This window comes from Pseudomonas sp. AMR01 (assembly GCF_041946035.1).
In the GTDB taxonomy this organism is placed as follows: domain Bacteria; phylum Pseudomonadota; class Gammaproteobacteria; order Pseudomonadales; family Pseudomonadaceae; genus Aquipseudomonas; species Aquipseudomonas antarctica_B.
Map to the genome: position 1 here is coordinate 1 of NZ_JAUTYR010000037.1, position 44,190 is coordinate 44,190.

Here is a 44,190-nt window from a genome sequence, read left to right on the forward strand (position 1 = left end):
TTGCTCGCGAATGCGGTGTATCAGCCACCAAATTCATCAACTGACCCACCGCATTCGCGAGCAAGCCCGCTCCCACATTTCTGACCGAGTGAGATTTCCATACCTTCACACACAGATCAGCTCTTCTGTGGGAGCTGGCTTGTCGAATCGTCGCGCCGCTGCGATGCAGACACCTCGGTACATCAGGCAAAACCAGTAGATGCTATCCAAGTCACCACCCAAATAACGGGTATGCACACTAAAACCCAAGCATCGCCCCGGTCGCTGGTGTTTTTTACCTGTCGCCCAAGCGCACAGCCTTGAGCAACAGTGCTTCAAACACCCGCTGCGCCCGTGGCTCATCCGTGTGGGCCACGTTGAACCGCATCGAGTCGCGGTGCGCCGGGTCGTAGCCGAACAGCGCACCGGGGGCCAATACCATGCTGCGTTTCAGCGCTTCCTGAGCCAGCAGCTCGCCGTTCACTCCGGGCGGCAGGCGCGCCCAGATAAACATTCCGCCCTCATAGGCCATCGGCAGCTCGCAGCCGCAACGTTTGAGCCATTGCTCGACGCGCCCGCCGGACTCCATCAGACGCTGCACCATGCGCTTGCGGTGCTTGGCGTAACTGCCTTCGCTGAGCATGCGGTAGACAATCTGCTCGAACAGCTCCGAGGTCACGCCGCCGCTCATCAGCTTCATATTGGTCAGGTTGGCCGCCAGCTGTGGCGCGGCCACCACGTAGCTGACGCGAGTATTGGCGCTGAGGATTTTCGAGAAGCCCGACAGGTAGGTGACCTGATCCAGCCCGGCGAGGGCGGCCAGGCGCGGCGGCGGGTTGGGGTGCAGGTCGCCGTAGAGGTCATCCTCGACGATATGGCAGTGGTAGTGCTGAGTCAGTTGCAGCAGGCGAAACGCCTGGCTGGGGCTGAATGAGTGGCCGGTGGGGTTATGCAACACGCTGGTGGTCAGGTAGAGGCTGGGGCGGTGCTCGGCCAGCAGGTGTTCGAGGGCGGTGAAGTCGAAGCCGTCGGGGCGGCGCTGGATGGTCACCACCTTGACCCCATGCAACGCCAGGTTGGCGTGAAAGTTGAAATAGCACGGCGCGTCCAGCAGCACCGTGTCGCCGGGGCGGGCGAGCAGGCGCATCAGCATGTCCAGACCCTGCACGGTGTTGGGCGTGGTGATGATTTGCTCCACCGGCACCGACAGGCCTTCGGCGTGCAGCTTCTGTTGCAGGGCCTGGCGCAGCGGCAGCAGCCCGGCGGGCGTGCCCAGCCCGGCAATCCGCAATGACGGTGCGCGCACCACGCTTCGCATGGCTTGGCGGATGGCCTCAGCGTTCAGCCATTCTTCCGGCAAATGGCCGCCGCCGGGGCGCAGCTCGCCGCCGGCGGCCACCAGCGGGCGGCGCAGTACGCTGAGCAGGTCCTGGGGCAGCAAATCTACCCAGGCCACCGAGGCGGGGCGCGCGGTGTCCATGGCCACAAAGTAGCCGCGGCCCTGGCTGGAAGTCAGCAGGTTGCGCCCGCGCAGGCGGTCCAGCGCCTCATTAAGGGTGAACTTGCTGACGCTCAAGGTTTGGGTCAATTCACGCACCGACGGCAACTTGCTGCCGGGTGCCCATTCGCCATTTTCGATGGCCTGGCTGAACGCCTCGACAATTTGCTGGACCTTGGGCGTGCCTTCCACAAACGCGATGGCGGATACAAACATAAACCTTCCCTTTCTTTGCCGGTATTTTTACCGGTGAAGTTAGGCGGGATTAGGCCTCACTTTACCTGCCTTGTGCAATGCCGCTCCCCTAGACTGCGCGCCATCTCGCCAGGAATTGGCGAAATTTCCTACAAGCGAGCAATGGATTTTGCATTCTCATGAAGACTTATATGTGCGCACCCTGCGGCTTTATGTACGTAGAAGAATTGGGCATTCCTGAAGACGGAATCCCGGCCGGCACCCCTTGGGAAGAGGTGCCGCACGACTGGACATGCCCGGACTGCGGCGTGACCAAGGCCGATTTCATGGCCATCGAACTTTAAGCTCCATTAACGAAAGGAATCGCCCCATGGAAAGTAAACTGATCAACTCTACCGTGCCGTTTTGTACCGGCGTAGCCCACCAGAAATACCTCGGCGCCGAAAAAGGCCTGCAAACCGCCATCGAAGGTGAGTGCACCCACTGGTACATCGACGGCAGCCTGTTTGGCGAAATGGTCGACGACTGGACCGATGAGCGCATCGCCGATGTGCAGGCGCAGATCGCGGCGACCGGCGTGAAGCCGATTTTCCACGGTAACTTTAAAGCACCGCTGGGCAGCGACGTCGAGGCGTTCCGGGCGGCAGCCGTGGACTACGTGAAGAAAGAAATCGACATTGCCAGCCGTCTGGGCGCGCCTTTGATCATCCACGGGGGCTGCATCGTCGAGCCGAAAATGGTCTTGATGGCCAAGAAGGTCGCCCTGGAGCACTACCTCAAGTCGGTTCAGGAACTGGCGCGCTATGCCGAAGCCCGGGGCACCGATATCTACCTGGAAAACCTGTCCAACTACGTCAACTACCGGCCATTCCACTACATCTTTACCCATGAAGCGGAATACGCCTTTGTGTTCGAGCGCCTGCAGGAACACAGCAATGTGTACTTCTTCCTCGATGCGGGCCACGCCAATATCGAGAATGGGCTGCCCGCCGAAGTGGTGCGCAAGTATCACCACCTGATCAAGGGTATTTCTTTCAGCAACAACAATGGCGTGCAAGACCAGCACTTCGGTATTCACGATGGCAATTGTGACTACGCCGATGTGGTGCAGGCCATTGTCGAAACCAATTGGAAAGGCCTGGTGGCGTTCGAAACCCGCAACCAGACCGCCAAGGCCGCCCTGGCTGACCTGGCGCTGATGTACCGAGAATCCCTGACGACCGAAATCGCGGTTGCCTGATGGGCCATGGGGCGGGCGCTTTTATGTCCGCCCCGTTGCTATTGTTTCTATCGACCCAAGGTCCCGGACCATGACAACTGCGTTAACGCTGTCTTCGTTTCTCTATTTTCTGTTGTTTTGCGCCACCATGACCTTCAGTCCCGGCCCCATGACCCTGCTGCTGTTGAGCCTGGGTTTGAAGGACGGCCTGCGCAGCTCGATCCCGGCGCAAATTGGCGCCAGTGTGTCGTACCTGATTTCGATCCTGATTTTTGCCGTGGGCTTTTCGGAGCTGATCAAAGGCAACATCGCGATTACCCAGACCATCCAGTTTGTCGGCGTCGCCTACATTCTTTACCTGGCCTACAAGCAGTGGACCAGCAGCGGCGTTTCGCTCGGCAAGGCCGCTGCCGTTGAAGGCTCGCGCAGCCTGTTCGGCAAGGGCCTGCTGACCGGGTTTTCCAACCCCAAGACCATCATTATGTTCAGCGCCGTGTTCCCGCAGTTCGCAGGCTCAGGGGAGCACAGTTCAGCGGCAGATATCGCCATCCTCGGGCTGACATTTCTGACGCTGCAATTTGCCAGTGGTTGCCTGTACTGCTATTTCGGCCAGCGCATCAAGCACGTACTGGAAGACCCAAAGCGCCGGGTGATGTTGCAGCGAATCACAGCCGTGTTGTTGCTGGGTGTAGCCGTAATGCTGGCGCGGGGTTTTTCGCACTGAGCGGTGTTATGAGGGATGGTGGCTATTTGCCGTTCCCCTGATAGACTCCAGGCATTCATCCAGGATTACACGCCACCATGTCAACCGCCGGAGGAAATGGACTTCCGCTCGCTTCACGGTTGTATAAATCGCGCGCCTTGGGGCTCACGCTCGGCTTTGTGTGTGTGGTGTTTGGCATGTACCCGCTGCATCCGCCGTTTTGGGTGTGGGCCTGGATGCTGATCAACGCCTTCGTCTGGCCGCATCTGGCTTATCAATTTTCCCTGCGTGGCGCCAGTACCCTGCGCAGCGAGCGGCGTAACCTGTTGTTTGATTCGTTTTGCGGCGGCTTCTGGGTCGGCGCCATGCACTTCAATCCGCTGCCCAGCGTGACCACGCTGTCGATGATGACCATGAACAACGTCGCCATCGGCGGGCCGAGGTTCATGTATGCCGGTTGGGTAGCACAGGCCTTGGGTATCGGCGCGTCGCTGTTGATATTTGCGCCCGCGTTTATTGCGGTCACCACCCAGACCCAGCTGTATGCCTGCCTGCCCATTCTGATGCTCTATCCCCTGGCGCTGGGCTGGGTTTGCTACCGCCAAGCCGTGACCCTGGCCCGACATAAACGCGAATTGCTGGCCCTGAGCCGCACTGACAGCTTGTCCGGCCTGCTTAACCACGGCGCCTGGAAAGACCACCTCGAGATCGAGTTTCAACGTTGCCGCCGCAGCGGGGCTGGCGCGGCCATCGCACTGATCGACATCGACCACTTCAAGATCATCAACGACACCTACGGCCACGTCACCGGCGATATCGTCCTGCGCCAATTGAGCAAAGTGCTGCGTCAAAACCTTCGCGTCACCGACCTCGCCGGACGTTACGGCGGCGATGAATTCTGCGTGATCCTGCCGGACATGCCCCTCAACCGCGCCACCGAAGTGATGGATGCCCTGCGCGATCGCTTCAACGCGCTGGCCTACGCCCAGGACCCGACCTTGCGCGCCAGCTTGAGTATTGGCCTGGCGCCGTATCAACCGTCGCATCCCGATTCCACCCGTTGGCTCAACGACGCCGACCAAGCCTTGTATGAAGCCAAGAGCAGCGGGCGCAACCGCGTGAGTTCAGTGCACGGCAGTTGGTTGCGGTCGGTTTAGTGGGGTAGGGTGTCGCAGCACCTTCCAACCTAAACAAGGATCGGTTCATGCTCTTCACCTTCTCCCGTACGCTTCTGGCCGCGACCCTGGCCTTGTCCTTCGCCGTGCCGGCCTACAGCGCCGAACCCCACAAACAAATCCAGGCGGATGCCGAACAGTACAAGGCCGAGGCCCTGAAACTGCTGGAACGCCTGGTGAATATCGACTCCGGCTCCGGCTACGAGCCGGGCCTGACCCAAGTGCGCGACATCGCCGTGGACGAGCTGAAACAACTCGGCTTCTCGATTGAACTGGTGCCGGACAAAGCCGCCAACAGCAGCCACGTGATCGCTACCCTCAAGGGCACCGGCAAAGCCAAGATCCTGCTGATGGCCCACATGGACACCGTGTTCAAGGAAGGCTCGGCCGCCGAACGCCCGTTCCACATCAAGGACGGCCGCGCCTACGGCCCCGGCGTGATGGATGACAAGGGCGGCATCGTTGCCGGCATCTACGCGCTCAAAGTCCTGAAAAACCAGGGCTTCAAGGATTATGCGCAAATCACCTTCCTGCTCGACGCCAGCGAGGAAACCGGCTCCCCGGCGGCTTCCGAGCTGATTCGCAAAACGGCCAAGGGCCATGACGTCACCCTCAACCTCGAACCCGGCCGCCCCGCCGATGGGTTAGTGGTCTGGCGCAAAGGCAGCGCCACAGCGGTGGTAGAAGTCAAAGGCAAAGCCGCCCACGCAGGCGTTGCGCCGGAACTGGGGCGGAACGCGGCAATGGAAGCGGCCCACCAGATTTTGCAACTGGGCAAGTTGGGTGATGAAGAGAAGAAAACCACCATCAACTTCACAGTGATCAAGGCCGGTGACCGAACCAACGTCATCCCCGATCAGGCCACGGCCAAGGCCGATGTACGCGCAGCGTTGCCGGAGGAGTTTGATCGGATCGAGAAGGACTTGGCCCGTGTTTCGGCGAACAAGCTAATCCCGGAAACCGAGGTGAAGACTACCTTGCTGCGCGGCCTGCCGCCAATGCCGCAGACGCCGGAGTCGGACAAGTTGGTGGCGATTGCCCAGGGGATTTATGGGGAGTTGGGGCGCACGTTGACGATTGAAGGCAGTGGCGGGGCAGCCGATGCGAGTTTGTCGGCCGGGGTAGGGACGCCTACGTTGGATGGGTTTGGGATTGTCGGTGGGAATATTCACACGCCGGAGGAGTATGCGGAGGTGGAGAGCGTGGTGCCGCGGGTTTATTTGTTGAGTCGGATGATTGTGGAGCTGTCGAAGCGGTGATTTGAGTGGGCGGCTCATTCGCTTTGGGTGAGCACGCCTTTCAAGCTGGTTTTTTTGTGGTGAGCGAGTGTGCCCGCCCGCCCACGCGGGGGAGGGTACGGAGGTGTTTTTGGTTGCTTGTCATTATTCCGATTCATTTAGTTTGCTGTATTTTTTTAGGCAGCCCAGGAACGTCAGCATAAAGTTTTTTTGATTATTTATAGGTGTGCTGAAGTATGTTGCCATTGTTTTGAATACTGCGTCGAAATTGTCGTTTACGGATAGATAGTATTCTATTGAATCAATAAACCACTCCTGTTCAGCTTTTGTATATGACAAAAACTCAGGCTGTGTCAGCTTGTCAAATAGCTCTGAAAGCTCTTTTTCGTTATTCACATTTATTGATGAGATAAGTGCTTCTCTTTCTACGTCATCAGTGTTTTCAATGTCATAGGTGAATAGTAATCCGCGGATTATTGAAATGCTTGGCTTGTTTTTCATTTTTCCCCTCATTCTGTATAGGCAGTTTTAGGCCTGCCATGTTGGTCTAGTATTACTCGTGCATTACGGTTTTTTCCATATGTACTTCCTTCTCTTACATAGCCGTCGCCAATTATTTTACCCATGTCCATTGGTTTTAATGATGCAGCATGGCCGCTTCCTTTGAAAATGAGCTGCGCTCTATATATCGAATTTAATTGGTCCCTGTGGCTAAGGTATCGAGTCGCAGCGGGTGGGTATTTAGGCTGACCTATATTGGGTCCTGATGAATAGACTTCAACAATTCCTGTTGTTGGGTTTTTTGCCGTTTGTAGCCTTTCTAACTGAGATTCCAGTGTTGTCTGAGCCCCGTGTTTTTCCAAGAAGTGCGCGCCGGGTGTAGCTTTTTCTAGCTCATCCAGTAGTCGGTACGCTCTAGCCTCTGCAAGCTGATCAATTCTCGTCTGTCGCTCTTCACGGGACAGGCGTGGTAAAGACGGCTCTCCGTGATTAACTCCAGCTGTTGGCGGTTGGGAGGGACTGTCTGGCTTGCATTCACTTCCACCGGGACAGGAGGGGCTCAATCCTAACGGATCCACCCACCCCGTAGGATTGGGCACGTACTGGTACGCATTGATCCCACCCGCCAGCTTCACCGGGTCTGGCGTCAGGTAACGACCAATATCCGGATTGTAGTAGCGATGGCGGTTGTAGTGCAGGCCGCTTTCCGTATCGAAGTATTGGCCCTGGAAGCGCAGCGGGTTGTTGATTTTGCCTACGTCCAATCGGCTGATTTTGCCGTAGGCCTTGTAATGCGCAGACCAGACGATTTCGCCGTTGGGATCAGTGAGTTCCTGCGGGGTGCCGAGATGGTCGAGTTGGTAGTGGTAGGGCTTGGTGGCTTTTGGGCCAAAGCCTTCCAGCAGCACCAATGGGCGGAAACTGTCTGGTTCGTAGATATAGCTGCGGTGGCGATCCGCGTGGTGTTCGGCGATCAGCTTGTCGCCTTGCCAGAAGAACTCGGTCGTTATGTCGTCAACGGTTTTGCTGATGCGCCGACCGAACGGGTCATACCTGTAACTGGCGGTTTGCCCGTCTGGTTGGGTAATGCCAATCAACCGATGCTGGCAGTCGTAGCGGTATTCGGTGACTAACCGGTGTTCGCGCCCACGCCGTTCGCGGATCAGGTTGCCGAAGGCGTCGTAGTCGTACTGATGATCGCCCTGAATCATCAACCGATTGCCGGCGACGATGTCTGGGCCGGGGCGGTCTTGCATCAGCAGGTTGCCCGCCGGGTCGTGGCCGAAGCGTTCCCGCTCGTCTTGCGAGTGATCGGCTCGGGTCAGGCGGGCGAGGGGGTCGTACTGGTAATGGTGTTCGCCTTTGCGGGTGTCGAGGATGCGGCTGAGGTTGCCGGTTTTGTCGTAGTCGTAGTGGCGTTGGTAGAGGTCATGTTTTTGCTGAGTGACTACGTGGGCGTGCAGGCGGTTTTGTTCGTCGTACCCGTAGTGGCTGATCAGTTGGCCTTGTTGGCGCTGGCGTTCGCGGCCTGCTTTGAATAAATGGGAGGTGAGGGGGGCGCCGTTCAACTCGACGGTGGCGAGATGGCCGCCTTTTTCATGATTGAAGGTGATGCGGTTGTTGTCCGGCAGGCGCAGGTTTTTCAGATGTCCGCAGGCGTCGTAGCCATAGCGCAATGTGCCCCAGCCTTGGTGTTCTGCGGTGAGGCGGTTTTGCTGATCGTATTCGTAGGCCAGCGCCCAATGGCCGTCGTTGACGCCGAGGAGATTGCCTTGGCGGTCGTAGGTGTAGTCGACGATTTTGCCATCGGGAAGGGTTTTTCGTACAAGGCGCCCGGCGTGGTCTCGCGTGTAGCGGGTAATTAGCTGACTGCCGTCGTCGCCGTGTTCGGTCTTTTCCTGCAGGTTGCCATTGAGGTCGTAGATGTAGGCGGTGCGCTGGCCGTCAAAGCCAACCTCTTGCTGGATCAGGCCGTTGGGATGGTATTGCAACGCATAGGTCTCGCCGACCTCGTTCTCGATCTCGGTCAGCAACAACCGCGCGTTGTCGTAGCGATACTTAACCTGGCTGCCGTCGGCATTGATGCGGCGGCTGATGAGGTGCAGCCCGTCGCCGTATTCGTAACGGGTGACGTGCCCCAGCTCATCACGTTCAGCAGTGATTTTTCCGTAGGGGTTGTAGCTATATTCCCGCGTAGTGCCGCCCGGCAGAACCACGCGAATCAGCCGACCAACATTGTCCAGCTGGAATTGCGTCAGGGCGCCAAATTCATCCTCGCGTGCGACCTGACGCCCTATGTCGTCATAGCGATAACGCTTAACTCCACCATTGGACAGCTGCTCTTCAACCAGCTGTCCACGCTCATTCCACACCAGCCGATGACAACTGTTGTCGGGATACCAAACCCCAGTCAGTCGCCCGTGTTTGTTGTAGCTGTAGTCGGTAACGCTGCCGGAAGGATCGGTCTTACGCGTGACATCGCCCTGATCATTGCGCTCGTACTTCCAGACTGCCTCCCCACGCCGCACAACCCGTACGAAACCGTTGTCATGCTCGTAGGACGTCGGCTCGTCCTCACCGGGAAACAACGCCACCAAGCGTCCGGCTTCGTCGTACTGATACGCCGTCACCGCCCCCAGCGGATCCTGCTCAACCGTCAGTCGGCCTTTGTCGTCATAGGATTTGAGGTGCTGCGCGCCATCAGGATCAATACGCTGCACCAGCCGCGCACGCTGATCGTGCACGTACACTTCCTGGCTGCCGTCGGCGTTGTGAACCGTGACCCGACCGTCATCATCCCAGGCATACCGCGTATCCATCTGCGAAAAGCTGGCCCAGTGCCGAACACACCGTGCCGCCTTTCCAGAGCGTTCCCACTCCCAAAAGAAGCTCGCCCCACCGGCCAACTGGCGTTCAAGAATGACGTGCTGCTCGTCGTACCGATAAACCTCACTTTCGCCTACGGCATTGGTCGCCGAAGCCAGTCGTCCAGCATCGTCATAGCTGTAGGAAACAACGTTCTGCTCAGTGACCCAAACAAATGGACCAGGCCCTTCTGCCCGATGAACCTGATAGTCCACCGCAACAATGTGGCTATGCTCATAGCGCAAGAGCAGCGAGCGGCCCACTCCGTTATCGAGCCGCTCAACCCGTCCCAACAGGTCCCGAAAAATCCGCAGCCGGTTGTCATAAGCATCACTGATAGCTGTCAGCGAACCATCGCGAAAGTGATAGAACCGCGAGCCCTGAGCCAGCACCAACTCATCAGGCAACGAACCCAAATAAATCGCAGCTTCAGCGAGACTGTTGGTGATCGCAGGCCGCGAGACCGTGGGCAACGGAAACTCGGTAATCCGATTCTCGTGGTCCGTCCAAACCACCGAATCACCCACGACGGCTAGCTGCTGAGCCAGCGAATGACTCCAGCCAAACCCCAACCCGCAATCCACCTCCACCGCACTGGTGCGATATAACCGCGTCCACTCAAACGGCAAAATCCCATCCAGCGTGCCGTCGGTCAGTGTCAGCAGTTCCTCCCCGGTCACCATCGACACCGGGCAACCGTTGGTAGCGGTTTTATCAGCCGAGGCTGCTGCGTCGCCCGCAGGGTTTTTCCCCGACAAGGGAACATCATCCACATGCTCTTTCTGCTTAAGCACCGCGTTCTGCCGCGCCCGCCAGCGCATCTGCATCGTGCCTTGCTTCAACCCGCCCACCACGCCGCGAACCGCCACTGCCTTGTAGCGATCCACCGCCTGCATGAACTTCGTCAAAATCCCGAGCAGGCTCCGGACAAAGCCCACTGCAGCATCCAGAATCTGCTTACCGTACTTGACCAGCCGCAACCCCAGATAAGCCACGCCCGCCGCCGGCAACGCGATGGTCAGCACCGCGCCAATCACCAGATCAATCAGCAACGACACCACAAACCCAGCGGCCATTTCGGCGGTCTGGCTCGGTGGAAGCGCGTCCAGCCAGAGCATCGCCGTACGCACCATCAGGTACAGCGCCGCCTCATCACTGGCGAGCAGCATGGCCTGTTCCATGACCTTCGGCGTGTCCGTAGCCAATTGCGCCAACTTGGCCGCCTGATCACCCAGTTGCTCGCCGAACTTCAACGGGTCTTCCAGAATCGCCTGCACCAGCTTGAGGCTGTCCCACACTTCCTTGATCGCCGCCCAACTGCCCGCCAGTACACCGCTGCCGATTGCGCTGGCGGTCGACTGTTGCCAATACGGTTTGAATTCTTTCCATTGCTCGCGCAGCCACTGCTCCAGGTCCGCCGTCAGTCCGACGTAGGAGGCAAACAGCGCGTCCACTTGTTCTTCGGAAACACCGCCTTGCACCCGCACTTGGTAGCGCCCGCCGGCCGCACAGTGGTGCGAGCCCTTGCCATGCTCATCGAGCATCACCACCGTAGAACTGCCGTCATCCAGCCCGATCACTTCAACCGGAATATCGCCGATCGGCACGTCATACACCGACTCAAATTTACTTTCGATCTTCAGCTCGCCGCCCCGCTGGCACATGACCACAGTGCCTAAAACGTCCGGATCGGTTGTGCTCACGGAGGTCTGTGAGTCGCCCACCCGCAACACCCGCTCCATCCCCAGCAGCGAGGGCAAATCCGCGGTATGGCTGACCGAGTCCAGTGCGCGCGAATACCAGGCGCCCATTTGCTGGCGATACTCCGCCAGGCTCTGATGAAAGCCATTGAGCTCGTGTTCGATTAGGGAAATGTGGGAGGTGTTGCTCATGCGTGACGTCTCCAAGGGGGAGACGCGGCGGAGACAGCCCCAACAATCGGGGCACTAACGAAAAAAACCATCTGCAATCCCTCGCACTGTGTGATCAGGCGAAGGACTTTGCAGAGGTTTTCAGGGGAGGGATGTAGAGCTTATCCGGACGTTGCGTGGGATGTTTCAGCAGCTTTCGTGCTCTTGCGGTCGAGCACCAGGCTGCACAGCGCCGGCAGGAACAATAGTGTCAACAGCGTGCCCACCAACACCCCGCCAATCAGCACATAGGCCAGGGATGACCAGAACACCGACAGCGTCAGCGGGATAAACGCCAATGCCGCCGCCAACGCGGTCAAAATCACCGGCCTTGCGCGTCGCACTGTGGCTTCGATGATGGCTTCGCGAATTGCCATGCCGTGTTCCGTGTTCTGGCGAATCTGGTCGGTAAAGATCAGCGTGTTGCGCATCAGGATGCCGCCAATGCCGATCAAGCCCAGAATCGCGTTGAACCCGAATGGCTGGTTGAACAGCAGCAAGGTCGGCACCGCGCCAATCAAGCCCAGCGGCGCGGTGGCGAAGACCATGAACATCACGCCGAAGGAGCGCACCTGGAACATGATCACGGTGAGGGTCAACAGGATCATGATCGGGAAGAGTGCGGCCAGCGCGACGTTGGCCTTGGCGCTTTCTTCCACCGGGCCGCCGATGTCGACTTGATAGCCGGCGGGCAGCTTGGCGATCAGCGGTTGCAGGTCTTTGTACACGGCCATTTCTACGTCAGGCGGTTGCACGCCGTCGATGATGTCGGCGCGCACTTCCACGGTGGTCGCGCGGTTGCGGCGCTTGAGGATAGGCTCTTCCATCACCGCCTGGAAATGCCCGACCTGGGCCAGTGGCACCGAGGTGCCGGCGCTGTTGGTCAGGGTCATGTTGTTGAGGTTGCCGAGGTTCTCGCGCTGGTTGCCCTGGGCGCGGGCGACCACGGACACGGTGCGATTGCCTTCGCGCACTTCAGTGATCGGGTTGCCGCTGAGCAGGGCATTGAGCTGGGACTTGACCTCGTTGGGGGTAAAGCCCAGCAGGCGCAGGCGGTCCTGATCGAGGACCAGGCGGTAGCCGCTGGTGCGCTCGCCCCAATCGAGGAAGGCATCTTTGGTCAGCGTGTTCGCGGCGACGACTTTGCGCACGTCTTCGGACACACCACGCAGCACGTCAAGATTGGGGCCCGACACGCGAAACACCACAGGGAAGGGCACCGGCGGGCCAAACAGCAGTTGCGTCACGCGCACCCGCGCCGCTGGGAACTCACCGGCGGCAATGCGCTCACGCATGCGCAGCTTCAAGGCATCGCGGGCATGGGAATCAGAGGTTTGCACGATCAGCTTGGCGAACGCCGGGTCGGGCAGTTCGGGGTTCAGCGAGAGGAAAAAGCGTGGCGCACCGCCGCCTACATAAGTGTCGACGACACTGGTTTGTGGCTCTTGCATCAGCGCTTTTTCCACCTGCGCCGTCACTGCTTCAGTGGCTTTGAAGGCAGTGCCGGGCGGCATGTACACCTCAAGAATCAGCTCGGAACGGTCGGAGTTGGGGAAGAACTGCTTCTTCACCACGCCCATGCCCAGCCCGCACAGCAAAAAAGCGCTGACCACCAACCCGGTCACCAGCCAGCGCCTGCGCATGCAGGCCTCTACCAGGCTGCGCAGTTTCTGGTAGTAGCGCCCGGCATAAATCGCGTCATGGCCGCCGGGCACCGGTTTGATGTGCGGCAGCAGTTTAACGCCCAGATACGGAGTGAAGACCACCGCCACCAGCCACGACGAGATCAGCGCAAAGCCGACGATCCAGAAGATATTGCCGGCGTATTCCCCGGCGGCCGAACGCGCAAACCCCACCGGCAGAAAACCGATGATCGTGACCAGCGTGCCGGTGAGCATCGGCGCGGCAGTGGAGCTCCAGGCAAACGTGGCGGCGTGAATCCGGTCGAAGCCTTCCTCCAGTTTCACCACCATCATTTCAATGGCGATGATGGCGTCGTCCACCAACAAACCGAGGGAGATGATCAGCGCGCCGAGGGTGATACGGTCAAACTCGCGCCCGGTCAGCAACATGATCACGAACACCACCGAGAGGGTCAGTGGCACCGCTGCGGCGACCACCAACCCGACGCGAAAACCCAGCGCCAGCAGGCTGATGACCATCACCACGGCCAGGGCGACGAAGAATTTCAGCATGAACTCGTTCACCGCCAGGCTGATGTTTTTTGCCTGGTCAGAGACCTTGGCGAAATTCACCCCCAGCGGCAGGTCGGCCTGGATTTTGGCTTCCTGGGCCTTAAGGCTCTTGTCGAGTTCCAGGCCGTTCCAGTGTTTTTCCATGATCACGCCAAGCATCAGCGCCGGGTCGCCCTGGTGGCGGATGCGATAGCTGGGCGGGTCTTCATAACCTCGGCTGACCGTGGCTACATCGGCGATGCGCAACACTCGACCGTTGGCTTCCAGGGGCACGTTTTCAATCAGCGCCAGGCTGTCGAAGGCGCCGTCGACACGGATATACGCGCGGGCCCCGGCAGTCTCGACGAACCCCGACGGTGCCACGGCGTTTTGTGCGGCCAACGCGGAAAAAATCTGCTCGGGCTTGATGCCCAGCGTCGCCAAACGCTCATAGGAAAACTCGACGAAGATTCGCTGCGCCTGCTCGCCCAGAATATTGACCTTCTTCACGCCCGGCAGGTTGAGGAAACCCTGGCGCAAATCCTCGGCCATCTGTACCTGCTGGCGATGGGGCAGGTGTTCGGCTTCCAGGGCATACAGGGCGAAATACACGTCGGAATATTCATCGTTGAAGAACGGCCCGACCACGCCTTTGGGCAGTTTTGCGGCTTCATCGCTGAGTTTTTTGCGCGTCTGGTAGAACAGGTCCTGGATCTCGCTGGCGCGCGTGGACTCCTTGTAGGTCATGCGCATCGAGACAAAGCCCGGCTGGGCGATAGTTTCCACGCGGTCGTAATAGTCCAGTTCCTGCAGGCGTTTTTCCAGGCGATCAGCCACCTGTTCCTGCATTTCCTGAGCCGTTGCGCCGGGCCAGGCGGCGGTGATGGTCATCACTTTGACGGTAAACGACGGGTCTTCGGCGCGGCCCAGTTTGCCGAACGAGAAGACCCCGGCGGCGAGGATCGCAATGATCAGGAACAGCGTGACCGCACGGTGTTTTACCGCGAGTTCGGAGAGGTTGATGCCGCGCATGTTCAGTGGTCCTGTTTACGGTTGAGGGCCAGTTCCTGGGCGGGCAGCAGGCGTACTGCGTCGCCGCTGTGCAGCAGGTGCGCGCCGAGGGCGACGACGGTTTGGCCGGGGGCCACGCCGCTGTTGAGCAGGGCGTCTTCCTGGCCCAGGCTGGCGACGTTGACCGGCGCGAACGTGACCTTGTTGTCTGCGCCAATCAGCCACACGCCGGTGCCTTGCCCCGCATCCTGCAATGCGCCGATGGGCACGCGGGTTTGCTGGGCCTGGCCGTTCCCTTGCAGGCGCACGGTGATGGTCGAGCCGAGGGCGAAACGGTCTACGGCGCCGTGCAATACATACCGCGCGCGGTAGGTGCGCGTGGTCGGGTCAGCGCTGGCAGAGAGTTCGCGCAGGCTGGCGGTGACGGCTTGATCCGGCGCGCCGAAGGGGAAGGCCAGAGCCTTTTGCGAGGCTTGGTCGCGCTGATTTTCCGGCAGGTTGACGATCGCTTCGCGGGCGCCGTCGTGGGCCAGGCGCGCAACGATCTGGCCTTCGGCGACGACTTGGCCGCGGTCCACGCGCACGTCCGTGATGATGCCGTCGCCATCGGCCTTGAGGATGGAGTAGGTGCGGCGGTTTTCGATCTGGCTGGCGTCGGATTGCGCCGAGGCCAGTTCAGCTTCGGCTACGCGCAGGTTGGTGGCTGACTGGTCGAAGATCTGCCGCGACACGGCGCCGGTACTGGCCAGGCGCTGGTAGCGATTTTCGTCATCGCGGCGTTGGCGCAGCTGTGCCTGGGCGGCGTTGACACGGTTTTTCGCCGAGCGCAGGGCCAGCTCGAAGTCGCCGATGTCCAGCACCAGCAGGGTGTCGCCTCGGGAGACGTGCTGGCCAGGGTCGACCTTGCGTTCGATGACCTTGCCACTGACGCGAAAGCCCAGGTCGCTTTCCGTGCGGGCCGCGACCACGCCGGTGTAGGCGCTCTGCTGGGTGCCGGCAGCTTCCACTTTCGCGGCCAGGACGGGGCGGGGCACGGGCACTTCGGCGGTGGTGTTGGCCTCTTTGTTACAGCCGCTGAGGACGATCAACAGGGTCAGGGGCGTGAGAAGACGCAGGGGTAAAGGGTTCATGGTGGGCTCCGGGGGTAACGGTCGAGCGAAAAATTATGGACATAATTTTTTACTCATATTATGGTCGAAATATAAATTAATCCAGCCCCGGATAATCCTCATGGCAAACGCCCCGGCACCTTCACGCAGCTTGCTGTTTTTATTGGTCGCCCTCACGGCGCTGGGTGAGGTGTCGACCCAATTGCTCATCCCCGGCTTGGGCGTCATCGAGCAGGTGCTGGGGGCGCAACCGGGTTCGGCGTTGATGGCGCTGTCGGCATTTGTCGCCGCATTTGGCCTCGGGCAACTGCTGTTCGGGCCGCTGTCGGACCGCATTGGACGTCGCCCGGTGTTGATCGGCGGCCTGGTGCTGTACGTGCTGGCGACGCTGGCGATGTTGCTGGTCAGCGATATCCACCAATTCATCGCCGCCCGCGTAGTGCAAGGCCTGGGCGCCTGCGCCGCGCTGGTGCTGGCGCGCACCGTGGTGCGCGACGTATGGAAAGCCGAAGCGGGGCCGGCCCTTGCGCTGACCATGATCGGCATGCTCTACGCGATTGTTGTTGCGCCGATGGTCGGCGGTTTGCTGATCAAGCTATTCGGCTGGCACGCGCCGATCATGCTGGCGCTGTTGATCGGCAGCGTAGTGCTGGTCATCGCGCTGTTGTTCTTTCGTGAAAGCAATCACCACCTCGACCCCAAGGCCGGCCACTGGCGCACCCTTGGCGGCCAATACCTGGATGTGCTCAAGGGCCGCCAGTACCGCGCGTATGCCGTAGCGTTGGCCTGCACTTACGGCGCAATGTTCGCGGTAATCGCCGGCTCATCGGCGGTATTTATCAACCTGTTGGGGTTCAGCAGCCTGGAGTACGGCATCAATTTTGGCCTGATCGTGTCGATGCTCATCGTCGGTTCCACCTATGCCCGGCGCAACATCATGCGCTTGGGGCCGCAGCGTATTGTGGCGATTGGCGTGACAATGGTGGCCGTTGGCGGGGTTTCAGCCTTGGTGATTTACGAGCTCTTCGGGCTGTCTGTATGGGGCCTGGATATCCCGGTGGCGCTGGTCACCCTGGGCGGCGGCCTGGTGTTGCCCGGTTCGGTCACCGGCGGTGTGATGCCCAACGCTCACCGCGCGGGTTTGGCGGCGGGTCTGATGGGTTTTTCGCAGATGTTGGGTGCAACGTGCAGCGGCCTTTTATTGAGCCATCTGCGAGATGGCAGTGCCGCGCCGATGATCATCATCCAGGCGTGTTTTGCACTGACGGCCTTTGTCGCGTTCCACCTGCTTCGCGAGCGACGGGTGCAAGCACTGTCCTGCACGTAGAACAATCCGGGCTGGTTTTGCCGGCTAGTGCATAGCGGCAGGTGGGCTTATGGTGTAGGCACTCTGGAGGTACACCATGAAAAAGCTTATCGGCATCTACACCAGCCCCCGCGCCCATTGGGTCGGCGACGGCTTTCCGGTGCGCACACTGTTTTCCTACGACGCAATGGGAAAGCACATCAGCCCATTCCTGTTGCTGGACCACGCCGGCCCGGCGCACTTCACGCCCACCGACCAACGTCGTGGCGTCGGCCAACACCCGCATCGCGGCTTTGAAACGGTGAGCATCGTCTACGACGGCGAGGTCGAGCACCGCGATTCCACGGGCGCCGGCGGCACAATCGGTCCTGGCGACGTGCAATGGATGACGGCGGCCAAGGGCATCCTCCACGAAGAGTTCCACTCCGAAGCCTTTGCCCGCAGCGGCGGCGCGTTGGAGATGGTGCAACTGTGGGTCAACCTGCCGGCCAGGGACAAAATGGCCGACGCCGGTTACCAGACCATCGTTGATGGCGATATTCCGGTGCTGCCACTGGCAAATGACGCCGGGCAACTGCGCCTGATTGCCGGAGAGTTCGCCGGAGTGTCCGGGCCTGCGCGCACCTTCACGCCTATCGACGTGTGGGACCTGCGCTTGAACGCCGCAAAAGCGCTGACGCTCGACCTGCACGCCGGGCGCAATACCGCCTTGGTGATCCTGCGCGGCACGCTGCTGATCAATGGTGAAGAAGTGGCGCGCCAGGGGCAGCTTGCATTGTTTGAGCGTGACGGCAGCAGGCTCACCCTGCAAGCCAGCGACGATGCCAAGGTGTTGCTGCTCAGCGGCGAGCCGATCGACGAACCCATCGTCGGCCACGGCCCGTTCGTGATGAACACCGAGCAGGAAATCCACCAGGCGTTTGCCGACTTTCAGTCGGGTCGGTTTGGGCAGATGCAATTCTGAAGGCTTGTCTCAATATCCCTGTGGGAGCGGGCTTGCTCGCGAAGGCGGTAGTTCAGTCAGTATATGTATCGACTGATACACCGCATTCGCGAGCAAGCCCGCTCCCACATTTTGCTCTGCGCTATACCCGGCATCTTCAATTCATGCGATCTTCTGGGCATTCGCCCTGGAGTCGCCTGGATGCCCTCATTTATCACCGATCACCCGATGTTTTGCGCCATGGTGCTGATCTTGATCGACATCGCCGTATGGCGCCTTATCTCCGCCGACCTCGCGAACTGGAAGCTCGCGGCGCGGCTGGTGATTTTCGCGGTTTTCAGCGCCGTGTTGTTCAACGACGGCATGAACCCCATGCAGGTCGCGCCCTATGTCGGCAACACAGCTTTGCACCTGGCGGCCACTGCGTTGCAGATCGGCTGGTGGCTGTTTGCTGCGCGCACGCTCACGGTGCTACTCGGCACGCTGATGCTGCAGCGGGTCGGCCACACTGGGCGGCTGCTGCAGGATATCGTGGGCGCGATGATTTTCCTGGTTGCGATCATCGCCGCCATGGCTTACGTGCTCGACCTGCCGGTCAAGGGTGTGCTGGCCACCTCGGGCGCCGTGGCGATCATCGTCGGCCTGGCGTTACAGAGCACACTCAGCGACGTGTTTTCCGGGATCGTGCTCAACACCACCAAACCGTACCAGATTGATGACTGGATCTCGATTGATGGAACCGAAGGCCGGGTGACTGATATCGACTGGCGCGCCACACGGCTGCAGACCTCCCAGGGCAGCATGGCGGTCATTCCCAATTCCCTGGCAGCCAAGGCCAAGATCATCAACTTTTCGCGCCCGGCGGACATGTTCGGGCTGGCGGTGAACGTGCAAGTCAGCCCGCATGCGCGCCCGCAAGTGGTGATTGAGGCGCTGGAGCGGGCGATGCAAGGGTGCCGGCCACTGTTGGCCAACCCTGCGCCGAGTGTGGCGTTCAAGACGTCCGTCAGTGGTGGCGTGGACTATGAAATCAGCGGGTTTGTGCCGGCCATGGCGCTGAAACGCGAAGTGCGCAACCAGCTTTATGATTTGGCGTTTCGGCACTTGCAGGCGGCTGGTGTGGGGTTGCTGTCTGCGACCGAAAGCAGTACGCCGCCGGTGATGTCCGGCGCTCGGGCGCTTTTGGAGCGTTCGTCGATTTTCTCGACGTTGCGTCAGGAGGAAAAGGAGACGTTCAGCCAGAACATGACGCTGCACACTTACCGTACCGGGGAGATGATCTTGCCGGCGGGGGAGGTCAGTGATCACCTGTTCATTGTGGAATCCGGTGTGGTGTCGGTGATGTTGATCAAGGGCGGTCACAAGTTCGAGGCCGGGCGGATGGGGCCGGGAGAGGTGATTGGCGAGGCGGGGGTTTTGTCTGATCAGGCGACATTGGCGGACTTTACGGCGAAGACGTTCTGTACGTTGTATCGCATTGAGAAGGAGTATTTGAAGCCTTGTCTGGATGCGCGGCATGACATCAGTGAGGCCATGAAAGCATTGCTGGATTTCAGGGTGCATGCGGCGCAGGCGTTGACGCAGGATGCGCCGGTGGTGCCGGTCAAGAAGGGCTTTATTCAGTGGTTGAGGGACAGAGGGTTGTAAAACGATCCGTCGCGGCGTTCGGCCCCGTGGCCGGACGGGGCGCCTGAGATGCCGACGTAAGCCTTAGAAATTCACCGTTGCACTCAAGCGCGCCGTCAACGGCGCGCCCTGGAACAGGTAGTCATCGCCCATGTATTCGCCTGTGTCGCGCCAGTAGCGCTTGTCGAACAGGTTGTCGACGCTCAGGCGAAACACCGTCTCATAGCCGTCCACTTTAGTGGTGTAACGGCTGCCGACATTGACCACTGCGTAGTCTCCCACCTCCACATTGCCGGTGCGATTGGCGTACTTTTTCGCGCTGTATTGCACACCGCCCAGCACGGCCAAACCATTCACCCACGGCAGCGCGTAATCGGCGTACACACTGGCACGAAGTGTTGGCACATTGATCGCCTGATGGCCTTCGTAATCCGGCGTACCACTGCCGGTCACGCGCGCGCGGATTGCTGCGACGCTGGTTGCAATTTGCAGGCGCTCGGTCGCCCAGCCGTTGGCGGAGAGTTCCAGCCCGGTGTTTTTTTGTTCGCCCTGTTGCACATAGGTGAACGCGCCAGTGCCGTCCGGCTTGGCGTATTGATAAGCCTGACGCGTCTGGAACACGGCGGCGGCGAAGCTGATGCGGCGCCAGTCGTATTTCACGCCGGCTTCAATTTGCCGAGACACGGTCGGCGCCAGTGTTTCGCTTGAGTTGTCGGCGAACCACGGCGCGGTGCCGCCCAGGGACAAACCCTTGCTGTAACTGGTGTACAGCGACACGTTTTCCACGGGTTTGTAGATCAACGAAGCTTGGGGCAGGAACACGTATTGCTGGGTGTGGCGCGTCTCAGTGCCGTCTTTGTCAAAAGCCTGCTCATCCAGGCGTACTTCGCGCCCGCCGATGAGGGGCTGCCACTGCTCATTGAAGCTGATACGGTCAGTGACAAACACCCCGTACTGGCGGCTGTCGAGGTTTCGATGGCTGTCGTTCAGCGGTTTGTCGGTTGTGGCAAATGTTGGCGCGTCTTCGTTGATAGTGCCGCTGCCGATGTAGTCGTTCACTGCATCGCGCTTGTCGACCACCCGACGAAACGCGCTGGTGCCGAAGGTCAGTTCATGGCCCAGCCCTGCGGTGTCGAACAGCCCGGTCATGGCCGCCTGCACTTCGTCGTCACGGCGCGTGTCATCGGGGCTGCGGTAGTCGTAGATGTCGTAGTCACCTTCCGGGCTGAAGGTGTTGGCGTTGCAGGTACCTACGTAGTAACAGCCCCAGGCGAACGAGCTGTAGTCGTCAATTACCACTTTGCTGCGCGCCGCGCTGACACTGCCTTTCCACTGATCGCTGAAACGGTACTCAAACTTGCCGTTCAAGTTCAACGAGTCAATGCCAACCTGATGCGAGCCGCTTTGATGCCCCAACAGCTTTTTCGGCGATGGGTCATGCGGCACTTCGGTGCCGCCCAACAACTGATACCCCGGCACCGAGCGCTGCTGCTTGTTCTGGTATTCCGCATCCAGCTGCAACACCGCATCCGGGCTGATGTTCCAGTCGAATGCCAGGGACAGGAAGTCGCGCTGGCCATTGGCGTGTTCCACATAGGAATTGAGGTCTTCATGGGCGACGTTGGCGCGCACGCCGAACTGCTGCTCGCTGCCAAACCAGCCGCCGACATCCGTGGCGATATAGCCGCTGCCGCGATCATCGGTGGACACCGTCACCGAGCGCACATCCTCCGGGCGCTTGGTCACGTAGTTGATCACGCCGCTGGGCTCGGAAATCCCGCTCTGCAAACCGGCCAGGCCCTTGAGCACTTCGACCTGCTGTTTGTTTTCCAGGGCGACGTTCTGCTCGCCGGTGATGGTGCGCCCGTTGATTTTGTAGCTGCTCGCCGCGTTCAGTGAGAAGCCGCGCACCACGAAGTTTTCGTAGTAGCCGACGGGTGCGTAGCTGTCGCCGACCGAAGCGTCGTTGCGCAGCACGTCGCTGAGCAGGCGCGCTTGCTGGTCCTTGATCATGGCCGCGTTGATCACGGTGATCGAGGCCGGCGTGTCGAGCAGCGGGGCTTCATTGAAACCGCCGACCGAGGCGGTGTCAGTGCGATAACCGGACTCGTCCTGGCCCTGAACCTTCACCGCAGGCAGTTCTATTTCAGCCGCGAAGCTATTGCCGATGCCACCGCTGAGCAGCAGGCCGAGGGCGAAACGTGAAGGTGGGAACGAGCGAAAACGCAAAACCATGGGGGCAAGGCCTTAGAGCGCAGGGCGGGAAGGGCGCATAAGCTAGGCATATCGGCAGGGTTTTACAAGCTATGGAGAAGGGATCTATCACGGCGCAGCATCAAATGTGGGAGCAGGCTTGCCTGCGATGGCAGTGTGTCAGGGAGCGGGGCCGACCTTCACCGACGGCCTGGAGCAGATGCTCAAAGACGCCACGGCCAAGTCCGGGCGTAGTGCGCGGGACGAGGCCGATGTGTTTGTGCGCCATGCGCGGCCTACGTCGATCATCCAGCGAGCGGCCAATGTGGATGAAGTCGCCAACCTGGTGGCGTACAGTGCTTCATCCCTGTCGTCTGCCCGACAGCATGGCTATCTGAATTCTTTTTTATTGTCAGGAGTATTTATTGTGGCAACAGCATCTTCAGTAATTGAAATCCCGGTGTCGGCGGATCAGGTCTGGCAATTGGTCGGTGGCTTTAACTCATTGCCGGACTGGCTGCCGTTTATCGTCAAGAGCGAAGCAAGCGACGGCGGGCGTGTGCGTCATCTGGAAACAGCGGATGGCGGCGTGGTGGTCGAGCGGCTGCAGAGCTTTGAAAACGTGGCACGCACCTACAGCTACTCCATCGAGCAATCGCCGTTTCCGGTGAGCGCTTATCTGGCCACGTTGAAGGTTGAGGCGTTGACGGAGTCGTCGGCAAAAGTGACCTGGTCCGGCGTGTTTACCCCGGCAGCGGGGACTACGGATGCAGAGGTCGAGGAGTTATTTACCGGCGTATACAGCGGTGGGCTTGAGGCGCTCCGGGCTAATTTCTAACAGCCGCAGCGAGTCCAATGTGGGAGCTGGCTTGCCTGCGATGGCGGTGTATCAGGCAAACTGTTTATTGTCTGGACTACCGCTATCGCAGGCAAGCCAGCTCCCACAGGGTTTTGTGGTGTTTGGGCTCTCAGGGTTATTCAGGCATCAATTGCTGGCGGCATTCCAGCACCAAACACGCACCGCCGCTGAGGCTGGAACCGACTTCCAGCTTGAACCCGTGCAAGTTGATGATCGCCGCCACAATCGACAAGCCCAACCCGAACCCGCCTTGCTGGTCGCTTTCGTCCACGCGATAAAAGCGCTGGAACACCGCATCCCGTTCGGCCTTCGGAATGCCCGGCCCCGAGTCGTGCACTTCGATGCGTGTACTGCCGGCGTCATTGACCGCGCGCAGAATCACTTCACCGCCCGCCGGGGAGAACTTGATCGAGTTGCTCAGCAGGTTGGCCAGGGCTTCAAACAACAGCGCCCGGTCACCGGTGATCCACGGCAGCGATTCCGGCACGTCCAGCACCAGTTGCAGCTCGCCTTCTTCGGCCAGAGGCAGGTAGAAGTCATGCAATTCACGCAGCAGCGGCAACGGGTCCATCACCAGGAAGCCGGAGCGGCGCTGGTGGTCTTCCAGTTCCGAAATACGCAACAACCCGCGAAATCGCGCCATCAGGGTGTCGGTTTCAGCGATTGCATCGTCGAGTTTGACCGCGTGGGCGGAGTCTTCCTCGGCTTGTTGCTTGATGCGGTACAACTGCGCGCGCAGGCGCGTGAGCGGGGTGCGCAGGTCGTGGGCGATGTTGTCGCACACGCCCTTGACCTCGTTCATCAGCTTTTCGATACGGTCGAGCATCGCGTTGACGATGGCCGCGAGCATGTCCAGTTCGTCACGCCGGTTAGACAGCGGCAGGCGGTGCGTCAGGTCGCCGGCGACGATGGCCTCGGCGCTGGCCTGGATGACACGAATCCGGCGCAAGGGGCGTCGGCGTAACAGATGCCAGCCAGCAGCACCTGGAATGATCGTCAGGGACAGCGCCCACAACAGCGCATGCCAGATGATGCGGGTCACGCCAAACAGCGAACCGTTGGCGCGCACCAGTACCAGCCAGCGACCGTCTTCGGTGTGGGTGGCCACGGCGTCGCAGCTGTCTTTGGGCAGTTTGGGGTCGTCGGAATCGACGCAGTTGGCCAGTGCGTGGATCTTGCCGTCCAGCGGCAGGTCTGGCGGTACGGCGCGGATCGGCCCGCTCAGGGGGCGAAATTGCTCATCGAACAGGCCATAGGCGTCCACGCCCTTCATGTCGAAGGTCATGCTGGTGGTCAGGGCTTCCACCAGTTCTTCGCCGTCAAAACGTTGAAACAGGTGCTGGCGCTGCATCAGGGAGTGGCGCGACAAATCGCCCAGGTACCCGGACACTTCGTAATACAGCACCCCCATGAGGATGCAGCTCCAGGCCACGAACAGTGAACTGTAAAGCGCCAGCAAACGGCTGCTGGAAGAGCGCCAACCCTTAGAGGGGTTCAGCAATGACATAGCCGGAACCTCGTACCGTGCGAATCAGCGGCGTCAGGCCCGGTGGGTCGATCTTCTTGCGCAAGCGACCGATGTGCACGTCGATCAGGTTGGTGCCCGGGTCGAAGTGATAGCCCCAGACTTCTTCAAAGATCATCATCCGCGAAAGGATCTGCCCGGTGTTGCGCATCAGGAATTCGAGCAATTTGTATTCGGTGGGCAGCAGGCTCAGCGGCTGGTCGGCACGGCTGGCTTCGCGGCTGATCAGGTTGAGTTCCAAATCCGCCACGCGCAGGGCGGTTTCGAAATCTTTGACCGTGCTTTTGCGGCGCAACAGCACTTCGACGCGGGCCGCCATTTCGTCGGAGGCGAACGGCTTGGTCAGGTAATCATCGCCGCCGGCACGCAAGCCGCGAACCCGTTCGTCGACATCGGAGAGGGCGCTGATCATCAGGATAGGCGTCGAAACCCCGATAGTGCGCAAGGTGGTGACGATGGCCAGGCCATCCAGCTCCGGCAGCATGCGGTCGAGGGTGATCAGATCGTAATCACCACTCACAGCGCGGACCAGGCCTTCGCGGCCGTTGTCCACCCAATCTACGTCCAGTCCATGGCTACTCAGCTCAGCGACGATCTCGCGGGCCGTTACGGCGTCATCCTCGATGGTCAAAATACGGGTCATAGGATTACCTGGTGAGCGATTCACACTAGAAGTGCGGGTATTTTGCCAACAAATACCTGAACGCTTCCTAAATTAAACTTCATGTTGGCAAAAATGACACAAATTTCATGAGCGCTGCTCACCTCTGTGGGAGCTGGATTGCCTGCAATGGCAGTGAATCAATCGCACAGTAATAGCCTGACACGCCGCTATCGCAGGCAAGCCAGCTCCCACAGGTGCTGTGTTCAAGCAGGGAATGCATAACGCCCGCTTGAAACTGTCGATTCTTGCAAATTGCAAGGTTCAGGTAAGTTCAATTTATCTAACTCATTGAAACCAAAGACAATTAATTTTTGCGACGACTGGCATGGTGCCTGCACTGTCCCTTTTGAGACTTGTAACGCCATTTTTCCTGCCGGGAGCTAAACAACAATGATCACATCCTCATCCACGCTGCAAGAGTCGAGCGCCGTCTCCGGGGTTTCCTGGGGGGCGATATTCGCAGGGGCCGCTGCGGCCGCGGCACTCTCCCTGATTCTGGTATTGCTGGGCTTCGGCCTGGGCTTTTCGGCGGTATCGCCGTGGGCTGACAGCGGTATCAGCGCCAAGGGCCTTGGCATTTCCACGATCGTCTGGCTGGCATTTACCCAGATCATCGCATCGGGCCTGGGCGGCTACATCGCCGGCCGTTTGCGCGTCAAATGGGCCAACATGCACGGCGATGAGGTGTACTTTCGCGACACCGCTCACGGCTTCCTGGCCTGGGCAGTTGCCACCTTGGTCACCGCTGTATTGGTGGTCGGTTCGGTCAGCAGTGTCGTCAGCGGCGGTGTGAAAGCCGGTGCCAGCGTTGCTTCGGGCGCCGCCAGTGGCCTGACTCAAGCAGCCGGCGGTGCAGCCAAAGGAGCCAACAGCGGCGACTTCGACTACTACGTCGACAGCCTGTTTCGCGATGATCGCCCAGCCGCCGTCAGTGATGACGCCGTTCACGGTGTTGTTGCACGCATCTTCACCCGCACCCTGAGCAACGACGGCCAACTGGCTCCAGAAGACCGTACTTACCTGGCCCAGTTGATCAGCCAGCGCACCAACCTCAGCCAGGCTGACGCCGAAGCGCGTATTGACAAAGTCTACGGCGATGCCCGTAAAGCGATTGAAGATGCCAAGGTCAAAGCCAAGCAAGCCGCTGACGCTGCTGCAAAAGCCGCTGCTTATGCGTCGCTGTGGACCTTTGTGTCGCTGTTGATCGGTGCGTTCTTCGCCAGCTTCGCAGCCACCTTTGGCGGTCGCCGTCGGGATGCTGTGGTGTATGTCGAAACTGAAAACTTTGTTCGTTAATTAAGGAAGACCCTCATGCGCTCATTACTTCTGTGGTTCCTCGGTGTGCCAATCCCGCTCATCATCCTGATCGCGATTTTCATGCACTAAAACCGAGCCAGGCTCGTTCCCCTGTGGGAGCGGGCTTGCCCGCGAAGGCGGTCTGCCAGCTGATCATGAGCTGGCTGACACAGCGCTTTCGCGAGCAAGCCCGCTCCCACTTTTGTTTTTGTGCAGGGTCAGCCAGCCTGTGACCAGCAGGGCGCTGGCGACGCAGGTCATGATAACCAACGGTTGAGAAGTGCCGTCGGATAACAGCCCGGTCACCCAACTGCTAACTGCCGTCAGGAACATCTGGATAAAAAAGAACAAGCCCGACGCTGTTCCCGCAATCGCCCCGTACGGCTGCAACACCGACAGTTGGCACGCCGGAATCACCATCCCCACCGACACCATGATCACCACCATCGGCAGCACAATCGCCAGCCAGTGCTGCGGCAACGCCGTGGTTGCGAGGGCGAGCACCAGGCTGCCCAGCACGTTCAGGCCGATGCCGGCGTTGATCAGGCGGTCGGCTTCATACCGCAGCACCAGGCGCCGAAACAGATTGGCGCCGAGCATGTAGCCGCTGATGGTCGCGGCAAATACCAGCGCGTACGCCGTGGCAGACAGCTGAAAGCCGCGCTGCAGCAGCGCCGATGACTCGCTGATAAACGGGAAATACGTGCTGTATACGCAGCCGATTGCCAGGGCGTAGCGCAGGAAGTAACGGTCGCGCAGCAGTTGGCCGTAGAGGCGCATCAGGTTGGCTGGTGGTGCGCCGGCCACTTCAAGCGGGCGGGTTTCCGGGAGGCGGCGATAGACCACCAGGTACAGCACCGCGCCGATTACGCCGAGCACCACAAATAATCCACGCCAGTTGATAAAGGGCAGCATCAGGCTACCCAGCACCGGCGCAGCCATGGGCGATATGGCCATGGCCATGGAGATCAGGCCGAGCAGGCGCGCCTGTTCAGCGCGGTCGAAATAATCGCGCACGATCACGCGGCCGATCACGGTGGTGCAGCAACCGCCAAGGGCCTGGAACAGACGAGCGACGATCAGCGTGCCTATGCTGTCGGCAAGGGCGCAGGTCACGGTCGCCAGCACATACAGGAACAGCCCGACCAGCAACACCGGTCGGCGGCCGAAACGGTCGGTCAACGGGCCGCTGACCAGCAAGGAGATCGCCGAGCCCAGGGTGTAAAGCGTGAGCACCAGTTGGAGCTGGCTGTCGCGGGTGTGAAAATAATCAGCCATGCCGGGCAGGGCCGGCAGGTGCAGGTCCAAGGTGATGCGCGGCAAGGCGATCAGCACGGTCAGCAGGGCCAGCCAGAACCCGGTGGAGAGGGCGCGTTGAGTCATGGGGAGCTTCTTCGCAAAGGGTAGAGCCCGAACTCTACCGGCGTTGTGGTTTAATTCTGTGAGCCACTTATGCCAGGGAAGAATGGACCACTATGAGCCGAGGAAAAGCTGCAAATGCACTCGACCTGCCGCGCCCGGATGCACTGAACGCGGGCAAGCAGCAGGGCGCGTACGAGGCCTTGCGCGGGGCGATCCTGAGCCGGCAATTACCGGCGGGCAGTCGATTGCCGTCTACGCGCAGCCTGGCCGAACGCTGGCTGGTGTCCCGAGGTACGCTGGAAGCGGCGTTCGAGCGCCTGCATATCGAAGGTTATGTGCAACGGGTGGCAGGCTCCGGCACACGGGTGTGCGCGGTGATTCCCGAGCAGTTTATTGCGGCCCCGGTGCCGAGTGGGGCTGCGCGCCGTGAGGTCGTCGCCGATCAGCCGGAGGCTGGCGTGCAAAGCCACGTACCGTTTGTGGCGCGGCGCCCGGACGCGAGTTTGTTTGACCTCAAAAGCTGGGCGCGGTGTATCTCCCGAGGCCTGCTTTCGGCGGGGCCTGGGGTGCTGGAAGCCGCGCACACCGCCGGGTTGCCGGCGTTGCGCGACCAAATCGCCGACTACCTGCGCAGCTATCGCGGCATGCGATGCGAGGCCGATGAGGTGATTGTCACCACCGGCATTCGGCATGCCCTCGACCTGATCGCGCGCACGCTGCTCAAACCCGGCGACACGGTCTGCGTTGAAGATCCCGGCTATAAACCGGCGCGACGCCTGTTCAGCCTGGCAGGCGCGCAGGTTCAGGCCATTGCGGTCACCGATGAAGGGCTGGATACCGCCAGGCTCCCCGACACTGCGCGCCTGGCCTACGTCACGCCCGCGCATCAGGCGCCGCTGGGCATGACCCTGTCGGTGTCGCGTCGCCTTGCTCTGCTGGACTGGGCCGCACGCGCCGACGCGTGGGTGATCGAGGACGATTACGACAGCGAGTACAATTACAACAGCGCGCCGCTGGCCGCGCTTAAATCCCTGGATGGCGCCGACCGGGTTATCTACTGCGGCAGCTTCAACAAAAACCTGTTTCCCGGCTTGCGCGTGGGATTCATGGTGGTGCCCAGGGCGCTGCGTCCGACGTTGCTGCGAACTTTGCGACTCACGGGGCATTCGGTGGGCGCCACGGATCAATTGGGCCTGCTCGAATTCATGCGCAGCGGGGCGTTTGTGCGCCACCTGCGTGCCTCGCGCCAGGCCTATCAGGCGCGGCGCGACGCCTTGCTCGATTGTCTGCCGCCAGGCTGCACGGTCAGCGGTCAACAGGCCGGGCTGCACTTTGTGCTGTGGTTGCCTTCAGGTGTCGAAGAAGCGGATTTCTGCACCCGCGCCGCTGCGGTCGGGCTGACATTGCAGCCGCTGGGCACGTTCTGCCGGGAGGCACGTTTGCCGCCGGCGGTGATTATCGGCTACACCGCGTTGACCCTCGCGCAGATCCGCTATCACGGCCGAATACTCACGCAATTGTTAATAGCGGCTTAACCCCCGCTGGGTCGAGCGCCGAGCCTTGCCCAGCTCCCACAGCGAAGGTTGGGGGCAACAGGGTCAGTCATCAAACCCAACCTGCTCATGAATCTCATCCACCTTCAATTCCAACCGATATGCCACGGCAATAAACAGCGCCTGACACAGGCACAACGTCGCACTCAACGAGCGAAACGCAAACGACGACCCTTCATTGACCAACAACACCGCGTTCGCCCGCTTGGCCAGGGGCGACAGGTTGCTGTCTGTGATGATCAGCGTTTTAGCCTGGTGATGCTGCGCAATGCGCAGGCAGTGTTGGGTCTCTTTGCCATACGGCGTAAAGCTGATCGCAATCACCAAATCATTTGCGCGCACGCTGCGCATCTGCTCGCGATAGCTGCCGCCCAGGCCTGAGATCAGGTGAATACGCTTGTTGGTGTGTTGCAGGTTGTAGACCAGGTAATCCGCCACCGCGAAGGAACGGCGAACCCCGACGACGTAGATGTTGTCGGCATTCACGACCAAATCCACCGCCTTCTCGAACGCCACATCATCCAGCTCCAACCCAAGCCGCTCGATGCCCGACAGCGTGGCATTCACGCACTCGCGCGCCAGGTCGCCGCCGCTGGCTTTCTGCGACTTGTTGGCGATCATGCTGCGAATGCGCTGCTGGTAGTTTTGCACCGGCGTGGTTTTGTGGGTGTAGGCCTCGCGAAACAGCGCCTGCATTTCACTGAAGCCACTGAAGCCGAAACGCTGGGAAAACCGCACGATGGCCGACGGGTGCACTTCGCACTCGCGGGCGATGTCGCTGATGCGGTCGACCATGATCCGGTCGCTCTGCTGGCTCATGTAGCTGGCGATGCGTTTGAGTTGGCGCGGCAGGCTTTCGTATTCGTCGGTGATCAGCTGCAACAGGCGCTCTGCATTGAGCGGGGGGCTGGCGAGAGCGTCTTCTGAAGGGGTCTCGGGCATGGGCAATCCTTCTGGCTTGTTCTTCTGGTGCGCGATGGGTGGCGCAAGTCTACAGCGTAGGCGCAAAAAAATACCCCGGCATCACGGCGCACGTGGCCTGCTGAAACGATGCACGCTCGGGGCAGAGCCTTTGTGTGTGTTTATTGGAAAAAATATTCCACTAAAAATAATTATGGAATAAATATTGATTGGTGTCGCTGAACGTTCTAGTCTGGCTTCACCAAGAGCGTTTGCCGTCGCCACGGCGGCACAACGCAGGCTGATAAAAATAACAGGAGCCAGCATGGGCCAGACTCGTTTTGCCAGTGGGCGTCAATTGGATCTGATTTGCCTCGGGCGCCTGGGCGTCGACCTCTATGCACAGCAAGTCGGTGCGCGGCTTGAGGACGTGTCCAGCTTTGCCAAGTACCTCGGTGGGTCCTCCGCCAATATTGCCTTCGGCACTGCAAGGCTTGGGCTCAAGTCGGCGATGCTGAGCCGGGTAGGGGACGACCATATGGGCCGCTTTCTGCTCGAATCCCTGGCCCGCGAAGGCTGCGATGTCAGCGGCATCAAGGTCGACCCGGAGCGCCTCACCGCCTTGGTGCTGCTCGGCCTCAAGGACCGCGAAACCTTCCCTCTGGTGTTCTACCGCGAGAACTGCGCCGACATGGCCCTGCGCGCCGAAGACATCAGCGAGGCATTCATTGCCTCCAGCAAGGCGCTGCTGATCACCGGCACGCATTTCTCCACTGACGGCGTGTACAAAGCGAGCATTCAGGCGCTGGACTATGCCGCCAGGCACAACGTCAAGCGCGTGCTGGATATCGACTACCGCCCGGTGCTGTGGGGCCTGGCGGGCAAGGCTGACGGCGAAACCCGTTTTGTCGCCGACCAGACCGTCAGCGCGCACGTGCAGAAAATCCTGCCGCGCTTTGACTTGATCGTCGGCACCGAAGAAGAATTTTTGATCGCTGGCGGCAGTGAGGATCTGCTTACCGCATTGCGCACCGTGCGTGAACTGACCCCGGCCACGTTGGTGGTCAAGCTCGGCCCCCAAGGCTGCACGGTGATCCACGGCGCAATTCCTGCGCGTCTGGAAGACGGTGCGATTTACCCCGGCGTGCGGGTTGAAGTGCTAAACGTGCTCGGCGCCGGCGATGCCTTTATGTCGGGCTTTCTCAGCGGCTGGCTCGACGACGCCAGCGATGAGCGTTGCAGCCAGTTAGCCAACGCTTGCGGTGGCCTCGTCGTTTCCCGTCACGCCTGCGCCCCGGCCATGCCGACCCCGGCCGAACTGGATTACCTGTTCAACAGCCCGGTGCCGATCACCCGGCCCGACCAGGACGTGACCCTGCAACGCCTGCACCGCGTCACGGTGCCGCGCAAATCCTGGAAGCAGCTGTTTGTGTTTGCGTTCGATCACCGCTGGCAGTTGGTAGACCTGGCGCAAAAAGGCGGCCAGGACCCGACCCGCATCAGCGACATCAAGCAGCTGTTTATTCAGGCCATCGAACGCGTGGAAACGAAGCTGGCCGAGCAAGGCGTCGAAGCCGACGTGGGCCTGCTGGCCGATCAACGCTTTGGCCAGGACGCGCTGAACGCCGCCAGCGGTCGTGGCTGGTGGATCGCGCGCCCGGTGGAAGTGCAGAACTCGCGCCCGCTGGCGTTTGAACACGGTCGCTCGATTGGCAGCAACCTGATCGCCTGGCCTCAAGAGCAAATCATCAAGTGCCTGGTGCAATACCACCCGGACGACGAACCGATGCTGCGCCTGGAACAGGAAGCGCAACTCAAGGCGGTGTATGAAGCGTCACTGGTCAGCGGCCATGAATTGCTGCTCGAAGTCATCCCGCCTAAGGATCACCCATCCACTTACCCGGATGTGCTCTATCGCAGCCTCAAGCGCCTGTACAACCTGGGTATCTACCCGGCGTGGTGGAAGATCGAGGCGCAGTCGGCCGAGGACTGGAAAAAGCTCGACGAACTGATTCAGGAACGCGACCCGTACTGCCGTGGCGTGGTGCTGCTGGGCCTGAACGCCTCGGCCGAATGCCTCGCCGACGGCTTCAGGCAAGCCAGCCAGAGCCGCACATGCCGCGGCTTTGCCGTCGGCCGCACGATCTTCCAGGAACCGAGCCGTTTGTGGATGGCGGGGGAGATTGACGATGAGGTGTTGATTCAGCAAGTGCAGGCGACGTTCGAGCAACTGATCAATGCCTGGCGAAGTTCCCGAACCTAAACCCGCTTCTTGAATGTGGAATGCAATCAAATGTGGGAGCGGGCTTGCTCGCGAATGCGGTGGTTCAGTTACAGAAGTGTTGCCTGACACACCGCGTTCGCGAGCAAGCCCGCTCCCACATAAAGCAGAACTCAGTGATATCTGAACAATAACAATAGGTGCAGCCATGCCCGCAATCCGAATTGGCATCAACCCGATCTCTTGGAGCAACGACGACCTGCCGGCCTTGGGCGGTGAAACGCCCCTGAGCACCGCCCTGAGCGAAGGCAAGGACATCGGCTACGAAGGCTTCGAGCTCAACGGCAAATTCCCCAAAGACGCCAAAGGTGTCGGCGACGTGCTGCGCCCCTACGACCTGGCGCTGGTCTCCGGCTGGTACTCCAGCCGCCTGGCCCGCTGTTCGGTGGCGCAAGAAATCGAAGCCATCGCCGGCCATGTCGAGCTGCTTAAACACAACGGCGCCAAGGTATTGGTGTACGGCGAAGTCGCCGATTCCATCCAGGGCTCCAAAGTCCGCCTGATCGAACGCCCGCGTTTTCACAGCGAACAGGCCTGGCAGGACTACGCCGACAAACTCACCGAACTCGCGCGTTTCACCCTGTCTCAGGGCGTGCGCCTGGCCTACCACCACCATATGGGCGCCTACGTCGAATCCCCGGAAGACATCGACCAGCTAATGAGCCGCACCGGCCCGGAAGTCGGCCTGCTGTTCGATTCGGGCCACTGCTACATGGGCGGTGGCGAACCCCTTGAGGTGCTGCGCAAACACATCGACCGCGTCTGCCACGTGCACTTCAAGGACGTGCGCAAACCGGTGGTGCAACTGGCGCGCAACCAGATGTGGAGCTTCCCCGACTGCATCGTCAACGGCACCTTCACCGTGCCCGGCGACGGCGATATCAACTTTGCCGAATTGCTCGATGTGCTGCTCGCTGCCCGTTACGAAGGCTGGCTGGTGGTGGAGGCCGAGCAGGACCCGGCAGTGGCGCCCAGCTATATCTATGCGAAAAAAGGCTATGACACCTTGCGCGCGCTTCTCAACGAGAGGACTTGAGTGATGAGCTTGTTGGTCAAAAGCAACAAACGTGGGCAAACCATGGTCGCCCTCGAAGACGGGCGCCTGGAGTACGTCGGCTTTGCCGCCTACCGCCTGAGCCTGGGCGAAACCCTGCCGGTTACCCCCGGCGATCAGGAGCTGTGCCTGGTGCTGCTCAGCGGGCGCGTGAACATCGAAGGCGAGGGCTTCAACTGGCAGAACCTCGGCGATCGCCAGTCGGTGTTTGACGACAAATCCCCGTTCGCCGCCTACCTGCCGCCGGCCACCGACGCCCAGGTCACCGCGTTGAGCGACGTGCAGATTGCCGTCTGCGCCGCGCCCGGTGCGCCTGGCTACAAACCCCGCCTGATTCGCCCGGAACAGTGCAAGCGCAGTGTGCGTGGCAAAGGCGCCAACACCCGTTACGTGTGCGACATCCTGCCCGACAGCGAGCCTGCCCATTCGCTGCTGGTGGTGGAAGTGCGCACGCCGTCCGGGCATTCGTCGAGCTACCCGCCGCACAAGCACGACACCGATGATTTGCCGCACCAGAGCTTTCTCGAAGAAACCTACTACCACCAGATCAACCCGCCCCAGGGCTACGTGTTTCAGCGCGTCTACACCGACGACCGCAGCATTGACCAGGCCATGGCCGTGGAAAACAGCGACCTCGTCGTCGTGCCCAAGGGTTACCACCCGGTCAGCGTGCCGTATGGCTACGAGTCTTATTACCTGAACGTGATGGCCGGGCCCAAGCGCGCCTGGCATTTCCATAACGACCCGCAGCACAGCTGGCTGCTGGACCTCTAATCGGTTTTGACGGAGAACAACAACAATGAAATCGCCTCTACGCTTTGCCCTTAACCGCATGGTCGCGCCTAACCTTTCCCTGCCGGATTTTATCCAGTTGGCGGCGGCACTGAAATGCGATGCCATCGAGATCCGCAACGACCTCAAGGGCCACGAAATCGAATTTGGCACGCCCGCCAGCCGCGTCCGTGAGTTGTGTGCGGTGCAGGGCATTACGGTGCTGTCGATCAACGCGCTGTACCCCTTTGATGTATGGAATGACGAGCGCCGCGCCCAGACGATCAAGCTGGCTACCTATGCCCGTGAATGCGGTGCCCAGGGGTTGGTGATGTGCCCGCTCAATGAGCGTGGCGACACCCGCACTGAAGCCCAGCGTGCCGCCGGCCTGCGTACGGCGTTGAGCGAGCTGGCGCCGATCCTGCGCGAGTACGGCATTCTTGGCTTCATCGAGCCACTGGGCTTTGAAGAATGCGCCCTGCGCCGCAAACGCGTGGCGGTGGACGCGATCCAGTCCATCGGCGGCCTTGATGTGTTCCGCCTGGTGCACGACACCTTCCATCACCACCTGGCCAGCGAGCATGAGTTCTTCCCTGAACTGACTGGGCTGGTGCATATCTCCGGCGTGGAAGACGCCGACGCGCCGCTCAATTCGATCCGCGACGGCCACCGCGTGCTGGTGGGCGAGGGCGATATCCTCGGCAATGCGGCGCAGATCGACACCTTGCTGAGTACCGGATACAGCGGCTACCTGTCGTTTGAGCCGTTCGCTGAAAGTGTGCATGAGCTTGCGGATATCCAGCAGGCGTTGGGGGCAAGCATCACTCACTTGCGAAATTCCCGAACCTGACGCCGATCAAACCTGTGGGAGCTGGCTTGCCTGCGATAGCGGTCTGTCAGTAGCAAATAAGGTGCCTGCCACGCCGCCATCGCAGGCAAGCCAGCTCCCACATTGGATATCTGCTGATCAATGGAATTGCATTTACACAGGGTGCACGTGATGACCACAACACGATTGACCATGGCCCAGGCCCTGGTGAAGTTTCTGGATAACCAATACATCGAAGTCGATGGCGTGCAGAGCAAGTTCGTCGCCGGGATTTTCACGATTTTCGGCCACGGTAACGTACTGGGCCTGGGCCAGGCGCTGGAGCAGGACAGCGGCGACCTGATCGTGCATCAAGGTCGCAACGAGCAAGGTATGGCCCACGCCGCCATTGGCTTCGCCAAGCAACACCTGCGCCGCAAAATTTACGCCTGCTCGTCCTCGGTAGGCCCCGGCGCGGCAAACATGCTCACCGCTGCCGCGACCGCAACGGCCAACCGTATCCCGCTGCTGCTGTTGCCCGGCGATGTCTACGCCAGCCGCCAGCCGGACCCGGTGTTGCAACAGATCGAGCAATTTCACGACCTGAGCATCAGCACCAACGACGCGTTTCGCTCGGTGAGTAAATACTGGGACCGCATCAACCGCCCCGAGCAGTTGATGACCGCTGCCATTCACGCCATGCGCGTGCTCACCGACCCTGCCGAAACCGGCGCGGTGACCCTCGCGTTACCCCAGGATGTGCAGGCCGAAGCCTGGGACTATCCTGACTATTTCCTGCAAAAGCGCGTGCACCGTATCGAGCGTCGCCTGCCCACCGAAGCGATGATTGGCGATGCGCTGGCGGCTTTTCGCGGCAAGCGCAAGCCGCTGATCATCTGCGGCGGCGGGGTCAAATACGCCGGTGCGAATGCCGCGTTGCAAGCGTTTGCCGAGCGTTTTGATATTCCTTTCGCGGAAACCCAGGCCGGCAAGAGCGCTGTGGTGTCCAGCCACCCGCTGAACCTTGGTGGTATCGGCGAAACCGGTTGCCTCGCCGCGAACCTGCTGGCGCCGGAAGCTGACCTGATTATCGGCATCGGCACTCGATACACCGATTTCACCACGTCATCGAAGTCACTGTTCAAGCACCCGCAGGTGACGTTCCTCAACCTCAATATCAGCCCGTGCGATGCACTGAAACTCGACGGCGTGCAGCTGCTGGCGGACGCCCGTGAGGGCCTCGAAGCCCTGGCTGCTGCGCTGGGTGACTACCGCTCCGACTGGGCTGACCAGCCCCGCGATGCCAAGGCGCAGCTGGATGCCGAGGTGGACCGTATCTACCAGGCCGATTACCAGAGCGAAAACTTCGTCCCGGAAATCAACGACCACATGGACCCGGCGGTGCTGCGCGAATTTATCGAGCTGACCGGTTCCTGCCTGACCCAAAGCCGCGTGCTTGGCGTGCTCAACGAAACCCTGGCCGACGACGCAATTATTGTCGCCGCCGCCGGCAGCCTGCCGGGTGATTTGCAACGCAGCTGGCGCAGCAAGGGGGTCAACACCTACCACGTCGAGTACGGTTATTCGTGCATGGGTTACGAGGTCAACGCCGCCCTGGGCGTGAAGCTCGCCGAGCCGCAGCGCGAGGTCTATGCGCTGGTGGGCGACGGCTCTTACATGATGCTGCACTCGGAGCTGGCCACCTCAATCCAGGAGCGTCGCAAGATCAACATAGTGCTGCTCGACAACATGACCTTCGGCTGCATCAACAACCTGCAGATGGAACACGGCATGGACAGCTTCGGCACCGAGTTCCGCTTCCGTAACCCTGAAACCGGCAAGCTCGACGGTGGGTTTGTGCCGGTGGATTTCGCCATGAGCGCAGCGGCCTATGGTTGCAAGACCTACAAGGTCAACACCGTGGAGCAGTTGCAGGCGGCGCTGGCCGATGCGCGCACGCAAACGGTGTCGACGCTGATCGATATCAAGGTGCTGCCCAAAACCATGATCCACAAATACCTGTCGTGGTGGCGGGTAGGTGTGGCGCAAGTGTCCACCAGCGCGCGCACTGACGCGGTGGCCAAACAACTCAATGAACGCCTGGCCAAGGCCCGGCAGTACTAACAACAAGAAGGAGTTTCCCATGTCTTTGAAGCTTGGAGTGATCGGTACGGGCGCCATCGGCCGTGACCATATTCGTCGTTGCAGCCAGACCTTGCTCAATAGCCAGGTGGTGGCGGTGACGGACATCAACCTTGAGCAAGCGGCCAAGGTGGTGGCTGACCTGAAACTGAGTGCCGAGGTGTATGCCGACGGCCATGCGCTGATCAATTCGCCGCAGGTCGAGGCGATTCTCGTGACGTCCTGGGGCCCGAGCCACGAAGAGTTCGTGCTGGCTGCCATCGCTGCAGGCAAGCCGGTGTTCTGCGAAAAACCCTTGGCCGTGACCGCCGAAGGCTGCCGCAATATCGTTGACGCCGAAGTGGCCTACGGCAAACGCCTGGTGCAAGTCGGCTTCATGCGCCCCTACGATGAAGGTTATCGCGCCCTGAAAGCCGTGATCGACAGCGGCCAGATCGGCGAGCCGTTGATGCTGCACTGCGCGCATCGCAACCCGACGGTGGGCGAGAACTACAAGACTGACATGGCGATCACCGACACCCTGATCCACGAGCTGGACGTGTTGCGCTGGCTGCTCAACGACGACTACGTGTCGGTTCAGGTGGTGTTCCCGCGCAAGTCGAGCAAAGCCCTGGCCCACCTGCGTGACCCGCAGATCGTATTGCTGGAAACCGCCAAAGGCACGCGTATCGACGTGGAAGTGTTTGTGAATTGCCAATACGGCTATGACATTCAGTGCGAAGTGGTGGGGGAGACCGGCATCGCCAAACTGCCGGAACCGTCGCAGGTGCAAATGCGCAGCGGTGCGAAGCTGTCGAATGCGATTCTGATGGACTGGAAAGACCGCTTTATCGGCGCGTACGACGTGGAATTGCAGGCGTTTATCGACAGCGTGCGTGCCGGACAAGTCGGCGGGCCGTCGGCGTGGGATGGTTATGCAGCAGCGGTGGCGGCGGATGCCTGCATCGAAGCGCAGAACAGCGAGCAGATCGTGAAAGTCGGCCTGCCGCCACGGCCGCATTTCTACGGTTAACCCTCAATCCGCAATTGGAATGCAATCAAATGTGGGAGCGGGCTTTTTGTGGCGAGGGAGCTTGCTCCCGCTGGGGTGCGAAGCGCCCCCAAAAGCAGGCGACTGCTACGCAGTCGAACGGGAGCAAGCTCCCTCGCCACAGAAGCCAGCTCCCACATTGGACCGGGTTTCAGCATCAGATTCGGGAGATCCCTGTATGCGCATCGCACTAGACCCCTACATGTACCGCCATTTGCCCCTCGGTCAAATGGTCGACAAGGCCGCCGAGCTTGGCTACCAGCACATCGAGCTGTCCCCCCGCGAAGATTTTCTGCCCTTTTACAAAGCCGCCCGCGTCGACCGCGCGCGCATCAAGGAATTTCGCAAAGCCTTGAGCGACGCCGGCGTGCAATTGTCCTCGCTGTTGCCGATGTACCACTGGGCCGCCGCCGATGAAGGCCTGCGCGTGGCCGCCGTGCGCAACTGGAAACGCGCGATTCAGATCGCCGTGGAAATGGACTGCGAGCTGGTCAACACCGAGTTCACCGGCCAATCCGACAACCCGTTGGTCTGCGAAAACCAGTTCATGCGCTCGATGGACGAGCTGATGCCGGAGTTCGAGCGAGAAGGCGTCAAGCTGGATATTCAGGCGCACCCGTACGATTTCTGCGAGCGCAACAACGAGTCGGTGGACATCATTCGCGGCCTCGACCGTGACTGGATCAACTACCTCTATGCTGCGCCGCACACCTTCTTCTATGACGATGGCAAAGGCGACATCGCCGCGATGCTCAAATACGCCAGCTCCAAACTCAGCCACGTGATCATCGCCGACACCTACAACCACCGCGCATCCTCCAACCTGCGCTATATCGTCAACCCGCCGGGCGTGACCGCTACCGTGCACCAGCACCTGGACATCGGCCAGGGCGAAGTGAACTGGGAGGCGTTTTTCGGCACCCTGCGCGAGATCAAGTTCGACGGCATCGCCACGGTTTCGGTGTTTGCCTGGGAAGACCGGCCGGACGCGTCCAACCGGATGATGCTGGAGCGGGTGACCCGTGAACTCTGTCAATAAAGGAATCGACCCATGCGAATCGGATTGGTTGGCTACGGCCACGGTGGCCGCTTTTTTCATGCTCCGCTGATTGCGACCCTGCCAGGCGCGATCTTTGTCGGTGTAGTGACCCGTTCAACGGAGCGCCGCCAGCAACTGGCAAGTGACCATCCCGGTCTCAAGGCCTTTGACTCCATCGGCCAGATCGTCGAGGCGGGTGTCGATGCCCTGGTGATTTCCACCACCCTCAAAGGTCGCCCGGCCCTGGTGCTGGAAGCCATCGAACACGGCGTGGCGGTGGTCAGCGACAAACCGTTCGCGAGCAACGCGGAACAGGCTCAGGCCTTGATTACCGCTGCCGAGCGCCAGGGCGTGTTGCTCAGCGTTTATCAGAACCGGCGCTGGGATTCGGATTTCCTGACCTTGCGCAAGCTGATCGCCGCCGGCGCCCTGGGCGACATCACCCGGTTTGAATCCCGCGTGGAGCGCTACAGCCCGCAAGCCGTGGGTAACCCCAGTGGCGGCGGTTGGCTGCGCGACCTGGGCAGCCATTTGGTGGACCAGGCGATGCAACTGTTTGGCCCGGTGGACCGGGTATTTGCGCAACTCCAGTTCAGCCCGCAATACCCGACCCTCGACCACGGCTTCTTCGTGTCCCTGACCCACGCCAACGGTGTGATCTCGCACCTGTGGGGCAGTGCGCTGCAAAACAGCCAGGCGCCGCGTTTCAGAGTCAGTGGCACGCTGGGGTGTTACACCGTCGATGGCCTGGATGGTCAGGAGGAATTGCTGTTGGCCGGCAAATCGCCTAAAACCGAAGGTGAACACTGGGGCGCCGAGGAACACCGGCGCTGGGGCTGGTTTGAGCAAGGCGCGGAGCGCGAGCGGGTGCCGTCGGAAAAAGGCTGCTGGACGCAGTTTTATCACCAGTTGCACAGGGCTGTGCAAGGGCAGGGGCCGCTGCCGGTCGACGCCTATGACGCGCTGGAAACCACCCGTATATTGGACGCTGCACGCCTCAGTCATGAGCTCCAGCAGGTGGTTGAAACCTCGGTGCTGTAGGGCTTTTTCAGAAAAATAGAACTAAATTCCAAATAGTGTTGATATGGAATTAATTTTCCAATAAAGTCATTTCCAGGTTGCATAAAGTACGTTCGGACTCGATCCGCACGGCTCAACAAAAACAAGATCAAAAACAACCAGGTACCGTCAGATGAAAATCTTTAACGCTGTACTGCGAGTTTTACGCCCTGCCAATACGCCACGCGGTCTGCCCCGCGCCCGGCCGTTTTATTTCTCCTTCCTTAATGTGCTGTGCGTCGAAAACAAAGGCGCCCTGGTCTGCTGCATTCCAGGCGCACCGGTTGTTCGACTGCCGTCTTCGCAAGCCCCGTTCTGATAAACGCCACGTCCAAAAAACCAACAAGAAATTGGAGACAGACCGTTCATGAAGACCCCGATCCGTTTTACCGCACTGGCCCTGTCACTGTTGCTGGCCAGCGGCGTTGCCGCCGCCGCCGACCTCAAGGTAGGCGTGAGCATGTCCGCGTTCGATGACACCTTTCTGACCTACCTGCGCGAAGACATGGACAAGCAAGCCAAGTCCTATCCCAAGGGTGATGGTGTGCAGCTGCAGTTTGAAGACGCCCGCGCCGACGTGGTGAAGCAACTGAGCCAGGTCGAAAACTTTATCAGCCAGAAGGTCGACGCGATCATCGTTAACCCGGTGGACACGGCCTCGACGGCGCGCATCATCAAGTCCGCCACCGATGCGGGTATCCCGTTGGTGTTCGTCAATCGCCGTCCGGACCAGAAAGACTTGCCCAAAGACGTAGTCGCGGTGGTTTCCGACGATCTGGAGGCGGGTCGCCTACAGATGCAATATCTGGCCGATAAAATGGGCGGCAAGGGCAAGGTGGTGATTCTGCTGGGTGACCTTGCAAACAACGCCACTACCAACCGCACCAAAGGCGTGAAGGAAGTGCTGGCCAAGTACCCGAACATCAAGATCGAGCAGGAACAGAGCGGCACCTGGTTGCGCGACAAAGGCATGACCCTGGTCAACGACTGGCTGACCCAAGGCCGTGAGTTCGACGCGGTGGTCGCCAACAACGACGAAATGGCCATTGGTGCGGCCATGGCGCTGAAGGCGGCCGGCACCAAGGCGGGCAGTGTACTGATCGGCGGTGTCGACGGTACGCCAGACGGCTTGAACGCAATCGCCAAGGGCGAGTTGGCAGTCTCGGTGTTCCAGGATGCCAATGGCCAGGCTGTGGGTTCGGTCGAAGCTGCGCGCAAGATGGCCAAGCACGAGTCGGTCGAGCAGAACGTGATCATTCCGTTCAAGCTGATCACTCCGGAAAACGTCAAAGACTTCAAGTAGCTCTGACATTACAACAATAAGCCGGCAGGGAGGCCACGGTCGCCCTGCAGATGGAGTACCTCCTTATGCTCGCTCAAGCGACTGTCTCGCAGCCTCCCGGTATCCAGCCTGCGCTGCTCGAAGAACCCTACCTGCTGGAAATCGTCAATATCAGCAAAGGCTTTCCCGGCGTCGTGGCCCTGGCCGATGTGCAACTGCGGGTGCGCCCGGGCTCGGTGCTGGCGCTGATGGGCGAGAACGGTGCCGGCAAGTCGACGCTGATGAAAATCATCGCCGGTATTTATCAGCCCGACGCGGGGGAAATCCGTCTGCGCGGCAAGCCCGTCGTGTTTGAAACACCGCTGGCGGCGCAGAAGGCGGGCATTGCGATGATCCATCAGGAACTCAACCTGATGCCGCACATGAGCATCGCCGAGAACATCTGGATTGGCCGTGAACAGCTCAACAGCCTGCACATGGTCAACCACCGCGAAATGCACCGCTGCACCGCCGAACTGCTCGCCCGCTTGCGCATCAACCTGGACCCCGAGGAGCAGGTGGGCAACCTGAGCATCGCCGAACGGCAGATGGTCGAGATTGCCAAGGCGGTGTCCTACGACTCCGACATTCTGATCATGGATGAACCGACGTCGGCCATTACCGATAAAGAAGTGGCCCACCTGTTTTCGATCATTGCCGACCTGAAATCCCAGGGCAAAGGCATCGTCTACATCACCCATAAAATGAACGAGGTGTTTGCCATCGCCGACGAAGTCGCGGTGTTCCGCGACGGCCACTACATTGGCCTGCAACGCGCCGACAGCATGAACAGCGACAGCCTGATCTCGATGATGGTCGGCCGCGAGCTGAGCCAGCTGTTCCCGGTGCGCGAAAACCCGGTGGGTGAACTGCTGATTACGGTGCGCGACCTGCGCCTGGACGGTGTGTTCAAAGGCGTGTCGTTCGACCTGCACGCCGGTGAAATCCTCGGCATTGCCGGGTTGATGGGCTCGGGCCGTACCAACGTGGCGGAAACCATTTTTGGCATCACCCCAAGCAGCGGCGGGCAAATAACCCTCGACGGCAAGCCGGTGCGTATCACCGACCCGCACATGGCCATCGAGAAAGGCTTCGCGCTGTTGACCGAGGACCGCAAGCTCAGCGGTTTGTTTCCGTGCCTGTCGGTGCTGGAAAACATGGAGATGGCCGTGCTGCCGCACTATTCGGGCAACGGTTTTATCCAGCAGAAAGCCCTGCGCGCGCTGTGCGAAGACATGTGCAAGAAGCTGCGGGTGAAAACGCCATCCCTTGAACAGTGCATCGACACGCTGTCTGGCGGCAACCAGCAAAAGGCCTTGCTGGCGCGCTGGTTGATGACCAACCCACGCCTGCTGATTCTCGATGAGCCCACTCGCGGCATCGACGTCGGCGCCAAGGCCGAGATTTACCGTTTGATCTCCTTCCTCGCCAGCGAAGGCATGGCGGTGATCATGATTTCCTCTGAGCTGCCTGAAGTGCTGGGCATGAGTGACCGGGTGATGGTGATGCACGAAGGCGACCTGATGGGCACTCTGGATCGCAGCGAGGCGACCCAGGAAAAAGTCATGCAGCTGGCTTCCGGGATGACCGCAGTCCACTGAATACAGAATAAGAAGGTGATCGGCTATGAACGCAATTACAGACAACAAGCCTGCCACGGCACCGGTCAAGCACCGTCGCCGCTTGCCGACTGAGCTGAGCATCTTTCTGGTGCTGATCGGCATCGGCCTGGTGTTTGAACTGTTTGGCTGGATCGTGCGCGACCAGAGCTTCCTGCTGAACTCCCAGCGTTTGGTGCTGATGATTCTGCAAGTGTCGATCATCGGCCTGCTGGCGATTGGCGTGACGCAGGTGATTATTACCACGGGGATCGACTTGTCGTCCGGCTCCGTGCTGGCGCTGTCGGCGATGATCGCCGCGAGCCTGGCGCAAACCTCTGACTTTTCCCGGGCGGTATTTCCCAGCCTGACTGACTTGCCGGTGTGGATCCCGGTGGCGATGGGGCTTGGCGTGGGACTGCTGGCGGGGGCGATCAACGGCAGCATTATTGCGGTGACGGGTATTCCGCCGTTTATCGCGACCCTGGGCATGATGGTCTCGGCCCGTGGCTTGGCGCGGTATTACACCGAAGGCCAGCCGGTGAGCATGCTGTCGGATTCGTACACGGCGATCGGCCATGGTGCGATGCCGGTGATTATTTTTCTGGTGGTGGCGGTGATCTTTCATATCGCCCTGCGGTACACCAAGTATGGCAAGTACACCTATGCCATTGGCGGCAACATGCAGGCGGCGCGCACGTCGGGGATTAACGTCAAGCGCCATTTGATTATTGTCTACAGCATCGCCGGGTTGCTGGCGGGGTTGGCGGGTGTGGTGGCTTCGGCACGGGCTGCTACCGGGCAGGCCGGGATGGGGATGTCGTATGAGTTGGATGCGATTGCGGCGGCGGTGATTGGCGGGACCAGCCTGGCGGGCGGGGTAGGGCGGATTACCGGGACTGTGATTGGGGCGCTGATCCTTGGGGTGATGGCCAGCGGGTTTACCTTTGTTGGGGTGGATGCGTATATCCAGGACATTATCAAGGGGTTGATTATTGTGGTGGCGGTGGTGATTGACCAGTATCGGAATAAGCGCAAGCTGAAGCGGTAGGTGTTGTTTTGGGTTGAGGCTTTAACTGGGTACATATCCGTTATTTTGGGGGGGCTGATATCGGTTCCGCTCTTACAGCGGGTCACTTTTGGAAGGACCCAAAAGTAACCAAAAGGTCCTCGCCCCACCACTCGGTGCCTCGCTTAGGCTTGGCATGCCCTCACTCCGGCTTGAAACCGTGGGCCGCCGCGATGGGCCATCCTTGGCCCAGCGCGGCTAACCCGGCGTCCTG

At 60.3% G+C, this 44,190-nt stretch carries 33 protein-coding genes and 1 pseudogene; 24 read left to right on the forward strand and 10 right to left on the reverse strand.

Annotated elements, in window-relative coordinates:
• Positions 1-274 precede the first annotated feature (274 nt).
• Entirely contained in the window at positions 275-1,693 is a 1,419-nt protein-coding gene (locus tag Q7C20_RS22565; RefSeq protein ID WP_375070352.1) for a PLP-dependent aminotransferase family protein, read from the reverse strand.
• Positions 1,694-1,851: 158 nt separating this feature from the next.
• Between Q7C20_RS22565 and Q7C20_RS22570 the strand changes: the two genes are divergently transcribed.
• From Q7C20_RS22570 to Q7C20_RS22590, 5 genes are all read left to right on the forward strand, one after another.
• Positions 1,852-2,016, forward strand: coding sequence for a rubredoxin (locus Q7C20_RS22570; protein ID WP_348061610.1), 165 nt, complete (start codon positions 1,852-1,854; stop codon positions 2,014-2,016).
• A 26-nt stretch (positions 2,017-2,042) separates the two neighbouring features.
• Positions 2,043-2,912: a sugar phosphate isomerase/epimerase family protein gene (locus Q7C20_RS22575; RefSeq protein ID WP_375070354.1), complete on the forward strand. Its 870-nt coding sequence runs from the start codon at positions 2,043-2,045 to the stop codon at positions 2,910-2,912.
• A 70-nt stretch (positions 2,913-2,982) separates the two neighbouring features.
• The gene (locus Q7C20_RS22580) at positions 2,983-3,615 is read left to right on the forward strand and encodes a LysE family translocator (RefSeq protein WP_375070356.1); all 633 of its coding nucleotides are present in this window, start codon (positions 2,983-2,985) and stop codon (positions 3,613-3,615) included.
• Positions 3,616-3,692: 77 nt separating this feature from the next.
• A complete protein-coding gene (locus tag Q7C20_RS22585) occupies positions 3,693-4,751 on the forward strand; it encodes a diguanylate cyclase (protein ID WP_375070359.1) in 1,059 nt (352 codons plus the stop codon).
• A 47-nt stretch (positions 4,752-4,798) separates the two neighbouring features.
• Positions 4,799-6,028: a M20/M25/M40 family metallo-hydrolase gene (locus Q7C20_RS22590; RefSeq protein WP_375070361.1), complete on the forward strand. Its 1,230-nt coding sequence runs from the start codon at positions 4,799-4,801 to the stop codon at positions 6,026-6,028.
• A gap of 123 nt (positions 6,029-6,151) precedes the next feature.
• On the opposite strand, the gene Q7C20_RS22595 is transcribed toward Q7C20_RS22590, so the two are convergent.
• The 4 genes from Q7C20_RS22595 to Q7C20_RS22610 all read right to left on the reverse strand — a co-directional run bounded on the left by Q7C20_RS22595 (position 6,152) and on the right by Q7C20_RS22610 (position 15,598).
• Positions 6,152-6,508 (reverse strand): hypothetical protein, encoded by a 357-nt coding sequence (locus Q7C20_RS22595; protein ID WP_375070363.1) that lies wholly within the window; start codon positions 6,506-6,508, stop codon positions 6,152-6,154.
• 8 nt (positions 6,509-6,516) lie between these two features.
• Positions 6,517-11,265: an RHS repeat-associated core domain-containing protein gene (locus Q7C20_RS22600; RefSeq protein ID WP_375070365.1), complete on the reverse strand. Its 4,749-nt coding sequence runs from the start codon at positions 11,263-11,265 to the stop codon at positions 6,517-6,519.
• Between the two features lie 140 nt (positions 11,266-11,405).
• Positions 11,406-14,489 carry an efflux RND transporter permease subunit gene (locus Q7C20_RS22605; protein WP_375070367.1) on the reverse strand — a complete coding sequence of 1,028 codons (3,084 nt, stop codon included), beginning with the start codon at positions 14,487-14,489 and terminating at the stop codon, positions 11,406-11,408.
• Between the two features lie 2 nt (positions 14,490-14,491).
• Positions 14,492-15,598, reverse strand: coding sequence for an efflux RND transporter periplasmic adaptor subunit (locus tag Q7C20_RS22610; RefSeq protein ID WP_375070369.1), 1,107 nt, complete (start codon positions 15,596-15,598; stop codon positions 14,492-14,494).
• Positions 15,599-15,698: 100 nt separating this feature from the next.
• On the opposite strand from Q7C20_RS22610, the gene Q7C20_RS22615 reads away from it, so the two are divergent.
• From Q7C20_RS22615 to Q7C20_RS22625, 3 genes are all read left to right on the forward strand, one after another.
• Positions 15,699-16,904, forward strand: a complete 1,206-nt coding sequence (locus tag Q7C20_RS22615) for a multidrug effflux MFS transporter (protein WP_375070370.1) — start codon at positions 15,699-15,701, stop codon at positions 16,902-16,904.
• Positions 16,905-16,980: 76 nt separating this feature from the next.
• On the forward strand, positions 16,981-17,847 hold the full coding sequence (locus Q7C20_RS22620; protein WP_375070372.1) for a pirin family protein: 867 nt from the start codon (positions 16,981-16,983) through the stop codon (positions 17,845-17,847).
• A gap of 180 nt (positions 17,848-18,027) precedes the next feature.
• Positions 18,028-19,473, forward strand: a complete 1,446-nt coding sequence (locus tag Q7C20_RS22625; protein ID WP_375070374.1) for a mechanosensitive ion channel domain-containing protein — start codon at positions 18,028-18,030, stop codon at positions 19,471-19,473.
• 63 nt (positions 19,474-19,536) lie between these two features.
• On the opposite strand, the gene Q7C20_RS22630 is transcribed toward Q7C20_RS22625, so the two are convergent.
• Entirely contained in the window at positions 19,537-21,687 is a 2,151-nt protein-coding gene (locus Q7C20_RS22630; RefSeq protein WP_375070375.1) for a TonB-dependent siderophore receptor, read from the reverse strand.
• Between the two features lie 82 nt (positions 21,688-21,769).
• Between Q7C20_RS22630 and Q7C20_RS22635 the strand changes: the two are divergent.
• Together Q7C20_RS22635 and Q7C20_RS22640 are read left to right on the forward strand one after the other, a co-directional pair.
• Positions 21,770-22,024: pseudogene (locus tag Q7C20_RS22635) on the forward strand (oxidoreductase); the annotation flags it as partial.
• Between the two features lie 48 nt (positions 22,025-22,072).
• The gene (locus tag Q7C20_RS22640; RefSeq protein WP_375070399.1) at positions 22,073-22,483 is read left to right on the forward strand and encodes an SRPBCC family protein; all 411 of its coding nucleotides are present in this window, start codon (positions 22,073-22,075) and stop codon (positions 22,481-22,483) included.
• Positions 22,484-22,619: 136 nt separating this feature from the next.
• Here the strand turns inward: Q7C20_RS22640 and Q7C20_RS22645 are convergent, their stop codons facing one another.
• Both Q7C20_RS22645 and Q7C20_RS22650 read right to left on the reverse strand, forming a co-directional pair.
• Positions 22,620-24,011, reverse strand: a complete 1,392-nt coding sequence (locus Q7C20_RS22645; RefSeq protein ID WP_375070377.1) for a sensor histidine kinase — start codon at positions 24,009-24,011, stop codon at positions 22,620-22,622.
• Complete coding sequence (locus Q7C20_RS22650) at positions 23,989-24,672, reverse strand: response regulator transcription factor (protein ID WP_348059207.1); 684 nt, start codon at positions 24,670-24,672, stop codon at positions 23,989-23,991. Before Q7C20_RS22650 ends, Q7C20_RS22645 begins: the two co-directional genes overlap by 23 nt.
• Before the next feature lie 411 nt (positions 24,673-25,083).
• Here Q7C20_RS22650 and Q7C20_RS22655 point away from each other — a divergent pair, with 411 nt between their 5' ends.
• A complete protein-coding gene (locus tag Q7C20_RS22655; RefSeq protein WP_375070380.1) occupies positions 25,084-25,989 on the forward strand; it encodes a hypothetical protein in 906 nt (301 codons plus the stop codon).
• Positions 25,990-26,142: 153 nt separating this feature from the next.
• Here the strand turns inward: Q7C20_RS22655 and Q7C20_RS22660 are convergent, their stop codons facing one another.
• Complete coding sequence (locus Q7C20_RS22660) at positions 26,143-27,372, reverse strand: multidrug effflux MFS transporter (RefSeq protein WP_375070381.1); 1,230 nt, start codon at positions 27,370-27,372, stop codon at positions 26,143-26,145.
• 92 nt (positions 27,373-27,464) lie between these two features.
• Here Q7C20_RS22660 and Q7C20_RS22665 point away from each other — a divergent pair, with 92 nt between their 5' ends.
• A complete protein-coding gene (locus Q7C20_RS22665; RefSeq protein WP_375070383.1) occupies positions 27,465-28,886 on the forward strand; it encodes a PLP-dependent aminotransferase family protein in 1,422 nt (473 codons plus the stop codon).
• Between the two features lie 63 nt (positions 28,887-28,949).
• Here the strand turns inward: Q7C20_RS22665 and Q7C20_RS22670 are convergent, their stop codons facing one another.
• Positions 28,950-29,846: a MurR/RpiR family transcriptional regulator gene (locus tag Q7C20_RS22670; protein ID WP_348059215.1), complete on the reverse strand. Its 897-nt coding sequence runs from the start codon at positions 29,844-29,846 to the stop codon at positions 28,950-28,952.
• Positions 29,847-30,129: 283 nt separating this feature from the next.
• Here Q7C20_RS22670 and iolC point away from each other — a divergent pair, with 283 nt between their 5' ends.
• The 12 genes from iolC to Q7C20_RS22730 all read left to right on the forward strand — a co-directional run bounded on the left by iolC (position 30,130) and on the right by Q7C20_RS22730 (position 43,958).
• Positions 30,130-32,067, forward strand: coding sequence for a 5-dehydro-2-deoxygluconokinase (gene iolC, locus Q7C20_RS22675; protein ID WP_375070385.1), 1,938 nt, complete (start codon positions 30,130-30,132; stop codon positions 32,065-32,067).
• 166 nt (positions 32,068-32,233) lie between these two features.
• On the forward strand, positions 32,234-33,121 hold the full coding sequence (iolE, locus tag Q7C20_RS22680) for a myo-inosose-2 dehydratase (RefSeq protein ID WP_375070387.1): 888 nt from the start codon (positions 32,234-32,236) through the stop codon (positions 33,119-33,121).
• A gap of 3 nt (positions 33,122-33,124) precedes the next feature.
• Positions 33,125-33,913 carry a 5-deoxy-glucuronate isomerase gene (gene iolB / locus Q7C20_RS22685; protein ID WP_375070388.1) on the forward strand — a complete coding sequence of 263 codons (789 nt, stop codon included), beginning with the start codon at positions 33,125-33,127 and terminating at the stop codon, positions 33,911-33,913.
• 25 nt (positions 33,914-33,938) lie between these two features.
• A complete protein-coding gene (locus Q7C20_RS22690; protein ID WP_348059223.1) occupies positions 33,939-34,760 on the forward strand; it encodes a TIM barrel protein in 822 nt (273 codons plus the stop codon).
• A 150-nt stretch (positions 34,761-34,910) separates the two neighbouring features.
• On the forward strand, positions 34,911-36,842 hold the full coding sequence (gene iolD, locus Q7C20_RS22695) for a 3D-(3,5/4)-trihydroxycyclohexane-1,2-dione acylhydrolase (decyclizing) (protein ID WP_375070390.1): 1,932 nt from the start codon (positions 34,911-34,913) through the stop codon (positions 36,840-36,842).
• 19 nt (positions 36,843-36,861) lie between these two features.
• Positions 36,862-37,872 (forward strand): Gfo/Idh/MocA family protein, encoded by a 1,011-nt coding sequence (locus tag Q7C20_RS22700; protein ID WP_375070391.1) that lies wholly within the window; start codon positions 36,862-36,864, stop codon positions 37,870-37,872.
• 196 nt (positions 37,873-38,068) lie between these two features.
• Positions 38,069-38,929: a sugar phosphate isomerase/epimerase gene (locus tag Q7C20_RS22705; protein ID WP_348059229.1), complete on the forward strand. Its 861-nt coding sequence runs from the start codon at positions 38,069-38,071 to the stop codon at positions 38,927-38,929.
• A 12-nt stretch (positions 38,930-38,941) separates the two neighbouring features.
• Positions 38,942-39,970 carry a Gfo/Idh/MocA family oxidoreductase gene (locus Q7C20_RS22710; protein WP_375070394.1) on the forward strand — a complete coding sequence of 343 codons (1,029 nt, stop codon included), beginning with the start codon at positions 38,942-38,944 and terminating at the stop codon, positions 39,968-39,970.
• A gap of 151 nt (positions 39,971-40,121) precedes the next feature.
• A complete protein-coding gene (locus Q7C20_RS22715) occupies positions 40,122-40,307 on the forward strand; it encodes a hypothetical protein (protein ID WP_348059233.1) in 186 nt (61 codons plus the stop codon).
• A gap of 48 nt (positions 40,308-40,355) precedes the next feature.
• Positions 40,356-41,291 carry a sugar ABC transporter substrate-binding protein gene (locus tag Q7C20_RS22720; protein ID WP_348059235.1) on the forward strand — a complete coding sequence of 312 codons (936 nt, stop codon included), beginning with the start codon at positions 40,356-40,358 and terminating at the stop codon, positions 41,289-41,291.
• A gap of 65 nt (positions 41,292-41,356) precedes the next feature.
• Positions 41,357-42,910, forward strand: coding sequence for a sugar ABC transporter ATP-binding protein (locus Q7C20_RS22725; protein WP_375070396.1), 1,554 nt, complete (start codon positions 41,357-41,359; stop codon positions 42,908-42,910).
• Between the two features lie 25 nt (positions 42,911-42,935).
• Positions 42,936-43,958: an ABC transporter permease gene (locus tag Q7C20_RS22730; RefSeq protein ID WP_348062685.1), complete on the forward strand. Its 1,023-nt coding sequence runs from the start codon at positions 42,936-42,938 to the stop codon at positions 43,956-43,958.
• Positions 43,959-44,190: the final 232 nt, after the last annotated feature.

Excerpts from the sequence above, each read along its gene's own strand:
- Q7C20_RS22565 (WP_375070352.1), bottom strand. The coding sequence starts at position 1,693 with ATGTTTGTATCCGCCATCGCGTTTGTGGAAGGCACGCCCAAGGTCCAG.
- Q7C20_RS22570 (WP_348061610.1), top strand. The coding sequence starts at position 1,852 with ATGAAGACTTATATGTGCGCACCCTGCGGCTTTATGTACGTAGAAGAA.
- Q7C20_RS22575 (WP_375070354.1), top strand. The coding sequence starts at position 2,043 with ATGGAAAGTAAACTGATCAACTCTACCGTGCCGTTTTGTACCGGCGTA.
- Q7C20_RS22580 (WP_375070356.1), top strand. The coding sequence starts at position 2,983 with ATGACAACTGCGTTAACGCTGTCTTCGTTTCTCTATTTTCTGTTGTTT.
- Q7C20_RS22585 (WP_375070359.1), top strand. The coding sequence starts at position 3,693 with ATGTCAACCGCCGGAGGAAATGGACTTCCGCTCGCTTCACGGTTGTAT.
- Q7C20_RS22590 (WP_375070361.1), top strand. The coding sequence starts at position 4,799 with ATGCTCTTCACCTTCTCCCGTACGCTTCTGGCCGCGACCCTGGCCTTG.
- Q7C20_RS22595 (WP_375070363.1), bottom strand. The coding sequence starts at position 6,508 with ATGAAAAACAAGCCAAGCATTTCAATAATCCGCGGATTACTATTCACC.
- Q7C20_RS22600 (WP_375070365.1), bottom strand. The coding sequence starts at position 11,265 with ATGAGCAACACCTCCCACATTTCCCTAATCGAACACGAGCTCAATGGC.
- Q7C20_RS22605 (WP_375070367.1), bottom strand. The coding sequence starts at position 14,489 with ATGCGCGGCATCAACCTCTCCGAACTCGCGGTAAAACACCGTGCGGTC.
- Q7C20_RS22610 (WP_375070369.1), bottom strand. The coding sequence starts at position 15,598 with ATGAACCCTTTACCCCTGCGTCTTCTCACGCCCCTGACCCTGTTGATC.
- Q7C20_RS22615 (WP_375070370.1), top strand. The coding sequence starts at position 15,699 with ATGGCAAACGCCCCGGCACCTTCACGCAGCTTGCTGTTTTTATTGGTC.
- Q7C20_RS22620 (WP_375070372.1), top strand. The coding sequence starts at position 16,981 with ATGAAAAAGCTTATCGGCATCTACACCAGCCCCCGCGCCCATTGGGTC.
- Q7C20_RS22625 (WP_375070374.1), top strand. The coding sequence starts at position 18,028 with ATGCCCTCATTTATCACCGATCACCCGATGTTTTGCGCCATGGTGCTG.
- Q7C20_RS22630 (WP_375070375.1), bottom strand. The coding sequence starts at position 21,687 with ATGGTTTTGCGTTTTCGCTCGTTCCCACCTTCACGTTTCGCCCTCGGC.
- Q7C20_RS22645 (WP_375070377.1), bottom strand. The coding sequence starts at position 24,011 with ATGTCATTGCTGAACCCCTCTAAGGGTTGGCGCTCTTCCAGCAGCCGT.
- Q7C20_RS22650 (WP_348059207.1), bottom strand. The coding sequence starts at position 24,672 with ATGACCCGTATTTTGACCATCGAGGATGACGCCGTAACGGCCCGCGAG.
- Q7C20_RS22655 (WP_375070380.1), top strand. The coding sequence starts at position 25,084 with ATGATCACATCCTCATCCACGCTGCAAGAGTCGAGCGCCGTCTCCGGG.
- Q7C20_RS22660 (WP_375070381.1), bottom strand. The coding sequence starts at position 27,372 with ATGACTCAACGCGCCCTCTCCACCGGGTTCTGGCTGGCCCTGCTGACC.
- Q7C20_RS22665 (WP_375070383.1), top strand. The coding sequence starts at position 27,465 with ATGAGCCGAGGAAAAGCTGCAAATGCACTCGACCTGCCGCGCCCGGAT.
- Q7C20_RS22670 (WP_348059215.1), bottom strand. The coding sequence starts at position 29,846 with ATGCCCGAGACCCCTTCAGAAGACGCTCTCGCCAGCCCCCCGCTCAAT.
- iolC (WP_375070385.1), top strand. The coding sequence starts at position 30,130 with ATGGGCCAGACTCGTTTTGCCAGTGGGCGTCAATTGGATCTGATTTGC.
- iolE (WP_375070387.1), top strand. The coding sequence starts at position 32,234 with ATGCCCGCAATCCGAATTGGCATCAACCCGATCTCTTGGAGCAACGAC.
- iolB (WP_375070388.1), top strand. The coding sequence starts at position 33,125 with ATGAGCTTGTTGGTCAAAAGCAACAAACGTGGGCAAACCATGGTCGCC.
- Q7C20_RS22690 (WP_348059223.1), top strand. The coding sequence starts at position 33,939 with ATGAAATCGCCTCTACGCTTTGCCCTTAACCGCATGGTCGCGCCTAAC.
- iolD (WP_375070390.1), top strand. The coding sequence starts at position 34,911 with ATGACCACAACACGATTGACCATGGCCCAGGCCCTGGTGAAGTTTCTG.
- Q7C20_RS22700 (WP_375070391.1), top strand. The coding sequence starts at position 36,862 with ATGTCTTTGAAGCTTGGAGTGATCGGTACGGGCGCCATCGGCCGTGAC.
- Q7C20_RS22705 (WP_348059229.1), top strand. The coding sequence starts at position 38,069 with ATGCGCATCGCACTAGACCCCTACATGTACCGCCATTTGCCCCTCGGT.
- Q7C20_RS22710 (WP_375070394.1), top strand. The coding sequence starts at position 38,942 with ATGCGAATCGGATTGGTTGGCTACGGCCACGGTGGCCGCTTTTTTCAT.
- Q7C20_RS22715 (WP_348059233.1), top strand. The coding sequence starts at position 40,122 with ATGAAAATCTTTAACGCTGTACTGCGAGTTTTACGCCCTGCCAATACG.
- Q7C20_RS22720 (WP_348059235.1), top strand. The coding sequence starts at position 40,356 with ATGAAGACCCCGATCCGTTTTACCGCACTGGCCCTGTCACTGTTGCTG.
- Q7C20_RS22725 (WP_375070396.1), top strand. The coding sequence starts at position 41,357 with ATGCTCGCTCAAGCGACTGTCTCGCAGCCTCCCGGTATCCAGCCTGCG.
- Q7C20_RS22730 (WP_348062685.1), top strand. The coding sequence starts at position 42,936 with ATGAACGCAATTACAGACAACAAGCCTGCCACGGCACCGGTCAAGCAC.